Here is a 55,230-nt window from a genome sequence, read left to right on the forward strand (position 1 = left end):
GAGCGCACCGGCGCGCAGGTCTGGCTGAAGCGGGAGGACCTGCAGATCGGCCGTTCCTACAAGCTTCGCGGCGCGTACAACCTGATCGCGCAGCTCGACGACGGGGCGAAGGCCGCCGGCGTGGTGTGTGCGAGCGCCGGGAACCACGGCCAGGGGCTGGCGTATTCGTGCCACATACTCGGCGTCCACGGCAAGGTGTACGTGCCGCGGACGACGCCGCGCCAGAAGCGAGACCGGATCGCGGCCCTCGGCGGCAAGCAAGTGAAGGTAATCGTCACCGGCGACACGTACGACGACGCAGCCGCCGCTGCTCTCGCGGAAGTTGAAGCGACCGGCGCGACGATGGTGCCGGCGTTCGACGACCCGAGAACCGTTGCGGGGCAAGGGACCGTGGCGATCGAGTTGGTGGAGCAGCTCGGCCACGCTCCCGACGTACTCGTGGTGCCTGTCGGTGGGGGCGGTCTCGTTGCAGGGGTTGCAACGTGGATCGCCGAGCGGCATCCCGGCGTACGCATCGTCGGGGTGGAACCGGGTGGCGCGGCGAGCATGGCCGCGGCGGTCGCGGCCGGTACGCCGGTGACGTTGCCGCAGCTGGACAGCTTCGTCGACGGTGCCGCCGTACGCCGGGTTGGCGACGCGACCCTCCCGCTGGTGCAGCAGGCCGGCGTCGAGCTCATGTCTGTGCCCGAGGGGCTCGTGTGCTCGGAGATGCTCGCGCTCTACCAGACCGACGGCCTGATCGCGGAGCCCGCGGGCGCTTTGTCGACAAGTGCCCTGAGCAACGGTCTCGACGTACGCCCGGGCGAGACCGTCGTCTGCCTGCTGTCCGGCGGGAACAACGACGTCAGCCGGTACGGCGAGATTCTCGAGCGCTCGTTGGTGTACGAAGGCCTCAAGCACTACTTCCTGGTGACGTTCCCGCAGGAGCCCGGCGCCCTGCGGGCCTTCCTCGACGAGACGCTCGGCCCGGACGACGACATCACGCTCTTCGAGTACGTCAAGCGCAACAACCGCGAGACCGGCGTCGCCCTGGTCGGCATCGAGATCAGTACCCGGGACGACCTCCCACTGCTGCTGTCCCGCATGGAGGCCGCCCCGCTCGACATCGAACGCATCAACCCGAACTCACCAGAATTCAGGTACTTGATCTAAACCAGACCGCGGCGGGCGGCCCAGACGATGGCTTCGATGGCGGTGCTGAAGCCGAGGCGGTCGCAGATCAGCCGGGTGCGCCGGCGGACGGTGCGTTCGGACAGTTCGAGGCGGCGGGCGACGCCGTCGACCGGGAGGCCGGTGGCGAGCAACCGCAGCAGTTGCAGGTCGTCGTGACTGATCTCGCGCGGCGGTACCCGTCGCGCGAGCGGTCGAAGTTCCTGGGAGAGAACGGTCATGCGGATCACCTGGTTCCGAATACCCGGGACTCGGCGGCGTCCCAGTCGGCCGGTTTGCCCTGCGGGTCGTAGCGCCGCAGAGAATGGGTGGATCGGACCAGGGCGCGCATCGCGCTCAGGTCCGGGAAGGGCTCGCCGAGGGCGCGAGCTTGGACGAGGACGTTGCCCAACGCGGACGCCTCGACGGGTCCGGCGAGGACGGGTACGCCGCATGCGTCGGCAGTCAGCTGGCAGAGCAGCTCGTTCCGCGAACCACCGCCGATCACGTGCAGTACGTCGACCTCTCGGTTCGCGATCGTCTGTGCGGCACGCAACGTACGGCGGTACGCGAGGGCGAGGCTCTCCAGGATGCAGCGGACCACCGCGCCGCGGGACCGTGGCGCGTCCTGCCCGGTCGCCCGGCAGTGCTCCTCGATCCGCGCCGGCATGTTGCCCGGGGCAAGGAATTCGGGTGCGTCCGGATCGATCAATACGGCGTACGGCGGCGCGTCGGCCGCCTCCCGCAGCAGTCCGGGCAGGTCGTCGTCGCCCCAGATCCGTTGGCACTCCTGCAGGATCCACAGCCCCATCACGTTCCGCAGGAACCGGGTCCGCCCGTCGACGCCGCCCTCGTTGGTGAAATTCGCTGCTCGGGCGTCGTCCGTGAGGACCGGCGCATCGAGCTCGAGCCCGACCAGCGACCAGGTCCCCGAGGAGATGTACGCGAACCGCTCACCCACCGCAGGCACCGCAACTACAGCCGAGGCCGTGTCATGGGACCCCACAGCAATCACCGGGATCCCGGGCACCAACCCGGTCTCGTCGGGCAACACGCTGCCGATCACATCGCCGGGCTCGCGCAGCGCAGGAAACACCCGCCGCGGCAACCCCATCCGCGATATCAACTGATCACTCCAGTCCCGGGCCAATACGTCGTACAGCTGGGTAGTAGATGCGTTGGTCCGCTCCACCCCGATCTCCCCAGTCAGCCAGTACGCCAGCAGGTCAGGGATCATCAGGAACGTCGCCGCATCGACCGGCAGGTTTTCGGCGGCGAGCTGGTAGATCGTGTTGAAGGGCAGCCGCTGCAGGCCCGTGACGGCGTACAGCTCTGACGCGGGGATCGTCGACAGGACGCGTTCCATCACGCCGTCGGTGCGTGCGTCGCGGTAGTGGACGGGGTTGCCCAGCAGACGACCGCTCTCGTCGAGCAGTCCGTAGTCGACTGCCCAGGAGTCGATGCCGATGCCGTCGAGCGGACCGGCGGCCCGCAGCCCCTCCAGGATCGAGCGGTAGAGGTGCAGGACGTCCCAGTGCAGCCGGCCGCTCACGCGCACCGGACCGTTCCAGAAGCGGTTCAGCTCCCGCAATTCAAGGACGTCCGCGCCGACCTCACCGAGCATCACCCGCCCGCTCGAGGCCCCGAGATCCACCGCCGCGACCCGCTTCATGACAACACCTAGCGGAGGAAGGCGGCGGCCACGCCGGCGTCGACGGGGACGTGCAGGCCGGTCGTGTGCGTGAGATCTCCACCGGTCAGCGCGAACACCGCGGCCGCGACGTTCTCCGGCAGCACCTCACGCTTCAGCAGGGTCCGCTGCGCGTAGTACGCACCGAGCTCCTCCTCCGGTACGCCGTACACCGCGGCCCGCTTCGCGCCCCAGCCGCCGGCGAAGATCCCGGATCCCCGTACGACGCCGTCCGGGTTCACCCCGTTGACGCGGATCCCGTACCCGCCGAGCTCGGCCGCGAGCAGCCGCACCTGGTGGGCCTGGTCCGCCTTGGCGGATCCGTACGCGACGTTGTTCGGGCCGGCGAACACCGCGTTCTTGCTCGAGATGTAGACGATGTCGCCGCCCATCCCCTGGTCGATGAGCACCTTCGCGGCTGCTCGCGACACCAGGAACGAGCCCTTCGCCATCACGTCGTGCTGCAGGTCCCAGTCGCGTTCCGTTGTCTCCAGCAACGACTTCGAGATCGACAGCCCGGCGTTGTTGACGATCAGGTCGACACCGCCGAACGCCAGCACCGCCTCGCGCAATGCCGCCTCGACCGCATCCGCCGACGACACGTCCGCGCCGACCGCGACAGCCACGTCCGTGGGGCCGATCTCCTTCGCCACCGCCTCGGCCGCAGCCTGATCCAGGTCCGCGACGACAACGCATGCGCCCTCCGCGGCCAGCCGTTGCGCGATCGCCTTGCCGATGCCCGACCCGCCACCGGTCACGAATGCGACCCGCGTCGCGAGCGGCTTCGGCCGCGGCATCCGCTGCAGCTTCGCCTCCTCCAGCGCCCAGTACTCGATCCGGAACTTCTCCCGCTCGTCGATCGGCGCGTACGTCGACACCGCCTCGGCGCCCCGCATGACGTTGATCGCGTTCACGTAGAACTCGCCGGCCACCCGCGCGGTCTGCTTGTCCTTGCCGAAACTGAACATCCCGACACCCGGGACGAGCACAATCGCCGGGTCGGCGCCCCGCATCGCCGGGCTGTCCGGCTCGGCAAACGCCCGGTAGTACGCCTCGTAGTCCTCGCGGTACTGGGTGTGCAGCTCCTTCAGCCGGGCAACTGATTCGTCCACCGACGCGGACGGCGGCAGGTCGAGTACGAGCGGGCGGACCTTGGTACGGAGGAAGTGGTCCGGGCACGAGGTGCCCAGCTGTGCAAGCGGATGCAGTTTCTCGCGCGACAGGAACTCGAGCACCGCATCCGAATCGTTGAAGTGGCCGACCTGCGGTTTGTCTGTCGACGCCAGCCCACGGATGACAGGCGAGAGTTCGGCTGCCCGGCGGCGGCGTTCGTCGACGGGGAGGGGTTCGTAGCCGGCGACCAGCGCGCCGAACGGCTCAGGTACGCCGCGGTTCGCCAGGAAGCGTTCCGCCGTACGGATGATCTCCAGGGAGTTCGATTCGCACTCCTCGGACGTGTTGCCCCACGCGGTGATGCCGTGGCCGCCCAGGATGCAGCCGATGGCCTGCGGGTTCTCACGCTTCACGGCCGCGATGTCGAGGCCGAGCTGGAAGCCGGGGCGTCGCCAGGGCACCCACACCACACGGTCGCCGAAGCATTCCGCGGTCAGCTTCTCGCCGTCTGCCGCGGTCGCCAGCGCGATCCCGGAGTCCGGGTGCAGATGGTCGACATGAGGGGCATCGACCAGCCCGTGCATCGCGGTGTCGATCGACGGCGCCGCACCGCCCTTCCCGTGCAGGCAGTAGTCGAAGGCGGCGACCATCTCGTCCTCACGGTCCACACCCGGATAGGTGTCGACCAGAGCGTTCAGCCGGTCGAGCCGCAGTACGGCGAGACCTTTCTCGGTCAGCGTGCCGAGATCGCCGCCGGATCCCTTGACCCACAGCAGGTCCACGGGATTCTGCGTGACCGGGTCAATCGTCGTACCCTTCGCCGACGTGTTTCCGCCGGCGTAGTTGGTGTTGCGTGCATCGGCACCCAGTCGGTTGCTACGCGCAACGAGCTCGGCTGCAGTGTCGCTCACTCTCATGCTCCCCATCCGGCCTGCCGGCCGTCGGCCCGGTCCTTGGTGATCTGCTCGAAGTAGCCGCTGCGCTTGTACGCCGCGACCGGGTCCGCGTCCAGGCCCTGCGACTCGCGCAGCTCGGCGAGCAGCGGCCGCACATCTGTGTTGTACGCGTCCATCAGCGCGGCGTTCGCACCCAGTACGTCGCCTTCCTGCTGGGCCTTGCGCAGTACATCGCGGTCGACCAGCAGCGCCTTCGCGGTGGCCTCCTGGACGTTCATCACCGAGCGGATGATCGCGGGGATCTTCTCCTCGATGTTGTGGCACTGGTCGAGCATGAACGCGATCCCGCGATCCGGGTCGAGCGCCTCGCCGCGGACGATCTCGTTCATGATCCGGAACAGCTGGAACGGGTCGGCGGCCCCGACCATCAGGTCGTCGTCGGCGTAGAACCGGCTGTTGAAGTCGAACGCGCCGAGCTTCTTCGCCCGGAGCAGGAACGCGACGATGAACTCGATGTTCGTCCCCGGCGCGTGGTGACCGGTGTCGATACAGACCGTTGCCTTAGGCCCCAGTTCGAGACAGTGCGCGTACGACGTACCCCAGTCCGGCACGTCCGTGGTGTAGAAGGCCGGCTCGAACAGCTTGTACTCGAGCAGCATCCGCTGGTCGTCGCCGAGCCGGTCGTACACCTGTTTCAGCGCGGTCGCGAGCCGGTCCTGCCGGTCCTGGATGTCGTCCTGGCCCGGGTAGTTGGTGCCGTCGGAGAACCACAGCTTCAGATCGCGGGACCCGGTCGCGTCCATGATGTCGACGCATTCGAGCAGGTGGTCGGTGGCCTTCCGGCGGACCGCGGGATCCGGGTTGGTGACACTGCCCAGCTTGTAGTCGTCGTCCTGGAACACGTTGCTGTTGATCGCCCCGAGCCGGACACCGTGTTCCTTCGCGTACGCCGCCAGCGCCGCATAGTCCTCGACCTTGTCCCAAGGGATGTGCAGCGCGACGCTCGGCGCGACCCCGGTGTACTTGTGGACGACGGCCGCGTCGGCGATCTTCTCCTCCGGGGACCGCGGGACCCCCGGCTGGGAGAACACCTTGAACCGGGTGCCGGAGTTGCCGAACGCCCACGAGGGCAGCTCGATCTCCTGGCGGCTGAGGGCGGCCTTCACGGCTTCGGTCGTCATGCTTCAGTCCCCTTCAGAATCAAACGCAGTCAGATGGAAGATCTCGGGCAGCAGCAGGAACGACTCGTCCGGCCGGCGGCCGTCTATGCCGGTGAAGAATTCGGTCATCTGGGCTTGCCAGCGGGAGTTGACCTCGGTCGCCGCCATCGCCTTCTGCGCCGCCTCCAGGTCCTCGGACTCGACGTACCCGATCAGCAGTCCGTCGTCGCGCAGGAACAGCGAGTAGTTGTGCCACCCGGAGTTCCACAGCGCGGCCTGCATCTCGGGCCACACGTCACGGTGCCGCTCGACGTACTCGTCGAGCCGATCGGGCCGGACCTGCAGACAGAAGCAGTAACGATTCACGACGTCACCTGTCCCTCGGGCGGGCGGGGCTGGGTTGTGCAGCCAACCTCCTCGATGAAAGGTTTCAAGAGCGCTCCATGACGCTAAGCGTGGCTCTGGGTGGCCGTCAAGAGCTTGCCCAGCTTTTGCGTCCGATCCCGGACTGCCGCAGCGGAGATCAGACCTGAACCGGGTATCCTTCGGCAGCTAACACGTTTCAAGTGCGCAGGGAGGTCTCGTGTCCGTCGACGATGCGGAAGCCCTGCCCGAGCGCACCCGGCGACGTCGTGCGCCGAAGCCGCACGCGGCCGGGGTGAAGGCGGTCGCGGCGGCCGCCGGCGTCTCGCTGGGGACCGTGTCGAACGTGTTGAACCGTCCCGAGGTGGTCAGCCCGCTGACCCGCGCGAAGGTCGAGGCCGCGATGGCCTCGCTCGGCTTCGTCCGGAACGAGTCGGCGCGGCAGTTGCGGGCCGGCTCCAGCCGCATCCTCGCCTACGTGATGCTCGACGCCGGCAACCCGTTCTTCACCGACGTCGCGAAGGGCGTCGAGGAGGCTGCGCAGGCGGCCGGCCTCTCGGTGTTCCTCTGCACCAGCAGCGAGGACGCCGACCGCGAGGCGGCGTACCTGGATCTGCTCGAACAGCAACGCGTCCAGGGCATCCTGATCACGCCGATCGACCAGAACTCGTCCCGCCTGCGCGAGCTGCCGTCCCGCGGTACGCCGGTGGTCGTGGTGGACCGTGCGCTCGACAACGCGGCGCATTGCTCGGTCGCGGTGAACGACGTACTCGGCGGCGAGCTCGCGATCTCGCATCTGCTGGAGCTCGGCCACGAGCGGATCGCGTACGTCGGCGGGCCGAACACGATCGGACAGGTCGTCGACCGTCGCGACGGCGCCCGGCGCGCACTGCGGACCGCGGGGAAACCGATGTCGAACCTGGTCGAGTTGACCACCGGCGCACTCACCGTCGCCGAAGGCAGGGGCGCTGGGCAACGACTTGCGGGTCTCCCGGCGGGTCGCCGACCGACGGCCGCGTTCTGCGCGAACGACCTGCTGGCGTTGGGATTGCTGCAGCAGTGCGTGAGTCTCGGGCTGCGTGTTCCGGAGGATCTCGCGATCGTCGGGTACGACGACATCGAGTTCGCGGAGGCGGCCGCCGTACCGCTGACGTCGGTGCGTCAGCCGCGGCAGCTGCTCGGCCGGACGGCCGCCGAGTTGTTGCTGGACGAGTCGTCGAACCTGGACCACGAGCACCAGCGCGTGATCTTCACGCCGGAGCTGGTGGTCCGGACGTCAACTCGCGGAACGCTCTAGTCCGTACGCCGCGAGGAAGACCTCCGCGGCCTGGTCGGCGAGCTTCTCGAGCTCGCCGGGCTTCGGGCGCTGCCGGGTGCCCGCGAACATGGCGCGGTTCATCGGCTTGTACATCACCAGACCGGCGAACTGGTACGCCGCCAGCGTCGGGTCGTCGAGTTCGCGCAGCAGACCGCGATCGCTCAACCGGCTCAGCGCCTGCCCGAGCGCGTCGAGGGACTTCTCGAAGCCGCTGTTGAACCACGCGCCGCACACCTCGGGGAACCGGTCCGCCTCGGCGATCACGAGCCGGCGGAGCTGCAGGACGCTGTCGGCGGTGAGGCTCTGGAGCAGGCGATGCGCCAGCGCCCGCAGGGCTTCGCGCGCGTCGGCGGCCCCTTCGAGCGTGTCGACGTACGCCTGCTGGAGGCCGTCGATCAACTGGTCGCTGGTGCCGAGGACGATCTCGGCGAACAGGCGCTCCTTGTTCTCGAACTGCTTGTAGACGGTCTGTTTGGAGACCTCGGCCTTGGCCGCGATCTCGTCCATGCTCGCGCCGAGGTACCCGTGGCTGAGGAACACCTCGGTCGCGGCGGCCAGGATCGCGCGGCGCTTGCGGGGCGTCCGGCCCTCGATCTCTGCCTGCTCCATGCAGAAATCATACTAGACAGTCCAGTTCTCTGCCGAGTACTGTACGGTCTAGTTCCCATCCAGTGAGGAGAAGACCATGAGCACCGTGACATCGGCCGACGGCACCACGATCGCCTTCGAGGCGTACGGCGCGGGCAGACCGCTGATCCTGATCGACGGAGCGACCGCGCACCGGGCCGTGAACCCGACCAACGACCAGGTCGGGCAGCTGCTGACCGACGGTTTCCGGACGTACGTGTACGACCGGCGCGGCCGTGGCGCGAGCACCGACACCGCGCCGTACGCGATCCAGCGGGAGATCGAGGACATCGCCGCTCTGATCCAGGACGCCGGCCAGCCGGCCATCCTGTTCGGCTGGTCGTCGGGCGCGCTGCTGGCGCTGGACGCTGCCGCCGCGGGGCTTCCGATCGCCGGGCTGGCGTTGTTCGAGCCGCCGGTTGTCGTCGACGACGTACGACCGCCGCTGCCGTCCGACTACGTTGAGCAGCTCGATGCGTTCGTCGCAGAGGGCCGTCGCGACAAGGCCGCCGAGCTGTTCATGACCGCGGCCGCCGGCATGCCCGCGGAGGCGATCCCGGGCATGAAGCAGTCGCCGTACTGGGCGCCGGTCGAGGCGGTCGCGCACACGATCGCGTACGACGGACGCATCATGGGGGCCACCATGTCCGGCAACCCACTGCCTTCCGAGCGCTGGGCCGACGTGAAGGTTCCCGTGTTGGTGCTGCACGGCGACAAGACCTGGCCCGCGCTCTCGGCCGGCGCTCTCGCTGTGGCCGAGCATCTGCCTACCGCGACGTTGAAGGTGATCCCCGGCGAGAACCACGGGACCGAAGCGGCGACACTGGCTCCGGTACTGCGGGAATTCGCAGACTTGACCTAGACAGCGCTCTAGCTTGTTGGATCTGGCGCATGGTGAATCTGGCGCTGGGCGCGATGGAGTACGGGACGCGAATCGACGAGGAGACCTCGTTCCGGTTGCTGGATGCCTACGTGGACGCCGGCGGAGAGTGGATCGACACCGCGAACTGCTACGCGTTCTGGCAGGTCCCGAACGGACAGGGCGGCCAGAGTGAGGAGCTGCTCGGGAGGTGGTTCGCGCAGCGTCCCGGCGTACGGGATCGGGTCAAGCTGGCGACCAAGGTCGGATGCGAACCACTCTGGCCCGGCAGCTACCCCGAGCACACGGAAGGCCTCGGCGCCAAGGCGATCGACGCCGCGCTCGAGACCTCGCTGCGCCGCCTCGGTGTCGACCACATCGACCTGTACTGGGCACACCGCGACGACAGGTCCACTCCGCTGGAGGAGACCGTCGCAGCGTTCGGCAAGCACGCTGCGGCCGGCACGATCGGGCGCCTCGGGCTCTCGAACTACGCACTGTGGCGGGCCGAACGGATGCGCGGTCTGGCGGGTGAGCTCGGCGTGATGGCTCCGAGCGCGCTGCAGCTGCGCTACTCGTACCTGCAGCCCCGGCCGTTCGTCCGCGACCACTCCCACGACCACCGCTTCGGCTGGATCACCGACGAGGTCCTCGACTACGCACAGAACAACCCGGAGCAGCAGCTGTTCGCGTACAGCCCACTGATGTCCGGCGCCTACGAGAACCGCGCCGACCGCCCCCTCGACCCAGCCTTCGACCACCCCGGCACCACCCGCCGACTAGAGGTCCTCACCGACCTCGCCACCACCCTCAACACCACCCGCTCCGCAGTAGTCCTCGCCTGGCTCACCGCAGGCACCCCCGCCATCACCCCCATAGTCGGCATCAGCACCCCCACCTACCTCACCACCGCCCTAGCAGGCGCCCACCTCTCCCTAACCCCCGAACAACACCAACAACTCGACGAGGTCTGGTAGTTAACCCTCCCGTTGGACCCGGGGTCGGTGAGATGGTTTGGGGGTGGACAGGGATTCGTTCTGGGCTCTGGTCGAGGATGCGCGGGCCTCGGTGGATGACACCGTGGCTGATCCGGACGGGGTTGCGGACGCGTTGACCAAGGTTCTGGGTACGGCGGAGGCCGAGGAGATTGTGGGGTTCGGGACCGAACTCGCGCGGTTGCAGGTCGAGTCGTACCGCTGGGATCTGTGGGCGGCGGCGTACCTGATCAACTCCGGCGCTTCGGAGGACGGGTTCGACTCGTTCCGGGGCTGGCTGCTCGCGCAGGGGCGGGAGGTGTGGGACGCCGCGCTGATCGACCCGGACTCGCTCGCGGATGTGGTGGACGAGGACCGGCCGGAGGGGTTCGAGGGCTTCGACGGCGAAGGGATGCTGCACGTTGGCAGTCACGCCTACAAGAACCTGACCGGCGACGAGCCGGCGTACTGGAAGGCCGTCGACCGCAACGCCCCGGACACCCCGGATCTCCCCGCCGGCAAGGAGATCGACTTCGACGACGAAGACGACCTGGAGGCCCGCCTCCCCCGGCTGTCGGCTCTCTACCTGAACGTATAGGCCCTGATCGTCTAGGGTCCTGAGTCGGAAGTTCGTGCCATAGGTTCGGCGGGTTCGACGCACGCCCAGGAATTCGCGGCACTCGGGCCTCCCCAAACCGGTGTGGGGAGCCACACCCACCCGAATCAGCCTGCAACACTCCCCAAACCACCGGAATCGGCCGCAGGCTCCATCTTTGAGAAGCTACCGACCATCATCGGGCCGCGAGAATGGTCGGTGGGTTCTCAAAGATGCGATCCGCGGGTCGATCCGCGGGTCGATCCGCTCCGAATGGGGAGTGTTACAGGCTGGTTCGGGTGGGTCTTGCTCCCCAGACCGGTTTGGGGAGGCCTTGACGGCGCTCATGCTGGGCGCACCGCCCACCAACAATTTGTGTCACGGACTTCAGAAGTCGGACACCACCGGCTCAAGTTTCGGACTCGCCACCACACGGCCTACCAAGTAGCCGCGTACTTCCGACTCCGGACACTAGGACCTGCTCGGTCAGGCGGGTTCGCCGCTGAGGCGTTCTATGGCGGTGCGGAGGCGGCGGCGCCAGCCTGGGCGGCCGGCTTCGTCGTCGGCGGCGGCGAGGCTGACCAGGTGCTGGGCGGTCTCGAAGCCTTCGGCTGGTTGCTCCTCCAGTACCTCACGGGTCGTCCAGCCGAACCCGTCCGGGACCAGTAGTTCGGGTACGAGGGTCTCGTGGCTGAGGGACGCCAGCTCGTTGTCGCCGTTGCCGATGCTGAAGATCGTCGTACCGCGTCGCCGTACGTCGCTGATCCGTTCCAGCAACGTGTCGGCCGGTGTGTCCTCAGCAACGACCAGCAACGACTCACCACGACCTGCATCGCGTAGGCGGTCCAGACCGATCGCCAGGTGGGGTGGTGCGTCCGGCGGCGGCGCCCAGCGGACCAGCGACGGCCTCAGGTCCTCGATGCCGGCGCGGTGGAGCTCGTCGTCCAAGTGCGCGGTCAGGTGCCAGGGCTCGTCGTCGACCGGTCCGAACAGCATCAGCCCACTGCGCCTGGTGGTGAAGCGTCGCAGCGCATAGCCGAACTCCGTGGTCCGGCTACCCAGTTCGGTGCCGGTCAGCATCTCCCGGAGGAGTGAGGCCCTGGTGAGATCCACATGTCCAACCTACGCGACCTCAGGTCAGCCGGTCCGCCTTCGCCTGCAGGTAGTTCCGCTCCGGCGTGCTCGTCGTACGGCGGGCCGCCAGGAGGTAGCTCTCCCGCGCAGCAGCCACGTCACCGGACATCTCGAGCAGATGCGCGCGGACAGCCTCGAGCCGGTGGTTCATGCGGTCGTCCGACTCGAGTGGCTCGAGTACGGCGAGCCCTTCCTTCGGACCGACCGCCATACCCACCGCCACAGCGTGGTTGAGCTTCACCATCGGGTTGTCGACCAGCTGCTCCAGTACGTCGTACAGCGCGACGATCTGCCGCCAGTCCGTGTCGTCAGCTCGCTCTGCCGAGTCATGGACCGCAGCGATCGCCGCCTGTACCTGGTACGGCCCCAGCTGCGTCCGCGACAGCGCATCGCTCACCATCGCCTCGCCCTCGACGATGGCGGCCCGGTTCCACTTGGAGCGGTCCTGCTCGGCCAGCGGGATCAGTGTCCCGTCCGCACCGGTCCGTGCCGCCCGTCGCGCGTCAGTCAGCAGCATCAGCGCCAGCAGCCCCGCCACCTCACCGTCGTCCGGCAGCAGCTTCCGCACGCCACGCACCAGCCGGATCGCCTCGGTAGTCAGCTCCGCACTGTGCAACGACGTACCGGACGACGCTGTGTAGCCCTCGTTGAAGATCAGGTAGAGCACATGCAGTACGGCGCCCAGCCGCTCGTCGCGCTCCGCCTCCGGCGGCATCTCGAACGAACTCCCCGCTTGCTTGATGCTCCGCTTCGCCCGGCTGATCCGCTGCGCCATGGTTGCCTCCGGCACCAGGAACGCGGCCGCGATCTGCGCCGTGGTGAGACCACCGACCGCACGCAGCGTCAGTGCGATCTGCGACGCCGCCGACAACGCCGGATGGCAGCAAAGGAACAGCAACGTCAGTGTGTCGTCCCGACCACCCGGATCGTCGATCTCCGGGCCGGACGCAACGAACTCCTCCGGAGCGGCGAGCTGTGCCGCGTTCTCCTCACGCCGCCGCCTGGCCGACTCGCTACGGAGCAGATCGGTGAGCCGGCGCGACCCAACCCGGATCAGCCAGCCACGGGGGTTGTCCGGCACGCCCTCGGTCGGCCACTGCTGCGCGGCCGCGAGCAGAGCCTCCTGGACCGCTTCCTCGGCCAGGTCGAAGTGGCCGTAGTGCCGGACCAGCGCGCTGAGCACCTGCGGCGTCTGCTCGCGCAGCAGCAGCTCGAAGCTAGTCACATCTCCAGCCCAGACATGTCCATGACCGGTCGCACCTCCACGGCGACGTACTCCGCATCCGGCATGCGGGCCGCGTAGCCGATCGCCTGGTCGATGGTGTCGCACTCCACCAGGTAGAACCCGGCCAGGTGCTCCTTCGCCTCGGCGTACGGCCCGTCCGTCGTGGTCGTGGTGTCGTCACGCACCTGAACGGTCCGGGTGGTGATCGGGTCTGCCAGACCGGCGGCACTGACCAGCAGGCCCTGCTCGGTCAGCTCCCGCGACAGCGCCTCGTGCGCCTCGGTCAGGCCGTCTCGTTGCTCGGCCGACAGGCCCGCCCAGCTCTCGGCGTTGCTGTAGATCAGCAGCATGTACTTCACAGTCACCATCCTGTCCCGAGTGGAGGTCGCTGTGACCCCCAGTTAACAGGTACGTCGAAGCAGGTACGCCGTACTTCGACAGAACCGGAATGTCGAAATGCACCCGGTCGGCACCGACGTCTCCGCCGAGTGACGCTCAGCCGGGGCGTCCCGGCGTACTGGAGATGCCTGATGGTTTCGCATTCGAAGCGTTGGCTCGCGCTGGCGTTGCTCTGTCTGACCGGGTTCATGATCATCCTGGACGCGTCGATCGTGCTCGTCGCCGTGCCGTCGATCGAGCGGGAGCTGACCTTCTCGACCGGTGGTGCGCAGTGGGTGCCCAGCGGGTACGGGCTGATGTTCGGCGGCCTCCTGCTGCTCGGCGGCCGGATCTCCGACCTGCTGGGTCGCCGGCGCGTCTTCATGACCGGACTGCTCCTGTTCGCAGGGTCCTCCCTGCTCTGCGGGCTCGCGTGGAGTGGTGACGCTCTGGTCCTCGCACGCGGGCTGCAGGGCGCGGCAGCCGCCGTACTGGCTCCCAGTGCGTTGTCGATCGTCATGACCACGTTCCCGTCCGGTCCGGATCGCAACAAGGCGCTGGGGATCTGGGGCGCCACCAGTGGGGTCGGCGGTACGGCGGGCTCGCTCGTCGGCGGTCCTGTCACGGACGGACTCGGCTGGCAGTGGATCTTCTTCATCAACGTGCCGGTCTGCGTGCTGGTCGTCGTACTGGCGCCCGTACTGCTGCAGGAGAGCCGCGGACCGGGACGCCGCGGATTCGACGTGGCCGGTGCCGTCACCGTCACCGCAGCACTCATGGTCCTCGTGTACGCCGTCATTGAGGCACCCGAGTCGCCGGCGACGCGGACCGTACTGCTGGTGCTCGCCTCCGCCGCTCTGTTCGCACTGTTCGTAGCAGTGGAGAAGCGCTCGGCTGCACCGCTCGTACCGCTCCGGATCTTCCACTCGCGCGCACTGGTCGGCGGCAACCTCATCACGATCAGCTGGGGGTTGGCGGCGTTCGGACTCAACTTCATCTACACGCAGTACGCACAGCTCGCACTGGGTGCGTCAGCGATCCGCTACGGCCTCATGTCCGCAGTACTCGCAGCAGCCGCGGTCGTGGCGTCCATGATCGGTCAGCACCTAGTCACTCGAGTCGGACCGCGTCGGGTCGCCTTCGTGTCACTACTGGTCGCAGGAGTTGGTACGACGCTGATGACCCAGCTGACCGTGTCCTCTGGGTACTTCGAGCTGGCCTTCTGGGGGCTCACGATCTTCGGTGCCGGGTTGGGCGCAGGTACGGTCGCCGGCTCGATCGCCTCACTGAGTGACGTCGCGGGCGAAGACGCCGGTGTCGCGTCCGGGCTGCAGAACGCCAGCTTCCAGATCGGCGGCGCGATCGGCGTCGCGGCAGTCTCCGCCGTAGCTACTGCCAGTACGTCGGGTGTTACGCCGGTCGCACTCACCCACGGATACCGCATCGCGTTCGCGACGGTGTGGATCTTCCTCGCAATCGGCCTGGCCGGTTGCCTGCTGGTCAAACGCCCGTTGGAGGTTCGGGCCGCTGAGGGTGGGCACCGGACGTCCGTGGCCGCAACCGTCAGGCGGTCGAACTGAAGGAGGTTCCATGCTGGTCCTCGGACTGATTCTGCTCATCCTCGGGTTCGTGCTGAACATCTCGATCCTGTGGACGATCGGCATCGTGCTGCTCCTGGTCGGAGCGGTCCTGTGGCTTCTCGGAGCCACCGGCCGCGCGGTCGGCGGCCGAAGGCATTGGTACTGATCGAGTCGTAGTGATCGGCCAACGCACAAGAGCCCCGCGGATCCGTCCGCGGGGTTCTGTCGGTGCGGCTGGTTAGCCTGTGGCCCATGAAGTACGTCGTGATGATCTTTCGGAGCGTCGACCGGGCGTGGACCGCGGACGACGACGCGGCCCTGGAACGGTTGATGCGGCTCGAACGGGAGCTCGCCGAGTCCGGTGAACTGGTCAGCTCGGAGGGCCTGCGACCGCCCGAGGAGGGCCGGATCGTGCAGATCCGGGACAGTCAGCAGGTCGTCACCGACGGGCCGTTCGGTGAGGCCAAGGAGCAGCTGGCCGGGTTCTTCATGATCGACGCGACCGACGACCAGCAGGCGCAGGAGATCGCCGGCCGGGTCTCGACTGCGGTCGGCGACCGGGTCGAGCTGCGCGGCACGCTGATCTCAGAGGGAATGCCAGACGAACTTCGGTGAGCGTTTCTGCGTGAAGGCCTCGATACCTTCCGCGAGCTCACCCGAGGCGATCGTCTCGCGATACCGCCGTACCGCTGCCGTGTCTGCGTCCTCGCCCGCCAGCAGTGCGTTGACCGACTCCTTGGCCGAGCGGATCGTCAGCTGCGACCGCGACACCAACGTGTCCGCGAACTCCTCGGCCGCCGCCATCGGGTCGTCCTCCACGCGGTCGACCAGGCCCTTCAGCTCGGCCCGGTCCGCGGTCAGCAACTCGCCGCTGAAGAGCAAGTACTTCGTAGTCGCGGGACCGACCAGGTCGAGCAGCACCTTGATCGCGGCCGGCGGATAGACGACGCCGATCCGGGCCGGCGTGACGCCGAAGCTGGCGTCCCGGGCGGCGAACCGGAAGTCGCAGTTCACCGCGATCTCCAGGCCGCCGCCGATGCAGTGCCCGCGGACGACCGCGATCGTCGGCTTCGGGAACTCCCGCAACGCCGCCTGGGCCTGCAGGTTGGACGCGCGCAGTTCGGCCATCGGATCGGCCGGGTCGGCGCCCGAGATCAGCTCGCGGATATCGGCGCCGGCGGAGAAACTCGCACCCTCGCCGGTCACCAGCAGGACCTTCACCTCGTCGTCGCTCGCCAGGCCGGCGAGCAGCCCGGGCAGGTCCGCCCACATCGCCCGGGTCAGCGCGTTCCGCTTCGCCGCACGATCAATCACCAGCCGCGCAACAACCCCGCCCTCGATCCGAAATCCCACCCGCGCAGTCAACCGCACCCACAGCCCCACCGCCGCGCTGCAGGTCACATGCGGAACCGCCAGGCCATCACAATTGCGCCCCCGGCGCCGGCCCACGCCTGCAGCGGCCTCCGACGCGTGATTGTGATGGCCTGGCGGTACGGCGACCACGTGGCGACCGCGATCACGACGGCGATCTGCCGACCAAGCGTTTGATCTCGGAACGGTCACATCCGGATACCGGGCGAATCACGGTCGCGGGCAGGCGGGGGATGTTCGTAATGCGTTAAGACGAGGAGCCGATTCGAACCGGCGCGGCGAAGTGTGCTTGACTCCTCCGGTCGATAACGTTTTGGTCTCGGCAGATTGGGTCTACCAGTGACGGCAGGACGGCACAGACAGGCGCGGCACCGGCAGTCGCGCGCCAAGATGTTCCAGCCGGGTCTCGTGAAGGTAGCGATTCCGGGCGCGGCGGTGGCGATGGTTGCCACCGGTTCGGCCGCCGCACTTCCCAGCCAGCACGTTCAGCTCGACCCGTCGATCGCCAGCTCGTCCCTGCAGCTGTCGCGCGACGCCACGATCAGCCGGGACGCTCTGCGTCCGCCGATCAACCCCACGTCGACCGCGGCGCCCAAGCCGACGTCGAGCCCGACGGCCAAGCACCTCAAGAAGCAGGCGCCGATCCCGAAGCCGACCTCGGCGAAGACCCGCGCGGCGCAGGACCTCAACGCGAACGCGACGCCGCCGACGATCACCGGCACGAAGTACACCACCACCGACGTGAACCTCTGGTCGCTGCCGCTGACCGGCCTGCTGCTGGACGTGCTGCCGAAGGGCACCAAGGTCTCGGTCACCGGCAAGGTCGACGGCCTCTGGGCCGAGGTGGTCAGCGACGGCAAGTCCCGCTGGGTGAAGGCGCAGTACCTGTCTGCCACCAAGCCGGTCGCCGCGGTTTCCGGGGCGATCTCGCAGGCGGCTTGCAAGTCCGGCTCGTCGGTCGAGAGTGGCCTGACCCAGGACGCGATCCGGGTTCACCGCGCGATCTGCGCGAAGTTCCCCGACATCACGTCGTACGGCGGTCTGCGGTCCGGCGACAGCGGCTCGGAGCACTCGACCGGGCACGCGCTCGACATCATGGTCAGCGGTTCCGAGGGCCAGGAGGTCGCGGACTGGCTGAAGGCCAACTACACGAAGCTCGGCGTCAGCCAGCTGATCTGGCAGCAGCACATCTGGACGGTCCAGCGCAGCAGCGAAGGCTGGCGCGCGATGGCCGACCGCGGTGGCGTGACCGCGAACCACTACGACCACGTGCACGTGACCGTCTACGGAAACACCGGCACGGTCTGATTCACGCAGGAGAACGGCCCGGGGCGGGACCCGGGCCGTTCTTTTATGGGCGGATGTTGGCGTTCAGGTGGAAGAAGTTGGTCGGGTCGTAGGCCCGCTTCACCGCCCGCAGCCGCTGCAGGTCCGCCGCGCCGTACGCCGTGTCCGCGCGCCCCGGGTCGCCGAGGAAGTTCACGAACGTCCGCCCCGAGGTGGGCAGGGCGACCTCGCGGTCGATGATCAGTGAGTACGACGCCTCGCGGTGACCGATCGGTCCGGCGCCGGGACCTGGGTGGGCCATCGCGCCACCCCAGTGGCGGACCTCGACCATGGCGTCCTCGAGTTCGGCGACCACGTCGATGACCTCGTCGGTCAGCGTGTCCAGGAAGTCGAGGTGGCGAGCGGGCGTGCCGCCCATCGCGGCGTCGGCGTACTCGATCGTCTTCAGTTCGCCGGCCAGGCGCGGGCCGGCGGTCTCGAACAGCGGCTTCAGCAGGTGTTCGGCGAGATCGGCCGGGCCGGCGTACATGACCTTGATCGCGACGGCGCGCTGCTCGGTGCCGGGGACGCGGGTCAGGACGACCGCGGTGCTGAGTTCGTTGGGGATCGTGGCGGTCCAGTCGCGGTACCGGCGGAGGATCGCGGCGGCGCGGTCGATGCCGTAGTACACGATGCCGGCGTGGACCTCGCGGACCGGGTACAGGCGGAACTCCAGCGAGGTGACGATGCCGAAGTTGCCGGTGCCGCCGCGGATCGCCCAGAACAGGTCCGGGTGCTGCTCGGCGCTCGCGGTGACGGTGCGACCGTCGGCGGTGACGACCTCGGCGCGGATCACGCTGTCGGCCGCGAACCCGTACTTGCGGGCCAGCCATCCCACTCCGCCGCCGAGCGTGTACCCGGTGACGCCGACGTCGCGGTGCGAACCGGACAGCGGGGCGAGCCCGAACTGCCGCGCGGCATCCAGCACTGCACCCCAGCGGGCACCCGGCGCGACCTTGGCGATCCGGCGCTCCGGGTCGATGAGGACTGATGTCATCGGCGTCGTCTTCAGCAGGATCCCGCCGTCGGCAGGCACTCGGGTACCGTGTCCCGTCGCCTGCACTGCGATCGGTACGCCGTACTCGCGAGCGGTCCGCACGGCTGCCTGTACGTCGGTCCGCCCGTACGCCTCCGCGATCACGAGCGGGCGCGAGTCCACCGAGGGGATCACGGAACGCCGCTGCTTGTCGTACTCCGGCTCTCCGGGCAGCCGGACCGTGCCGTTGAAGCCTGCCCCCAGCAGTCCCGCCACGAGGTCACTGGCAACCGCTGCAATCGCCTGCGTAGACATCTGATCCCGCTCCTTCGCCGTATCCGCTTCCTGCTCATACGTCGAAGGAGGTCGCCAGTGATCGACACGTCCGCCAAACTTTTCTCGATGACTCACACGGTCGAGATCTCCGGACGCACCCTCACCAAGCGCTACGCGTCGTGGCTGCGCGACGAGCCGGCCCGCGAATGGGCCGCGCTCACCCTCCTGTCGCAGACCGCGCCCGACCTGGCCCCCAAGCCCCTCACCTCATCCACCGATGGCTCGGCTCCCCGCCCCGTGGATCACGATGACCCTCCTCCCCGGCCACCCCCTCGAGGGCCTCCTCACCCCCACCCAAACCAGCGCTCTGGGCAACGCCATCGAGACCCTCTGGTCAACCCCGTCCGACAGCCTCGAGCCGATAGATCTCACCGCTCTGGTCGAACGCACCCGAACCGGCCTGACCGCGCTCCGCGACACCGACGGCGTGATCGCCGAGGCCGCCCGTACCTGGCTCGACAACGAGCCGCTCGACCTGACCGACGTACGGGATCCTGTGGTTGCCCACGGCGACCCCAACCTCACCAACTACCTGTGGGACGGCACGCGGGTCCGCATCGTCGACTTCGAGGACGCGGGTTTGGGCGATCGCACCGTCGAACTGGCGAACCTGGTCGAACACCTGTCCTGGCGAGCGGTCGATCCGACCCCGTTGGTACGGCGGTTCGCCGTGGACGCGGAACGGTTCCGCGCCGCCCGCTACCTGTGGGCCGGGTTCTGGCTGACGCTGATCGGGCCCGGCGGCCCGAGCGCCGACCGCAATCCACCAGGGACCGCGGAGGCGCAGGCGCAACGGATGCTCAGGCTGGTAGCGGGATGACCTCGAGGCGGTCGAGGTCGGCGAGGATGTCGATCTCGGTGATCTTGCCGTCGGTCACGGTGATGGCCATGACGCCCATCAACCGGTCGTCGACGACCGTGATCGCACCAGGCAGCCCGTTGATCAGAGCGAGCTGCGTGTACGGCGCCATGCGGCTGAACAGGAGCGCCTGCTCGACGACCGCCCTCGCGCCGCGGACCAGCTTCGATACGGCCGGTCCGGCGAACTCGGCGCTCGCGGCACCCGCGTCCGCCCGCAGCAGCACGTCCGGATCTAGCAGTGCTAGCAGCGCCTCGAAGTCGCCGCCCCGCGACGCAGCCATGAACGCCTCGACGATGGCCCGCTGCCGGCTGACGTCACCGTCACTCGCCGGCGCACCCTGGACCCGTCGACGCGCGCGACTCGCCAACTGACGTGTCGCGGCCGGCGACTTGTCCACAATCGTGGCGATCTCGTCGAACCCGACGCCGAACATGTCGTGCAGCACGAACGCCAGCCGCTCGGCCGGCGACAGGGTCTCCAGTACGACGAGCAACGCCAGCCCGATCGCGTCCGCCTGGACCGCCTCGTCCTCTGGTCCCGGCGCACCGATGATTGGGTCCGGCACATACGTGTCCAGTGAGTCTTCCCGCCGCGACTTGCGGCTGCGCAGCATGTCCAGACACACCCGCGACACCACCGTGGTCAGCCAGCCGGCCAGATTGCCGACATCACTCACGTCAGTACGGCTCAGCCGCAGCCAGGCCTCCTGTACGGCGTCCTCGGCCTCAGGCAACGATCCGAGCATCCGGTACGCGACCGCACGCAGGTGCCCACGGTTCTCCTCGAACCGCCGCGCCAGCTGCTCATGCTCGTCCACCTCTACCTCCTGAGTGCCCTGACGGATCAGCCCACCATGATGTGACACGCCATCCGAGCAGCGGATCATGGGGGTCATGACTCACCCGGTGTTCGCGGACGACTTCAACGCGCCGGCCCTGGACCTGTCGGTCTGGTCGCCGTACTACCTGCCGCAGTGGAGTTCGCGGAGCGCGTCTGCGGCGACGTACCGCTTGGCCGACTCGTGCCTGACGCTCAGCATCCCTGTCGAGCAGGGGCTCTGGTGCGCGGGCGATCACCAGCCGGACCTGCGGGTCTCCGGTGTGCAGTCAGGCAACTACTCGGGTCCTGTCGGCAGCACGATCGGCCAGCAGCCGTACCGTGACGGTCTGGTCGTTCGGGAGGAGCAGGAGCCGTTCTGGGGCTTGACCCCGGGCGGTGGGTACGTCGAGCTCCGCGCAGCCGCCGACATCGCCCCGGGTTCCATGGTGTCGCTGTGGATGGTCGGGCTGGAGGATCAGCCGGATCGCTGTGGCGAGATCTGCGTCATGGAGGTGTTCGGCGACGCGCTCGTTCCTGGTGAGTCCGCTGCGGTCGGCATGGGCCTCAAGACGATCCGCGACCCCGCCGTACCGCAGGACTTCGAGGCGGTGCGGCTGCCGATCGACGTCCGGGAGTTCCACACGTACGCGGTCGAGTGGTCCGCTGGTACGGCGACGTTCTCCGTCGACGGCACCGCGATCCGCAGCTGCCAGGGCGCTCCGATGTACCCGTTGCAGCTGATGCTCGCGGTCTTCGACTTCCCGGAGCAGTCCGGGAAGGACCACGTACCGAGCTTTGTCGTCGACCACATCCGGGTGCGCTAAGGTCGGTGGCATGTTCCAGCGCGCAGGTATGTGGTGGGCCGTCGACCTGACGGCCTGAATCCGCGCGTACCCACCGGGCCGTCTCCTGCGAGGCGGCCGTTGTCATGTTCTCCTCGTGGGGCCTAACACCCTGAGGAATGCCGATGGCAACAACGCTCCGGACGTGGTCCGGTCTGATCTCCGCGCTCCTGGCCGGCTCCGACCTGTCGACGGCGGACACCGGCTGGGCGATGGACCAACTGGTGCTGGGCGAGGTGTCGCCGGCCCAGATCTCCGGGTTCCTGATTGCCCTGCGAGCGAAGGGCGAGACCGCCGACGAGCTCAACGGGCTGGCCGACGTACTGCGTTCGCACGCGACACCAGTGCGGATCAGCGGACCGTTCGTGGACATCGTCGGGACAGGTGGCGACCGGACCGGCGCAGCGAACATCTCCACGATGGCAGCCGTAGTTGCTGCCGCTGCTGGTGCCACTGTGGTCAAGCACGGTGGCCGAGCCGCGTCGTCATCAGCAGCCGGCTCTGGCGACCTGGTCGAGCACCTGGGCGTTCCACTCGACCTGTCCGCTGCCGAAGCCGCCCAGACGGCTGCGGAGGTCGGACTGACCTACCTGTTCGCTCCACGCTTCAACCCGGCGCTCCGCCAAGTTGCGGTGGTACGGCGTGAGCTGGCGGTCCCCACCGCATTCAACGTACTCGCACCGTTGCTGAACCCGGCGAACCCGCAACACCAGCTCGTTGGCGTAGCAAACGAACGCATGCTGCCTGTGCTTGCCAGTGCGCTCGCCAAACAAGGCCGCTCTGCACTGGTCGCCCGCGGCGACGACGGGCTCGACAAACTCACCACTACTGGGTACTCGCGGCTCTGGGTGGTGCATGGCGGTTCTGCATCGGAGGTGGTGTTCGACCCGCGTTCACTGGGCTTACGGCCCTCCTCTCTCGCGGAGTTGCGTGGTGGGGACGCGGCGTTCAACGCACGGCTACTGCGCGGGCTGGTCGGTGGAGAGCACGGTCCGGTGCGGGACGTCGTACTGCTGAACGCTGCGGCGGCACTGGCGACGCTGTCGTTGGAGGCTGGGCTGGAGCAGTTGGCTGACTGCTTCGAGCGGTGCCGAGAGGCTGTGGACAGTGGCCGAGCGGCAGCGCTACTGGACCGCTGGACCAACCACCGGTGATGCTTGTGCGAATCGCAGGATGGTGTCGGTCACCAACTGCGGTTCGCGGAGGCTCGGGAAGTGGTCGACGCCCCGCAGCCAGACGAACTCACAGCCAGGGATTCGCGCAGCAGTCCCGCCGGCCACGGCTGCGAGGATCGGCCGATCCTTGTCACCGACCATCACGACGGACGGCACCTCGATCTCGTGCAGCCGGTCGTAGACGGGCGGATCCGGCTTCAGGTACTCACCCTGGTCGAACCACGCTGGAACAGCAGCGCGGAGCTGGGCCACCACAGCATCGTCAGAGCCCGCCGCAGCCCAGTGCCGGAGCCCGAACTCCACCAGACTCTCCACATCCCGCTTAGCCGCAAGTACGTCGTACTCCGCATCCAGCTCGGGCTCTTCGGGCATCGGGAAGCCGCTGACGCCTGGGCACAACAGCACCAGGCCGTGGACTCGCTCCGGGTGGGTCAGCGTGAAGCTGAGCGCCGTACCGCCACCCATCGAGCAGCCGACCAGCAGCACGCGCTCCAGGTTCAGTTGGTCCAGGACCGTCTCGAGGTCGGTGAGCAGCGAGAACTCGCCTGTCGGCTGCGGTGAACGCCCGTACCCGCGGACGTCGTACCGCACGACCCGGTGCCCGCTGAGCCCAGGCATCACGAGGTCCCACGCGCGTGAGTCGCCGATCCCCGGATGCAACAGCACCACCGGAACACCGTCGCCAGCCAGATGCTCAGCCCAGACCGTGTCCTGTCCAACCGGAATCGTCAGCTCCATCTCTTCAGCATGCCCGTCCGTCCGTACCAGTGCCCGCCAGCTCGCAGATGCTTGACGAACGCTCTCTGCAGAGTGGTGTCCTGCGGAACGTTGTCCAGGTCCTCGTCAGTCAGCTCGTGGTCAGGTACGGCCAGGTGCAGTCCCAGCCGCATGAGCTCACGGTCACCCTCGGCCGGGTCCTCTGGTGGCAGGAGCGGGAGGATGTCGAAGCGGCTCTGGAAGCGCATGATGTTCGAGTCCGGGCGCAGGTACTCGGCCAGCTGCGGGTCCAGCAGCCAGGAGTGACAGACGAGCCCTGCGAGCGGCTCCTCCGGATACCAGCGTTTGAACGACTCGACTGCGGTGGCGACGGACTCCTCTGACTCCTGTGCGTCGAGTCGGCCGCTCGGTGGGATGTGGATCGACAGCACGTGGCCGGACACGTCGTCGCCCATGCCCAACTGGGTGCGTGTGAACGCGTGCCGACCGATCTCGAAGTCAGTACCGCGGAAGCGCAGCGGTGGACTCCACAGCGGCATCAGCCCGACACCAGCACAACCGAAGACGTGCCGGTGGGTCTGCATCACCCCACCGAGCGCCGCGACAGTAGAGACAGTCACCTCGTCCGGCACGCCCCGCTGCGCATGCAGCTCACGCACGCGTTGCAGATTCGCCAGCAACGCCCACGCTGCTGCGAACAGTCCCACTGCCGACGCGTCCCGTGGTACCGCCGGCCAGCCTCTGAAACCGGTTGGAGGCAGTGCCAGATCCAGGTCTCGCTGGACCTCTTCTGCCAGCGCCGACGTGATCGCCCACCATTCCGGGTCGCGGTCCGGATCCGGACGCGCCGCCAGCATCGCGTGACGATCAGCCGAGTGCACACCGCAGTACGCCAGCACCTCCTCGGCGTCCTCAGGCAGCTGTAGGTCGGTGTCGACCTCCAGGCCCTCGAACCGCGTCTGGTCCCGCTTGGTGAAGCCCACTCGTTCCGCCGCACTCAGAACATCCACAACCTTGCTCCCTCCGCCGCGCTCGGTCTGTCCCTCGACCTCACCACGGGCCGCCCGTCGCGCGCACGACTTTTGTGTCGGAGGTCACGGTTAGGCTCGCCGCACGGCTCACGACAAGGGAGAAGGCATGGCGAAGTTCGGGCAGTCCGACGACTTGCAAGGGGCGGAGTTCTTCGAGGCGAACCTGCGCGGGGCTCGGTTCGTCGAGTCCGATCTGTCCGGCGTGGTGATGCGCGGCATCGACATCCAGGGCGCGGACATCGACGCACCGTGGCTCGCCGAGCCCGGGGGCAGCTTGACGGTCAACGGTGTCGAAGTCGCGGCGTACGTCGAAGCCGAGCAGAACCGCCGCTTTCCAGGCCGAGAGACCCGGCGGGCCGAGGACCCCGATGGTCTCCGCGCTGCCTGGGCCATCCTCGAGAAGACCTGGGCGACGGCTGTCGAACGCGTCGCGAGCATGCCAGAAGGCACCGCCGACATATCGGTCGACGGCGAGTGGTCGTTCGCGCAGACACAGCGGCACCTGGTGCACGCCATCGACCTGTGGTTCGGCCGCGAGGTCCTCGGACGCGAGGAGTTCCATCCGCTCGGCCTGGGACACGGCGCCGAGGACACGCTGACCGACAAACCGCCGTACGCCGACGTTGTCGAAGCCCACAACAGCCGCGTCGCCATGGTCCGCGACTTCCTCGCCACCGTCACCCCGGCCGAACTGGACACCCCACGCAAGAACCCCCACGGCCCCCGCCCCGAGACCACCCGCTCCTGCCTTCGCGTGCTCCTCGAAGAAGGCTGGGAACACTACCGCTTCGCGATCCGCGACCTCACCACCATCGAGACCCGCTGAATCGCGCTCAACGCCTCGTCTCGTACCTGGTCATGACCACGCCACCGGGAAACGTCCGCGTCTCCACCAGGTTCAGGTTCACCCAGCTGTCCAGCGCGGTGAAGAACGGTGTGCCGCCGCCCACCAGCACCGGATGGGTGACGATCTCGTACTCGTCGATCAGCCCAGCCTGCAGGGCCGCCGCAGCGAGCGTGGCGCCACCGACCCTCATCGGCTCGCCGTCGTCGGCCTTGAGCCGGGTGATCTCCGCGACGGCGTCGCCGGTGACCAGGCGGGCGTTCCAGTCGACCTTGTCGATCGTCGAGGAGAACACCACCTTCGGCGTGTCCCGCCAGTTCCGCGCGAACTCGATCTGCGCCGGGGTGGCGTCGGGCTGCTGGTCGCCGGTCGGCCAGTGGGAACTCATCGTCTCCCACAACTTGCGCCCGTACAGGAACAGCCCGATCGCCAACTCCCGGTCGAGCCACCACTGAAACAGCTCGTCGCTCGGCCTGCCCCAGCCGATGTCGTCGCCGGGCGCGGCGATGTAGCCATCCAGGGTCAGGTTCATGCCGTACACCAGTTTCCGCATGGCGCCACGCCTTCCTGTCAGTCCGGCGGCCTCTCTCCGGCAGCCCGTCACCCCTACAACGAACGCCAAACCCCGGATCCGACAGGTCATCGGACTCCGGGTCCGGGCCGGTCCCGGGAGACCAGAGGACGACTCCAGCCGCGTGTTCCCGCAGGTCGGAGCTACTTTCGGGACGAGATGAGCGGAGGGTGTGGGATTCGAACCCACGATGACGGTCACCCGCCATACCGGTTTTCAAGACCAGCGCACTCGGCCGCTATGCGAACCCTCCTGGCGGTTGCCGCCGAGGGTTGAGGATACCGGGTGGAATCGGAGTGCGGGGGTGGGGAGGGGCCGGTATGGTCGGCGCAGCGGCGGAGTCGCCGCGGAGGGTACGGATGGAGGTGGGAGCAATGTCTGGGTCGTTCGAGGGCATCGCACACGCCGTCCGGTCAGCGCGCTGACGCTCTGACCGGGCGAACCGGCCGGCTCAGCCGGCGTCCATCGCTTCGTCATGCCCTCAGGAGTTCTCATGCGTTCCCTCCGTGCGTACGCGTTCCCGTCCGAGCTCGGACCTGATTTCCGCAAGATCTTCCCGGCCGCGGTCATCTCCAACCTCGGCGACGGCGCCCTGATCGCCGCCGGCCCGTTGCTCGTCGCCTCGATTACCACCGAACCTGCGGCGGTCGGTGCGGCTGCCTTCGTCCAGCAGTTGCCCTGGCTGCTCTTCGCCCTGTTCAGCGGCGTCCTCGTCGACCGGCTCGACCGCCGGTTGATGATCGTTGCCGCGGACTCCTTTCGCGCGATCGTGCTGGCCGCGCTCGGTCTCGCCGTACTGCTCGACACCGCACCACTCTGGGCGGTCTACCTCGCGCTGTTCCTCCTCGGTACGGCGGAAACGCTGGCAGACAACGCATCCGGTGCACTGCTGGTCAGCGCCGTACCGAAGGACCACCTGGGCAAGGCCAACGCCCGACTGTTCGCCAGCGGCACAGTGCTCCAGCAACTCGGCGGACCACCGCTGGGCGCACTGCTGTTCGCTGCGGGCGCCGGCATCCCACTGGTCTTCGACGCGGTCACCTTTGCCGCGGCCGCGGTTCTGATCGCTCGCGTCGCCGTACGTCCGCCGCTGCCCGACCACTCCACTCGTGCAGCCGTGTTGCACGAGGTGCGCGAGGGCGTCCGGTGGCTCTGGCACCACTCCGGCGTACGGACGCTCGCCTTGTCGATCCTGGTCATGAACATCACGTTCTGCGCCGCCTTCGCGACCTGGGTGTTGTTCGCGCGCGAGCAGTTGGGGCTGAGCGAGACCCAGTTCGGTCTACTCGTGTCGGTCGGCGCCGTGGGCGGTGTGCTCGGTATGCCGACGTACCACTTCCTGGAGCCGCGTGTGGGGTCCGTGACTCTCCTCCGCGCCGGACTGGTCATCGAGACGACGGTCCACCTCGTGCTGGCGCTCACCAGGAATCCGTGGGTCGCTGGCGCGACCATGGCCGTGTTCGGCGTCCACGCGGTGGTGTGGGGCATCGTGTCGACTACAACGCGTCAGGTGGCCACACCGGACGCTCTGATGGGCAGGGTGAACAGCGTGTACCTGCTGGCCTCAGTGGGCGGTGCCGCGATCGGCTCCGCGCTGGGCGGCGTACTGGCACAGCAGTACGGTCTGGCCGCACCCTTCGCGATCGCCTTCGTGGCGATGGTGGTGATGACCGCGGTCGCCTGGCGTCCGCTCCGGAACGTCTCGGTACGTCGGGTGCGCGCGACTGACTGAAACCGGATGGAATGGGCAGGCGTGCGCTTGCTACGGTTCGCCAGCCGCCGAAGACCCGATAGGAGCGCTCAGCCATGCCCGCAGCCGCGTCACTCGGCCTCCCGAACGTCCGCGGGCGGGTCCCGCTCCTGGCCGGTCTGGCGATCGACTCCTTTGGCGGCGGCTGTGCTGGGCCGCTCCTGTTGCTGTTCTTCAACAAGGTCGCCGGCATCCCGCTCGGGACCGCGGGCGTACTGCTGACCGTCGCGACGCTGTTCTCCATCGCGGTGCCCGCTGCGGTAGGTCTGGTGATCGACCGCCTGGGCCCGCGGAACCTCGTCGTGGGTGCGCAGTTCGCCCAAGGTCTGGCGTTCACCGGCTTCTTCTTCGGGCGGTCGATGTGGCTGCTCTTCCTGTGCGCACTGGTCATGACAACCGGCCAGCGGGTGTTCTGGTCGGCGATCTTCAGCCTGCTCGCGGACGTCGCCGACGAGGGCGAGCGGGACAAGTGGTTCGGCCTGGGCGGGATGATGCAAGCGGGTGGCTTCGCTGTGGGCGCACTGGCGGCCGGGTGGCTGCTGGCGATCGGCGGGAACGCACCGTTCCTGGTCGCGATGGCCGTCAACGCAGTGACGTTCTACCTCGCCGGACTGCTGCTCCTGCGGCTACACCCGTCGCACCACGAGCGGACCGACCAGGACGACGGCCCAGCGCCGTTGCTGCGCAAGGACAGGACGTTCCTGGCGCTGATCGGCGCCAACACGTTGCTGGCGCTCTGCACGATGATGCTCGGCGTCGGCGTACCGGTGTATGTCACTGAAGCGCTGACAGTGCCGAAGTGGCTGGTCGGCGTACTGATCGCAGCGGTTGCTGTCGTCCTGGCGACAGGTCAGACGCTCGTCGTACGGCACACCGAGCAGCGGCGTCGTACGAACGTCATGGTGGTCGCTGGGATCACGTACGCCGTGTGGGCGTTGCTGATGGCGCTACAGGTGCATATCCCGGGTGGATGGGTTGTGCCGGTCCTGGTGCTCGCTACCGCCTGCTTCGCATTCGGCGACGTACTGCACGCGGCGACGAACAACGCGCTGTCGGCCGCGATCTCGCCGACGGTCGGGCGGGGGAAGTACCTGTCGTATTGGCAGTACTCGTTCACCTTCTCGAGCGTGCTGGCGCCGGCGTTCTTCACGCAGCTCTTCGAGGTGCATCACGAACTGCCGTGGGTAGCCCTCGCGGCGCTCGCACTGGTGGCCAGCCTGACGATCTACGTCCTCGCCCGGGTGGCTCCGCGCTTGAGCACGCAGCGGATCTGAGCTCGCGGTTCCTGACCCGTCAGGATGTGATGTCTCAGGACATGGGTGACAGTTCTGCGTCAGGACATCGGTGACAGTTGATGTCTCAGGACTTCGGTGACGGTCGGGGTTTGTTGGTGTGTGGTCCGGGTGGTCTGCCGTTGCCGACGTAGGTGGTGCCGGGTGTGGGGCGGGTGTGCTCGATGAGGATCTCGCCTTGCAGGTCGGTGACGGTGATCGGGTCGCCGGTCTTGTCGCCGTTGGTGATGACGAGGACCTGTTGGAAGCCTCGTCGCCCGTCGACCATGTACTGGACCTTGTCCAGGTAGAAGGCGCCGTTGCTGGCCAGCGTCTTGAGGACGGTGTCGTCGGGCAGGTCCGTGGGGAGGTTTGTGGGCGCTGGTGCCGGTGCGGGGGTGGGTGGGCGACGGATCAGGTCGCGGGTGGGGCGGGGCGGCTCGGCCTTCGCGGTGGCCTGCCAGGCGGCCTGGGGTGTGACGCGGCCGGGCAGGCCTTGGTGGGGGCGCTGGGTGTTGTAGATGTGGTCGAAGGCGTCGACCTGGGCCTGCAGTTCGTCCAGCGTCTCGGCGAGTGGTTGTTTGTCGAGGTAGCGGAACAGGGTCTGGTGGAAGCGTTCGTTCTTGCCTTGGGTGGTCGGTTTGTAGGGCTTGCCGGTGATCGGCTCCACTCCCAGGGCCATCAAGTGAACGACGAACTGGCCCAGGAGTCCGCGGCGCGACGGGTTGAGTGCGATCCCGTTGTCCGACAGCAGCCGTTGCGGAACACCATGAGCGGCCACGGCCTTGTCGAAAACGGCAATGGCGGCTTGCGAGGTCTCGCCCCAGGCAACGTGGGAGGCGGGTGCGTAGCGGGAGTGGTCGTCGATGGGCTGGAAGATCACACACTTCCGGCCACCGGTCAGGACGTACTCGGTGGCGTCCAGTTGCCAGCAGGCGTTGGGGGCCGGGTAGACGAACCGGCGCCATGCCGCCCTCGGCTTCTTCTTCGGCTCCAGACGGGCCACGCCAGCCTCGCGGAAGATCCGCGCCAGCGACGCGACCGAGGGCACCTGGCCCAGGCCCATTGCGTGCATCTTGTCGTGCACGCTGATCGGGCCGTGGTCCAGCCCGGAAGCCTCCAGTGCGGCACGCACCCGGACGGCTTGCTCTTTGACTTGGTCGGTCAGTTTGGACGGGCTCGTCCTTGGCCGGCGGGTCCGCGGCTCGAGCACTGCGGCCGGCCCATCGACCAAGGCGCGCTTGCGCAGCTCGTAGAACGATTTGCGGGAGATGCCGTGCTCGGCACAGAACGTCGACACCGCCCCACGAGGAGCATCATCGGGCCACTGCGAGATCGCGAGCCGAACACGAGGATCGATGGGTTCACTGGCAGCCATCCCCGAACCGTCGGGGCTGAAGTGTCACCACCAAGAACACCCAAACCGTCACCGATGTCCTGATGCAGAACTGTCACCTATGTCCTGAGACATAACACCTGACCCGTCAGGATGCGTTGCATCCTCTCGAACATGTGTTCTAATGTTGCCTCAGTTCGCGGTTCTCCACCCCGGATTGTCCGCCGGACCGAGCCTGCCACCTCCGATGTGGACGGCCCGGAGGACACCGCCGCCCGGGGTTGTGAGGACCCGGGCAGTGGAGAGACCGCACAACCGACTGTGGGACAAGCTGGAGAGAGGTGATCGCGCGACGAAAGGACAGCAGATGCTGCTCGAACATCGCGGCCGTCGACCGGTCGTGCCCGAATCCGCGTACGTCGCCCCATCGGCCGTGCTCTGCGGTGCCGTCGTCCTCGGCGAAGGCAGCAGGGTCCTGCACGGTGCGGTGCTGACGGCGGAGAACGGCGAGATCCGGCTCGGTGAGAACAGTGTGGTGATGGAGAACGCCCTGGTGCGCGGCCGGGCCGATCATCCCGCGCTGATCGGCGACGCGGTCCTGATAGGTCCCCATGCACATGTCAACGGCGCCACGGTCGAGGACGAAGTCTTCATCGCCACGGGCGCCGCGTTGTTCCCCGGTTCGGTCGCCGGCGCAGGCGCGGAACTCCGGATCAACAGCGTGCTACACGTGAACTCGCGGCTGGAAGCAGGCACGGTCCTCCCGATCGGATGGATCGCCGCCGGCGACCCGGCTCAGCTCTTCTCCCCCGACCGGCACGAGGAGCTGTGGCAGATCCAGCGCGACCTGGACTTCCCGGGCACGGTGTACGGCGTCCCGCGCGGCACGCCGATGCGCGACATCATGGCGCGCCAGTCAGCGTTCTACGGCGAGCACGCTTCGGACCGCTCTGTAGACCCGGCCTGACGCCTTAGGTGACGGTCAAGCCTTGGTCTGGCCAGTAGTCAGGCTGTAGTCAGGCTGCGGTCAGGCTGTGGAGTTCGAAGCGACGGATCTGGGCGGGAGAGGAGCCTGCGCAGGTCAGGCGGGCGTCGACGGTGTCGAGGCGTGCCGAGACTTCGACGGCGATCAGGCCGTTGGTGGATGCGAGGAGGATTCGCCAGCGGTGCTCGCCGAGGACTTCAACGGTTTGCGGAAGGAGGTTGTCGAGCGCGGGTGCGTGACCCGCGGCGCGGGCGAAGTGCTGGGCGGCTTGGACCGGCGGGACGAACGCACCTGATCCACGGAGGAGATCGGGTACGACGGCGCTCTCATCGTACTGCTTGGCGAGTTCGACGGCGCGGGCTGGTGCGACGTGCCCGTAGAACAGCCCATGCGGGAGCACGACCACGTTCGCGGCGAATCGGTCACCGCCGATGTGGCTGCATTCCCAGGTGCGTTCTGGGTATGCGGCAGCCAGTGCCGCGGCGACCGGGCGTCCGCGTACGGCGCAGCACGCGTCGTGGCGTCCGTGCGTGCACACGAGATAAACCGGCGCATTGCTCACTGTTCCCGAGTCCTTGCCGGCGAGGACTTCCAACAGGTGTTCGTCTGTCGGCAGATCGCCCCAGCGAACGAGTTCCCGCGCGGGGCGGCAGTCCACTAGTCCCCACCGTCGGGGAACAGTCCGATCGATGCGGCCGTACCGGCGGATCAGTACGGGGCGGATCCTCAAGTCGCGGCACAGACGCGCAACCACATCACCCAGTTCGGCACCGGAGGAGCTGTTTCGAAGGGAGGTCAGGGCCTGGCGTGGCCAGGCGGAGCGGGACTCGATGAGGAGCCAACGTTCGGCTGGCGGGGCAGTCGCGGTCAGGGAGTCGTGACGAAGATCGGCTTGCGCCGCGCAGCCCGTCTCCGGTCGGTACCCCACATCACCGCGCTCCACGCCACCTCACGATACTGTTGCCAACTTCAACCACCCGCTGGTCACGTATTCAATGGGCGGTGGCGACGACGACTGCTTCTGTGAGGAGACGGCGGACTAGGACGAGTTGGTCGGCGTCGTCGAGGTCGGGGAGGTTTCCTACTTTGCAGTCGGCGCCTGAGACGAGTTCTGTGACGGCTGCGGTCGTGGCGGGCGGGAAGGTGATGGTTCGGTCGGGGAGTTGAAGGACGAGCGGGTCGCCGGGGACGAGGCGGCAGCGGAGGCCGGCGCGGAGGCGGACGGTCGTACCGACGGACAGGGAGGCGACGGACGCGGCGTGTGCCAGCGGTGCGAGCGGAGCTGGGCTGTTGCTAGACCAGGTACGACGGCGCAGGCGGTTGGCCAGTGCGTCCGGGGTCGCCGTACGGAGCTCCTGCGTGAAGAGTTCGACCACCTCGGGCAGGACCTGGGCAAGTTGCTCCGGGTCGCCAGGATCGAAGCCGAGAGGCAGTGCGGTGCGCAGGGAGGCCTGATTCGCAGCAAGTGCGGCCAGCTCCTGGACCAACAGGTAGCGCGTCAGTGTGTGCAGTCCGACGGTCAGGTGTGCGCTGACACCACCCAGTGCCTTGGCTGAGTGCAAGAAGCCGCGGGGTACGTAGAGCGCATCACCAGGCCGCAGGACCTCGTCGATCACCGGCGCCTGGTCGCGTGCCGCTTCTGCAACGGCGTGTGCGTGGTCGGTCCACGGTTGGTTGCGGAGCGGGTCGACGTGGACCGGTTCGTGTACGGTCCAGTGCTTCTCGCCGGCTACTTGGAGTACGAACACGTCGTGTACGTCGTAGTGCGCGGAGAAACCCTGCGACTCGGCGGGGGTGATGTACGCGTTGATCTGCACGGGGTGACCCGCGTCCGAGGACAGCTGGGTGGAGAAGTCGACCAGTGCCGGCCAGGTGCGGTGCAACGCTTGCAGTACTACGGTGTGCCCGCTGGCGAACAGCGCGGCCACCTTGTCGTCTCGTACCTGGTCCGCGATCTCCGCGCCGGCACCGGCCGGTCCGGTGAACTGGCTGTCTCCGACCACCGACCCGTTCTTCGCGATCCGTAGGAACGGCGTGCGCAGGCCGCGGCGGGACAGCAGTTCGTCCGCGGCGTCGAGGCTGAACAGGTCGTCGTACGGCGCGGGGAGGTCGGGACCGTGGGACAGCAGCGCTCGCGAACCCCAGTAGGAGTTGGCGAACTCGTCCAGGTCGCGCGCTACACAGCGCCGGAGTGCCGGGCGCTCGTCTCGCAACTGCTCACTACCGTCCGCCGCTGACCGCGCGGCCGGATGGTTGTTCTGCGGGAACGGCCCGGCCTCCGGCACGGTGGTCACCAGCTCCCGGAGTTCCCGCCGGCACCACCGTCCGCGCCACCATCGGCACCCCCATCAGATCCACCCGCGGCGCCACCCTCGGAACCACCTGACCCCGAGCTCTCGCCGAACCCGCCGTCAGAACCACCAGAACCTTGGCCCTCGCCGCCCTCGGACTCACCAGAACCCGAGCTCGCGCCGTAGCCCTCTTCGGAACCACCGGAGCCTTCGCCACCCTCGGACCCACCAGAACCCGAGCCCTCGCCGTAGCCACCCTCAGACCCACCGGAGCCGCCACCCTCGGAGCCGCCGGAGTTCGAGCTTTCGCCGTAGCCGCCGGCGCCGCCGTCTGCGCCGCCGTCGGTCCCGCCTGCGTTCGCGCCGCCGTCCGCAGTACCTTCGCCGGCACCACCATCGGCTCCGCCGTCGGCGCCGCCGTCCGAGGACTCCCCGCCGTACCCGCCGTTTCCGCCACCGGGGGCGGCGGTCGAACCGCCGGCCGTGGTGTCGTTGCCTTCGCTCGAGTAGCCGCCGCCCGAACCTCCGTACTCGCCGGTGCCACCTTCGGACGAAGTGTTCATGTCGTCATCGTTGAGACCCATTGTGCTGCTCCCTTCGCGAACGGCCAGAAAGTTGCCCAGGGCATACCAACCGGGCACTGGTCATCTTGTGCGCAAAGTGGACCTCGGCTAAACCCCCCGCGCGTTACAGCGCCAACTCGATTGCGCGGCAACTCATCGCAGCAGCTCCGACAGCACCTTCACGAACCCGTCGGTGACGTCCTCAGGCCGTACGGCGACCCGCAACCAGTCCGGCCCCAGACCCGGGAACGTATCCCCGCGCCGTACCGCAAATCTCTGTGTACGCAGGGATTCCCGCACTTCTGCAGCCCCCGGCACGTGGACGAGAACGAACGGAGCCCGCGCCACGCCGTACGTCGAAAGTCCGTTCACCGTTCCGAGACTGTCAAGCAAATGGACACGTTGGCGTTCGATGTCGAATGCGGCCTGACTCGCCTCCGCGACGGCACGCTCGTTGCTGCAGGCAATTGCCGCCGCGAGCGCAGGAGTGGACACCGGCCAATGCGGCTGTACCGAGGCCAGCTGCTCGATCAAGCTCGCGCCGGCGATGACGTACCCGACGCGCAGCCCCGCGAGTCCCCACGTCTTCGTCAGGCTCCGCACCACGACGAGCCCGGGGATCGACGCGCCGGCGAGCGACTCGGGCTCACCGGGTACGGCGTCCATGAATGCCTCGTCGACGACCAGGATCCGGTCGGGTCGCGCCAGCTCGCGCAGGTCGTCGGCGCGGTGCAGCACGGACGTCGGGTTGGTGGGATTGCCAATGACAACGAGATCGGCATCGGCCGGTACGGCGGACGGGTCCAGCGTGAACCCGTCCTCGGGCCGCAGGATCACCCGGTCGACCAGGTGCCCGGCCGAACGCAACGCCGCCTCGGGCTCGGTGAATTGTGGATGAACCACGACCGGATGCCGCGGCCGGAACGCCCGCGCGATCAGGACGAACGCCTCCGCGGCGCCCGCGGTCAGGAGCACCCGCTCTGCCGCGACGCCGTGCCGGTGCGCTACCGCGGCGACAGCCGCGTCTTGGCGTGGGTACGCCGCCAGATCGGTCAGGCTCGCCGTGATCGCCTCGAGCAACCAGGACGGGGGTGTGCCCGCGCGGACGTTGACGGCGAGGTCGACCAGCCCCTCACCGACCTCGAGATCGCCGTGATGCTCCAGATCAAACCCATCCGCCACGCCCAGGAGGCTAACGGGTCAGCGAGTTTTCCGGACCAGTCGGTCCGCGAACTGGTCAGCGGGGCGTGACTCAGCGAGGCGTGACTGTGTACCGGCGGTTCTGCAGGGAGGGGTTGCGCTTGCGTACGTCGGCCAGCCGCTCAGCGGAGATCTCAGCGAACGCATGTCCGTCTGACTCACCTACGGACGCCAGTGCGATGCCCTGCGGGTCGATGACCTGGCTCAGACCGCAGTACTTCTTGCCGTTCTGTGCTGCTGCGGCGACGTAGCAGGTGTTCTCCACAGCGCGGGCGGTCAGCAGTGTGGTCCAGTGGTGCTCCTTGAGCGGTCCACGGACCCAGGCGGCCGGGATCACGAGCACTTCGGCGCCAGCGTCGATGAGCGCGCGGGAGAGCTCTGGGAAGCGCAGGTCGTAGCAGGTCATCAGACCGAGCGAGTGGTCGCCGATCTGGACCACGACCGGAGCTACGTCGCCAGGTGTCAGCTGGTCGGACTCCTTGTACCCGAACGCGTCGTACAGGTGGATCTTGCGGTAGGCGCCGAGCAGTACGCCGTCCGCGCCGACAGCCAGGAGCGTGTTGTACGGACGATGCTCGTCGCAGCTGCGTTCGAACATCCCGGCAACGATCGCCACTCCGTGCTCGATTGCAGCCTTCCGCAGGGTCGTCACGAACTCGCCGTCGAGCGCCTCGGCAGCCTCCGCCACCGACTCACCCTCGACCGCGAAGTCGGACATCATTGCTTCCGGCAGTACGACAAGGTCAGGCCGGCCCTGCGCGGCGTCCGCGACCAGACGCTTGACCGCGTCCCGATTCGCCGCCTTGTCGTAGCTGCTGGCGGTCTGCACCACGGCGATCCTCATCTCTCCATGGTGCCGCAGAAACCCGCAGCGTGAACCTCACGCGACGTGAGGACCTACCGTCACCACCGCCGGGCAGATGCGAGACTGCAGGGGTGGAGTTCGACGTGGTGGTGTTGGCGGGGGGCGGGTCCACTCGGTTCGGCGGAGTGGACAAGGCGATGCTGGTACTCGACGGGTTGTCGTTGCTGGATCGGGTGTTGACGGCGACAGCGGGGGCCGCCTCGACCGTGGTGGTGGGTCCGGTGCGTACGACGTACCGGGACGTGGACTGGACGGTGGAGGACCCGCCGTCGGGTGGACCGGTCGCGGGTCTGGCGGCTGGGCTGGCGCACGGGACCGCCCCGATCGTCGTGGTGGTCAGCTGTGATCTGCCGTGGATCACCGAGGAGGACGTGACGGGGCTCGTCGCGGGGCTCGGGAACCACGACGGGTTCGGGCTCCGCGACACCGGCGGGCAGGAGCAGCAGCTCGCGACCGCGTACCGGCGTACCGCGTTGGCGAAGGCGATCCAGGACGTCGGCGATCCAAGGGACAAGTCGGTACGCCGGACGCTCGCCGGCCTCGACCTCGCGTGGACCGAACCGACCCACGCAGGCGACGACGTCGACACCTGGGCGGACCTCGACGGCTGACAAGCAAACGCGACAGAAAACCGCTGGACGCCGTCCGTAGGTTCGACGCATGGATGTCGCGCAGCTGGTGAGGGACGTCGCCGGGCTCGACGTCAGCGAGGTCGTGGAGCGCACCGGCGGGCAGCTGAGCACCGTGTACGAGGTGCGCACGTCCGCCGCCCCGGTGATCGTGAAGGTCTACGCGCCAGAGTGGCTCTGGAAGCAGGCGAAGGAAGTGCACGTCTACGGGATGCTGGAGCGGGAGCTCGCCGGCTCGATCCCACAGGTGCTGCACGTCGGCGACGGCGTCACGATGCTGTCGAAGGTCGACGGCGTTCCGCTGTCCGAGGCCGAGCCGCCTGACTGGCGGGCGATGTACGCGCAACTCGGCGAGCTGTTGCAGCGCCTTCACCGCATCGCGCAACCGGCGTACGGCTATCTGACCGATCAGATCCTCGACCCGCTGCCGGACAACGACCAGTACATGCGACGGCAGTTCACGAAGAAGCTGCACGAGTTCGAGCAGCTCGGCGGCGACCCGAAGCTGCACGCCCAGATCACCACTCATGTCGAGCAGCACGCGCACCTGTTCGCGGACAACTCGGCAGCCGTCCTGTGCCACAACGACTTCCACGAAGGCAACATCCTCGTGGACCCCGCGACCTGGCGCGTGAACGGATTCATCGATGTGGAGAACGCGATCGCCGCCGATCCGCTCATCGATCTGGCGAAGACGATCCAGTACTCCGCGCACGACAACCCCGAGAAGCTCGCCGGTCTCATCGACGGGTACGGCGCCGTACCCGAGGACCGGATCGACCTCTATCGGCTTTATCACTCGCTCGAGCTATGGGACTGGTTCCAGTCGATAGGCGAGACCACTTACCTCGACTCCATCGCGCAGGACCTGGCCGAACTGGTCGAGCGCTGAGGGTAGGTTGGGCAACATGCGAGCTGTCGTGTGTCATGGTGCCGGCGGAATCGACGTCCTCGGGATCGGCGAGATCCCGGACCCGGAACCGGCCGTCGACGAGGTCGTCATCGAGGTGGTCGCCGCGGGCGTGAACCGCGCTGACCTGCTCCAGCGGCAGGGCTTCTACCCGCCGCCGCCGGGCGCTCCCGGCACGATCGGCCTCGAGGTGTCGGGGCGGATCGCCGCGGTCGGCGCCGAGGTCGAGGACTGGTCGGTCGGCGACGAGTGCTGCGCGCTGCTCGCCGGCGGCGGGTACGCCGAGAAGGTCGTCGTACCCGCTCCGCAGGTGATGCCGGTTCCGGACGGTCTCGACCTGGTCAGTGCGGCCGCACTGCCCGAGGTGGTCGCGACCGTCTGGTCGAACGTCTTCATGACCGCGCATCTCAAGGCAGGCGAGACCCTGCTCGTGCACGGCGGGTCGTCCGGGATCGGCACGATGGCGATCCAGCTCGGTGTCGCGCACGGCGCGCGGGTGCTGACCACGGTGGGCAGCAAGGAGAAGATGGAATTCTGCACGCGGCTCGGCGCCGACGTCGCGATCAATTACAAGGAAGCCGAGTGGCCGTCTGTGGTGCACGAGGCAACCAAGGGCGCGGGCGCCGACGTGATCCTCGACATCATGGGCGCGAAGTACCTGACCGACAACGTGAAGTCGCTCGCGTACGACGGGCGGCTCGTGGTGATCGGGATGCAGGGCGGCGCGAAGGGCGACCTGGACCTCGGCCGGCTGATGAGCCGTCGGGGATCGGTGATCGCCACCGGCCTGCGGTTCCGTTCGGTGGCGGACAAGGGCCGGATCCTCGCCGAGGTCGTCGGCCACGTGTGGCCGCTGATCGCGGAGAAAAAGGTCCGCCCGGTCGTGCACTCCACGTTCCCGCTCGCCGACGTCGCGAAGGCGCACGAAACCCTCGAGAACTCGACCCAGCTCGGCAAGGTGCTGCTAACGCTCTGAAGGCGGACCTGCAGCACTCACCAACCCCGAGCCTCCACGCTCAGCCGGTGGCTGACACGCCCGGCCAGGCGAGGTTGGTGAGTGCCGGAAGTCCGCCCTCCCGCCTACCGATGGTCAGCCGTATCGACTAACGCGATCTCCGGGTAGGCGACCGGGTACGGCGGTGTGCTTGTGATGCGCCATTGGCCGCAAGCACACCGCTGGTACACGACCAGGCCTTCGCTGACGTGGTGGCTGGAGATCGCGGACCAGCGATGGCGGTGGAGGTCAGTCATGAATCCATCGTGATGTAATGGCATTATGCATCTCAACCCTTACGGCGCGGACGCGGTGCTGCTCGCGGTGAATCTGGTGACCCGCCCGGCGACCACGCCGGACGAGCTGGCCGAGCGGTGCGAGGAGAGCGGCGTCGAGAGCCGCCAGGTGCGCGAGCGGCGCGTCACCGCCGCGGACCTGGCCGCCGTACGGACCGCGCTCGACGAGTGGATGCGGGTCGTGGACGCCCAGGACGAGCAGACTCGGGTCGAGCTGGTGAACGCGATGCTCGCGAAGTACACCGAGCATCCGCGGCTCACCAACCACGCCGGCGACGGCTGGCACATGCACTACCGCCCGGACAACGTCCCCGTCGGGCGACTGGTCGCGACGCTGATCAGCACCGGTACGGCGCTGCACCTGGCCGGCCGTGGCATCACGCGACTCGGCCGCTGCGCCACCGAAGGCTGCGACAACGTGTACGCCGACCTCTCCCGAACCGGACGCCAGCGCTACTGCACCCCCGCCTGCGCCAACCGCGACGCCGTCCGCCGCCACCGCGCCCGCACCTCTCTTTGAGCACCGTTCAACCAGGAAACGGGCCCGCAGATGGTTGGTGGGTTCTCAAAGATGGCCCCGGCCTAGGATGGGCAGATGAGCGAGAGCAGCAGCGAGGATCGGGAAGTTCCGATGGCCGGGGCGCGCACCGAAGACGGCAAGGTGCTGATCGTCGGGCCGGACGGCATGGCCGTCGAGGGACCGCCGCGCTCCGACGACGACGAGCAGGACGACGGACCGCGCTCGGTGACCGAACTGGTCGAGCAGCCGGCCAAGGTGATGCGGGTCGCCAACATGATCCGGCAGCTGCTGGAAGAGGTGAAGTCGGCGCCGCTCGACGAAGCATCCCGGGCCCGGCTGCGCGCGATCCACGAGGCGTCGATCAAGGAACTCGAGAGCGGCCTCGCACCGGAACTGGTCGAGGAGCTGGAGCGGCTCAGCCTCGACTTCACCGACGACAGCACGCCGTCCGACGCCGAACTGCGGATCGCGCAGGCACAGCTGGTGGGCTGGCTGGAAGGCTTGTTCCACGGCATCCAGACGGCGTTGTTCGCGCAGCAGATGGCCGCGCGTCAGCAGCTGGAGCAGATGCGTCGCGCTCTGCCTGGCGGCCAGCAGCTGCCCGGCGAAGAGCACCCCGGATTCCCCGGTGCACCTCAGGCCGGCACCGACGGCCCGGGCAGCGGCGGGATGTATCTGTAACGCCTTACTTCAAAGGCTGGAAGAACTCTTCGAGGACGGCGGCGACGCCGTCCTCGTCGTTTGCCGGGGCAGTCTTGTCCACCACCGCGAGGACATCGGGGTGCGCGTTCGCGACGCCGTACGACGTTCCGGCCCAGGCGAGCATCGGGAGATCGTTGACCGAGTCACCGAAGGCGATCGTCTCAGCAGCCGAGATCCCTTGTGTGGCGGCGAAATCGGCCAGCATCGAGGCCTTCGAGACCCCGCTGGCCGAGATCTCCACCAAACCGTGACCTCCACTGTGACTGGCCGTCACTCGTTGGCCCACCAACGGATTCACCAGTCCGAGCAGCTCGTCGGAGTGCATGCTCGGGTGCCGGACGAGCAGCTTCGCGGCCGGCTCCGCGAGTAGTTCCTCCACCGCGGCGATCAACGTGTTGTCCGGTTTCGGCCACCGGTTCAGGTAGACCGGTTCCTGTCCGTAGCGGTCCGGTCGCTCGATGGCGAACTGCACGTCCGGAATCGCCGCGCGGATCGCCTGCGCCACCTCGAGTGCGACCGCGGGCTCGATCAGCCGGGTCCGAATCGCCTTACGACGCAGGACGTCGTACAGAATGGAGCCGTTGGCAACAATCGCGACGCCGTGGTCGCCGACCAGGTACGACAGGTCGTGCAGCCAGCGAGGTGGCCGCGCGGTGACCATCACGAAAACACTTCCGGCCTTTTGAACCGCGAGGACCGCGGCGCGGGTCCGGTCCGACACGGTGCCGTCGCTGCGGACGAGCGTTCCGTCGAGATCGGTTGCTATCAGGCGGGGGTTTCGCGGAACCGTCACGGGGTAACGATATCGCCACAGTGCCGACGCGCGAGCCGGTCGCGCACTACCCTTCCAAGTGCCTCGGGCGCAAGCGGTCGGCCGGCGGATTCAGACCTTTTTGACGTTTCTCGTTGAGCTTTTGACAACGTCATCAGACCGTTACGGCAGGATGCTGCAAAGGCAGCTAGTTCCCCTGCGCCACGCGGTGGGCGCGTGATTTCATGCGGAGGTCTGGCGGGGAACCGGGGGCTGTTCGCTCGCGTCGTATGCGTGTTCTGGATCAGCGCGACTGATGCCGCCCCACCTCGGAACAACACACAAACGTCGAAGAACCGTTGCGGAATTGGCTGCAACCAAAACCGCGGCAGTGACGTCAACAGTTATGGATCGGTGCGTCCCGCGCCCGGGACGACACGGTGGGCCGGCAACAAAGCGCGGGTCCATCAGCTAGCGGAGCCGTGCGGACGAACGTCGTTCATTGTTCGTTCACACGGATCTTGATACTTGGGGAGCCTTGATGATCGTCAACAGCGCCAATCTAGCGGGGCCGGGGGGCAGTAGCTCCCGAGCGGCTGTCGACACATGTTCCAGCAGGGAGGGGGCAATGACCGGCTGCATCGCTCGTCCCGACATCTTTCAGCACCGCCTGATGGAGGAGCCGCCGCCGGCATCCGCAACACGTCGTACCCGCGAGCGGTACGAGCAGCTTGTCCGTGAGGCCAAGACGCTCTGCGCCTCGTGCCCGCTCTTCACCGACTGCCTGTACAGCGCGGTCGCGGAGCACGACGTGAGCGGCTTCGTCGCCGGAACCACTGCTGTACAACGGCGTTCGATCCGCAACCTGCTCGACGTCGAGGTGCAGGCGGACGACTTCGACCAGCTGGCCGGCGCGCGGGGAACCCGCCGGCCGGTGAGCCACGAAGAGGTCCTGCGGCTGCGTACGCAGTACCCGAACGACAGCCTGGAGTCCCTGGCCATGCGGCTGGGCTGCTCGCTGTCGACGGTCAAGCGGCACCTGCGGCGAGCCCGTCGCGGCCAGAGCCCGGCAGCCAAGACGCCGCGGCCGCGGCCCGAGCTGGGCGCCGTGCTGGACGCGTTCGACGCCGTCGTGGACCAGCAGCACCAGCCACGCCGGACCGGCAGCCGCGTCGCCTGATCCGATACTCGGCCCGCCAGCGGACTATCGGAGACTGAACGGCCGAAGGCCCGGATCCCCTGTAATTACAGAGGGTCCGGGCCTTTCGCTTGTCAACCCTTTCGGTTCTGGCCGAAAGGCCTTGCGTCAGAACCAGCGGTTGAGTACGGCGGCCACACCGTCGTCCTGGACCGACTTGGTGACCTCGTCGGCGGCGACCTTGACCTCGTCCGGAGACGAGTCCATCGCGATGCCGAGACCCGCGTAGGTCAGCATCTCGATGTCGTTGCGTCCGTCACCGATCGCGAGCAGGCCGGCCGGGTCCAGGTCGTACTGTGCGAGCGCGACCTTCAGGCCGGTCGACTTGTCCACGCCCTCGGGCGCGATGTCCAGCCACGCGGTCCAGCCGACGAAGTAGCTGACCCCGTGCAGGCCGAGACGTTCCGCGAGGCGGACGAAATCGCTCTCGGACTGATCCGGGTCCCGGATGATCAACCGGGTCACGGGTTGCGGCGCGAGCTCGTCGTCGCCGACCACGCGGATCCGTGCGTCCGCGCCGAGATCGCCGTCCGGGAACGGCGCGGTGACCAGATAGCTGCCGTCGTAGTCCTCGACCGCCATCCGTGCGTTCGGCGCGTACCGGCGTACCGAGGTGATCACCGTCGACGGGTCGAAGGTGCGCTCGTCGACGACCTCGCCGTCCGGGTAGCGCAGCGTGCGCGCACCGTTGCTGCAGACAACGAATCCGCCGGCCGGCAGGCCGAGCCGCTCAGCCACCGGCCTGGTGGTCGACCAGGCCCGGCCGGTGGCCAGGATCACGGGCACCTGCTCAGCGGTCCGCCGGACCGCGTCGAGGACCGCGGGCGACATGCCCTCGTCGTGGTCGATCAGCGTGCCGTCGATGTCCAGGGCAACGGCCGTCGGCCGCGGTACTTCGATCATTTGGCGACCGGTTCGAGGACCTCGCGACCGCCGACGTACGGCTGCAGCGCGGTCGGTACCCGGACCGAGCCGTCGGCGAGCTGGTGCGTCTCGAGGATCGCGACGATCCAGCGGGTGGTCGCCAGCGTCCCGTTCAGCGTCGCGACCGGCTGCGTCTTGCCGTCGGCGTCGCGATGCCGGATGTTCAGGCGGCGGGCCTGGAAGTCCGTGCAGTTCGACGTCGAGGTCAGCTCGCGGTACCGGCCCTGCGTCGGCACCCACGCCTCGCAGTCGAACTTCCGGTACGCCGATACGCCCAAGTCACCGGTCGCCGTGTCGATCACCCGGTAGCTCAGCTCCATCTTGTCGAGCATCTCCTTCTCCCAGGCGAGCAGCCGCAGGTGCTCCGCGGCCGCATCCTCCAGGCTGCAGTAGGAGAACATCTCGACCTTGTCGAACTGGTGGACACGGATGATCCCGCGGGTGTCCTTCCCGTGCGACCCGGCTTCCTTGCGGTAGCAGGACGACCAGCCGGCGTACCGGATCGGGCCGTTCGACAGGTCCAGGATCTCGTCCATGTGGTAGCCGGCCAGCGCGACCTCCGACGTACCGGTCAGGTACAGCTCGGGGTCCTCGAGCCGGTACACGTCGTCGTGCGCCGACAGGTAGCCAGTGCCGCCCATCACCTCGGGCTTGACCAGCGTCGGCGTGATCATCGGGGTGAAGCCGTTCTCCACCGCCTGCTGGACGGCCAGCTGCAGCATGCCGAGCTGCAGCAGCATCCCGGCGCCCTTGAGGAAGTAGAACCGGGATCCGCTGATCTTCGCGCCGCGTTCCATGTCGATCGCGCCGAGCAGCTCGCCGAGCGCCAGGTGGTCGCGGGGCTCGAAGCCCTCGGCGGCGAAGTCGCGCGGCTTGCCGACCTCCTCGACCACCACGAAGTCGTCCTCGCCGCCGACCGGGGCCTCGTCGGACACCAGGTTCGGCAGGGCCTTGGCGAGCTCGTCGAAGCGCTGCTCGGCCTCCTTCGCCGCGGCCTCGTTGGCCTTCACGTCGGCGGCGACGGCCTTGGTCCGCGCCAGCAGCGCGGTGCGCTCGTCACCTTTCGCCTGGGCGACCTGCTTGCCGAGCGACTTCTGCTCGGCCCGGAGCGCCTCGAAGGCGGAGATAGACGATCGACGCTCCCCGTCGGCGACCAGGATCTGGTCGACCAGGTCCGTACTCTCGCCACGCTTGGTCAGGGCGGCGCGCACGACGTCAGGGGTCTCACGGAGCAGTTTCGCGTCAATCACACCCTGAGGGTATCGGGGCGTGTCAGAACCGGCGAAGTCTATTCGGGATGATGGTCTAGGTACACGCGACCATTTAGGGGGATCTGAGCGGGCAATGAACCACCACCCACCCAGTCCGATCGGCCGTGTGCTCACGGTCGTGCTGGGTGCGCTGCCGTTCACGGTGACCACGGTGCTCGTGTTCGGGCAGTGGCCGCCGCTGGCCCGCTGGGACCAGTCGGTCGCCGCGCGCGCCGCGTCGTACGGCGCTGCGCACGAGAGCATCGTCGACTTCTGGCAGGTCGTCGGGACGGTCGTGCTGCCGTGGACGTCGCGGGCGGTGATTCTGGTCGTTGCGGCGTACCTGTGGCATCGGCGGGCCCGGCTGCTGACCGTCTGGCTGATCACGTCCGCCGGCGCGGAGCTGGGGCTGGTTCAGGCGGTCAAGGCGATCTTCGAGCGGGAACGGCCGGCGCAGATGCTGGTCGAGAACGGCGGATTCTCGTACGTGTCCGGTCACGCGACGGCCGCGTTCGTGATGGCCGGCGCGCTCGGCGTCGTACTGCCGTCGGTACGGGGCTGGCGGCGGCGGTTCCGGCTGCTGGTGCTGCTGCCGGTGATCGCGGTGGTGTGGATCGCATCCGCCGACCGGATCGCGCTGAACGTCCACTACGTGTCCGACGTACTCGGCGGGTGGGCGCTCGGGCTGGCGATCCTGACCGCGACGTCGATCGGGTTCGGCCTCCGGCCGGGGCTGCGGCGGCGCCGTCGACGTACCGCCTCCTCAGACGGCGACGGTACGACACTCCCGCCGCGAGCGGCCGTCATCGTGAACCCGATCAAGGTCGGCGACGGCGTGGCGTTCCGGCGGAAGGTGACGCGGGCGCTCGCTATCCGCGGGTACGACGATCCGCTCTGGCTGGAGACCCGCGAGGACGACGCCGGGAACGCGATGGCGAAGCAGGCGATCGAGCACGAGTCGGACCTGGTGCTGGTCGCAGGGGGCGACGGTACGGTCCGGGTGGTGTGCTCGGCGCTCGCGCACACCGGGATCCCGGTCGGCGTCATCCCCGCCGGTACCGGGAACCTGCTCGCGCGCAACCTGCACATCCCGCTCGACCTGGACGACGCGCTGGAGCGGATCCTCGAGGGCCGCGACCGGCGGATCGACCTGGTCCGGGTCCACGGTGACGAACTCGACACCGACCGGTTCGCGGTGATGGCCGGGCTCGGGCTGGACGCCGCGATCATGTCCGACGCCCCGCCGCACCTGAAGAAGCAGATCGGCTGGACGGCGTACCTGGTGTCGGCGGCGAAGAACATCAACCACCCGTCGGTCCGCGTCCAGATCACGATCGACGACGCCGACACCATCGAACGCCGCGTCCGGACGGTCGTGATCGGCAACGTCGGCATGCTGCAGGCCAACATCCCCCTGCTGCCCGACGCCCGCCCCGACGACGGGCTCCTGGACGTCGTGGTGATCGCGCCACGGCGGGTCACCCAGTGGCCGATCGTCCTCTGGCGGCTGATGACCCGCACCAACCGCACCGACATGTACCTGGAACGCTTCACCGGCCGCAAGGTCGAGATCGTCGCCTCCGTAGACGTCCGACGCCAACTGGACGGCGACCCCATCAGCCCCGGCCGCTCCCTCTCCACGGAAATAGAACCCGGAGCCCTGACGGCGCGCGTCCCCAAGCGCCGGTAGCCGTTGCACCCCATCCGGGGCCGTTGCACAGGAAATAACCTGTGTTCACCCACGGCTTCCTGTGCCCTAGGGCTGCTCGGATTCCTTGCGGAGCGTTTCCAGAGCTTCTTCCTCTTCGGGGGAGAGTTTGGATTCGCTGGTGAAGGACTTGATTTCCTTCGCGTACGTGCGGGCGTCGGCGCGGCTGTTGATCGAGGTGAGGATTACGCCGTCGCCGTGGTCGTCGAGGATCGCCATCGACCAGGAGAGTTTGCCGCCGGTTTCGCCGAACGCGTCGTACCGGACGACGGCCAGGTGCTGGAGGGTTTCCTTCAGTTCACCGCGGGTGACTTCGAGGTCCTTGCCGAGCCTGCGCAGCTCCGACTTCACGGTGCCGGGTTTGGCTTCCGGCTGGGCCGGTTGCGGCTCGGGTTCGGGGAGTACGGCGGGTGCGACCTGGTCCGACGAGACCGTCCGGGCCCGGAGGGCCTGGATCGCGAACACCAGGGCAAGCACCGCCACAAAGAGGGCGGCGACCCCGAAGGCACCGGCTAACGTCGAAGACACGGTACGAGAGCCTAAGGCATCGGGTGGTATGTCTGAGTGTTCAGGTGATCGCACAGCGTGCGCAGCCGGGGACGGATGCGGTACGTCGGGCCTGGGCAACGTAGATTCGCGGCGTGACACATTTGCCTGATCAGGGCCCACAACCGGGCGTCCACGACCTCGGCTACGCGCGGCTCGACACCGACCGGCTGGAGCGCACCGGGGACGCCGAAGTCGTGTACGGCGCGGGCAAGACGCCGTCTCAGGTCGTGGAACTGCTGCGGACCCTGCACGCCACGCACCCCGGTCACGCCGTACTAGCGACCCGGTTGACGGACGAGGCGCAGGCGGCGGTGACCGCAGCGCTGCCGGATGCAGTGGTGGACCCGGTCGGCCGTACGGCGGTGCTCGGCGAACCGCCCGCGCTGCGCGGAACTGTCGCCGTCGTGGCTGCTGGTACGTCGGATGCTCCGGTGGCTGCTGAGGCGGCGACGACGGCTCGCGTGTTCGGGGCCGGGGTGGATGTCATCACGGATGTGGGTGTCGCGGGGCTGCACCGGATCCTCGGGGTGCGGGAGCGACTCGACGGCGCGGACTGCCTGATCGTGGTTGCGGGGATGGAGGGCGCGCTGCCGAGCGTTGTCGGCGGGCTGGTCGGGGTGCCGCTGGTGGCGGTGCCGACGTCGGTCGGGTACGGCGCCTCGTTCGGTGGACTGGCTGCGCTGCTCGGGATGCTGAACTCGTGCGCGCCCGGGGTGACGGTCGTGAACATCGACAACGGGTTCGGGGCCGGGGTCTTCGCCGCGCGTGTCGCGCGGCAGTCGACTCCTCGCGAGACGAAGGAGGCGTGATGAGAGTCGCTTGGATCGACTGCTCGGCCGGAGCCTCTGGGGACATGCTGCTGGGTGCGTTCCTGTCCGCAGGTGCCGACCTGAACGTGGTGAACGCGGCTGTCGCTGCGGTGGATCCGTCGTTGTCCGTCAAGGTCACGCAGACCGCTCGCCACCAGATCGCCGCCATCAAAGCCACCGTCGAGGTCAACGGCGAGCCCCACCCGGAGAACTTCCCGGACGCCGGTCACGGACACGGACACGACGACGCCGGTCACGGACACGGACACGACGACGCCGGACACGGGCATGGGCATGGTGGCGGGTCTGGGCATGGGCCGACGCGGGCTTGGGCTGACGTGCGGCGGTTGCTCGAGGAGGCTCGGCTCGACGACGCGGTTCGGGCTCGGGCGCTGGATACTTTCGGGCGCCTTGCCCGCGCGGAGGCCGCCGCTCACGGGGTGGAGCCGGACACCGTGCACTTCCACGAGGTCGGTGCGCTCGACGCGATCGCGGACATCGTCGGCGTGGCCGCCGCCTCGGTCTCGCTCGATCTCGATCGCATCGTGGTCTCGACGATCGTGCTGGGCGGCGGGGGTCAGGTACGCGGTCAGCACGGCGGCATCCCGATCCCAGGTCCCGCAGTACTGCATCTGGTCTCCGAGGCGGAAGCACCGGTCACCGGCGGCCCAGCGCCGTACGAGATGACGACTCCGACCGGCGCGGCCCTGCTCGCGACGCTGGCGGACGAGTTCGGCTCGCTGCCGGCGATGCGGATCGAGCAGACCGGAGTCGGCGCGGGCGGCCGGGACCCGGTCGAGGTGCCGAACGTCCTGCGCGTCGTGATCGGTGCGTCAGCCGACGAGTTGGCCACCGAGCTCGTGTACGAGACCAACGTCGACGACCTCGACCCGCGGATCTGGCCGCAGGTCCTGTCCCGGCTGATGGAGGCCGGCGCGGCTGACGCCTGGCTGACCCCGATCCTGATGAAGAAGGGTCGCCCGGCCCACACGCTGTCAGTCCTGGTCGGCAACGCGAACGCCGAGACGGTTCGTGCGGTGATCCTGGCCGAGACCTCGGCGATCGGGCTGCGCGAGTTCGGGATCCGCAAGCACGCCGCGGACCGCGAGTTCGCCACGGTCGACGTCGAGGGCCAGTCGATCCACGTGAAGATCGCCCGGTACGGCGGTCAGGTGATCAACGTGCAGCCGGAGTACGACGACGTGGCCGCGGCCGCGAACGTCCTGAAGAAGCCGGTGAAGTCGATCCTCGCCAAGGCGGTCGCAGCGGGCCACGACCTCTGGAGTTAGCGCGCTTCAGCGGTGTTCTCGGTGACGGTCTTCTGTTTGCGGCGGGGCCAGTCGTACGGCCACCACTGGGCGCCGCTGCGGCGGGCCCAGACGATCAGGCCGATCAGGACGGCCAGCTCGATCGCCGGGCAGATGGTGTCGCGGAGGCGTGCGCTGAAGAACTCCAGGGAGTCCGACAGGCTCGCGGCGACCTGGCGCGCGTGGGGATCCCGCCCGGGGACGTACGCGATCGCGAGCATCGTCGTACGGACGACCATCAGACCGTCGACCTTGGACGCGGCGACGGCGGCGAGGGCGACCCAGGCGATCACGTCGTACCAGGGCAGCGAGTACATCGCGGTCAGCACCCACGCGATCGCGTAGATCGCGGTGTAGCGGATCGCGGCCGGCGTCGGGTCGTCCGGATGCGTTTGCGGCACCAACGACTTCGGGAACACCTGCGTCAGCAGGATCGCGACCACGATCAGGCCGACCCAGGCGAGGATCGCCAGGACTGTCCGCACCAGACCGTTCGGCAGGAACAGGGTGAAGAAGCTCAGCAGCACCTTGTGCGGCGTACCGGTGGAGATGAACGACGTCTGCGACCGCGCTTGCTGGAACGCCTTCAGCCCGACGATCGCGTACAGCCCGGCCATCGCGATCGCGCCGCCACCGCAGAAGTAGAGGCACTTGCGACGGTCGGCACGCAGCGCCCACAGCATCGCGATGCCGACCAGGCCGATCGACAGCTTGGTGCAACCCGCGACGCCGATCAGGATGCCGGCCAGGAACACGTGCCGCCGGAACAGCACCAGCGCGATCACCGCGAACATCACCGCGATCGCGTCGTTGTGCGCGCCGGCGAGCACCGACCACAGCAGCAGCGGGTTCGCGAGGCTGAGCATGATCACGCGCCGCTTGGCCGGCAGGTCCTTCCCGACCAGCTTGACCAGCAGCAGCCCGGTGACGACCAGACTGATCGCGACCGACAACTGCAGCATCCACACGGTGAGCTGCGCGGAGTCGCCGCCGATCACCGAGGACAGCCACTGGATCCACGTCGCGATCGGCCCGTACACGCTGCGCGCGCCCTGCCACGGCCGCTCGGTCGCGGTGATCACCGGGTCGTACCCGAGCCGGATGGTGTCCGCGGGCGACGCCGTGTACGGGTCGCCGCCAAGCGCCATGATCCGCCCGTACGCCGCGTAGATCAGCACGTCCCCGGACGCCATCGGGGGGACCAGCGTAACGGCCGCCGTCGTACCGATGCCCAAGGCAATCAACCGGTCGACGCGCGGCGCCCATCCGTGCTTCAACGCCTTGGTGGCCAGGAAAACGCCGTACCCGCCGAGTGCGATCGCGACGTAGATCATCACCGACACCAGCCAGTCGTTCGGCTTGGTGTCGAACCAGTACGACGGGAGCCACGCGTGCCGGTTCGTCAGCGTCAGTACGACCACGGACGGACCGAGCAGCCCGACCGCGACGATCAGCGCCGTACAGGCCAGGTAGAGAGCAACAGCCCGGCGACCGTACTTCAGGCCTTCGTCAGTGCTCATTGCGCAGTCTCCGCGGGAACAGACTGCGCAGCGACGGCCCACCACCGTCCGCGGGCAGCGCACTGCGAGCGGCGAGCGCACGCCGGACGTGCAGGTACTGCTTCGCGCGGTGCAGCTGACCGCGCAGATCCGTCCCGGTCGCGCGGTGCCGGACCTCGATCGGCACCTCCACGATCCGGAAACCCTTCCGGCCCAGGTCGATCGACAGCGCGGTCTCGACACCGAATCCGGCAGCCAGCGGTACGGCGGCATCGAACGCGGCCCGGGTGAGGCAGCGCTGCCCGGACAACGGCTGCTCCGGCGCCCAGCCGGTCGCCTCCTGGATCCCGGCCCGCGCCAGGCGGACCACGAACCCGTGCCCGCCGGCCTTCGACCCGTCGGCCCGGACCTGCGCCGGCAACGTACCGATAGTCATGTCCGCGCGGCCGGTCTGCACCGGCTCGATCAGCGGACCCGCCCCGGACGCGGTGTCGGTCAGGTCGGCGTCGAGGAACAGCAGGTGCCGCGGCCGAGTGCCGTCGCGCTCCGCGACAGCGGCCGCGCCGGTCTCCATCGCGGCAGCCTTCCCGCGGTTGCGCTCATGCCGTACGACGACCGCGCCGGCCCGCTCGGCCGCTTCCGTCGTACCGTCCGTGGAGCCGTCGTCGACGACCACGACCAGGTCGACGCCGATGATCTTGTGCACCGCGTCGACGGTCGCCGCGATCCGGTCGGCCTCGTCCTTCGCCGGGATCACGCAGGCGACGGCACGCTCGAACGGTTCGGGGGACTGGTCTTCATCGGGCACAGCACCGCAGCCTAGTTCCTCTCCAGCCGATCGACCTCGTCAGCGTCCGCTGCCTGTGGATTTCTCGTTCTTTCGAACGAGCCTGTGGAAAACCCTCGAAGGGGGTCCGGATCGCGGCATCTTCTCTGTCGACAGGTCGCGCCTCCGCCAGTGGCATCGCGATATCGGCCAGGTGGCAGATGTTCCGGGGCGGGCGCGGCGGCAGGATTTCAGGTGTCAGGCAAGACCGATGAGAAAGAGGTACCCGAAATGACCCGCACAGTGACCGCCAACATCTCGCTCTCGCTCGACGGCCGGGTGAACGGCGCCGGTGGCGACTACGACATGAGCTGGATCGTTCCGCATGCGATCACCGAGGGCGCCCGCGAGCACATGCTCCGGGTGACCCAGCCGGCTACCACGGCCCTGCTCGGCCGGAAGAACTACCAGGGCTTCGGCGGCTTCTGGCCGGCCGTGGCCGACGACGAGAACGCGGCGCCGCAGGACCGCGCCTTCTCCCGATGGCTGAACGAGACCGAGAAGGTGGTGTTCTCGACGACGCTGACCGAGGCGCCGTGGCAGAACTCCCGGCTCGCCGACGGCGAGCCCGCGGACGTCGTCAAGCAACTGCGTGCCCAGGACGGCGGCGACATCATCGTGCTGGCCAGCTCGAGCGTGATCCGCGCCCTGCTGGCGGCCGACGAGATCGACCGGCTGAGCATCACCCTCGACCCCGAGCTGGTCGGCGGCGGCTCCCGGCTGTTCGAGGACGGCCTACCGGCCACCTCGTGGAAGCTGACCGACTCGACCCCCACCGAGTCCGGCGCCCTCTGCCTCCTCTACGACCGCGTCCGCTCCTGAACCCACACCACCCCGCCGAGCGAAGCGAGGCGGGGCTGTTGGTTCTGTTCTTTTGTAGTTCGGCGCATATTGTCGGACAATCAGACAGATTGGTTGGGTTGTCGTAGCGTGGTGGGCACGCGAAGCGAAGGGCGGACGGATGACCGAGACGCGACAGGGCAGTGCGGCGTACGGCGTCGACAGTGAGGTCGGTCCGCTGCGGACGGTGATGCTGCACCGGCCGGGCAACGAGCTCCGGCGGCTCACCCCGCGCAACAACGACAAACTGCTGTTCGACGGCATCCCCTGGGTCGGCCGGGCCCAGGACGAGCACGACGCGTTCGCCCAGGCGCTCCGCGACCGCGACGTCGAGGTGCTGTACCTCGGCGAGCTGCTGACGGAGTCCCTCGACCATCCCGAGGCCCGGGCTCAGGCAGTCGCCGGCGCAACGGAGGACCTGCGCCTGGGTGACACCCTCCGCGACTATCTGCGGGCGTCCCTCGGCGATCTGGATGCGGCTGCGCTGGCGGAGGCGCTGATGGCCGGCGTACGCAATGACGAGGTGCACGCAGGCGGGTTGGTCACGTCGCTGCTGGCGCACGAGGACTTCCTGATCGACCCGCTGCCGAACCTGCTCTTCACCCGCGACTCGAGTGTCTGGATCCGGGACTCGGTCGCGGTCACGTCACTCGCGATGCCGGCCCGGATGCGCGAGACGCAGCTGACCGAGCTGATCTACACGTTCCACCCGCGGTTCGCGGGGGCCGACAAGGTGTACGACCACCAACTCGAGCATGTCGAGGGCGGGGACGTGCTCGCGCTCGGTCCCGGCGTACTCGCGGTCGGGGTCGGGGAGCGGACCACACCGGCCGGTGTGGAGCGGTTGGCGCGACGGGTCTTCACGAAGGGGCTCGCGCACACCGTTCTCGCCGTACCGATCGCACAGCAGCGGGCGACGATGCACCTGGACACCGTCTGCACGATGGTCGACACCGACGCCGTGCTCATGTACCCGAACATGGCGGAGGAGATGCGGGCGCTCGCGGTCACCACCGACGGCGACCAGCTGCACATCGCGGAGCCCGAGCCGTTCCTGGTCGCGGCAGCGAAGGCGCTCGGCATCGACACCCTGCGGCGGATCGACACCGGCCTGGACCCGGTGACAGCCGAGCGGGAGCAGTGGGACGACGGGAACAACACTCTGGCCCTGGCGCCGCGGGTGTGCATCGCGTACGAGCGGACCGTGGAGACCAATGCGCGGCTGGAGGAGTCCGGGATTGAGGTCATCCGGATCTCCGGCTCCGAGCTCGGCTCCGGCCGTGGCGGACCGCGGTGCATGTCGTGCCCGGTCCTGCGGGCGCCCGCAACCCCGTGAGCCCTACGACACGCGGAGTGAAATCGGGGCTTGTGCGGAGGCCCCGGCCTGAGTACTCTTCATGGCTAGGCCCAGGCCCTGTTGCTCCCCCGTCAGCAGGACTTGGGCCGTCCACGTACTAGGCAGATTTTAACGATCATGGCCTAGACCACTCTGAGTGAACAGAAACGCCCGGCTGATGATTCAGCCGGGCGTTCTGCGTTTCAGCGGATGGTGAGTTGGCGGCTGGCGAGGCCGGCTCGGGCGGCGCGTTCTTCGGTGCTCAGCGGGGCGTCGGTGGCGAGGGCCTTCTCGAGGGCGGTGGCGAAGTCGGCGGCGGGCTTCTCGACGTCGGTGGCCTCGGTGCCGGCCGGCAGCTCCCAGACCGGCGCCAGGACGCCGAGGGCGCGGAAGGAGCCGATCAGGCGGCTGCCGTCGATGAGCGCGGACCCGCCGGCGGCGTGCAGCCGGGCGAGGGCGTCGAGCAGCGTGTCCTCGGTGTGCGGCATGACCCAGCGCAGGTAGAGGCGGTCGCCGATCTTCGTCCAGTACGCCGCCTCGACCGACTCCAGCCGGACCGTCGGAGCCGCCGCGGCGTTCGCGCGCTCCAGGCCGGCCGCGACCTCACCGGTCGGGTCCTCGACGTTCTCGCCGACCCAGTACTCGAAGCCTTCGTGGACCTTGATCTCGATCGGCTTGCTGGTGTCGATCAGGTCCTGCAGTCGCGGGCCGTCCTTCATCAGGTCGCCGACCTGGACCGGGTGGCCCGGGTCGGTCTGCAGCGCGGTGGTGATCGCGTGGCCGAGGTCGCGGCTCGGGTCGCCGGACGAGGCGTGCGTCTGCATGCCGATCCAGATCGTCTCGTCGTCGCGTACGACGCCCGGCATCGCCATCGGCAGCAGCGTCACCAGGTTGATGACCTTTCCTGCGTTCTCACCGGTCAGCTCGACCTGCACCGTGCCGGACGGCACGATCTCGCGGAACGCGATCAGGTCGCACTCCGACGGCAGCCCCTCGAACGGCCGCACCACGAAGGTGTCGGCGGCCTGTGCCCGGTCCTTGCCGTGGCACTGCTTGAACCGCTTGCCCGAACCGCACGGGCAGGGTTCCCGCGGCCCGACGTCCGCCAGATCGGCCGGGTCGAGTGTGACGGTCGTCGTCGTGTTCTTGGCGCGCTGCCGCGACTTCTTTCCCATAACCCGCAGTCTTGCAGTCCACACCACCCGAGAGCCAACCCGCTCAGGTCAGTTGATGGGTGAGAGAGGAAGGGGAACTAGCTCGGGACGATTGCGTGGACTGTGCGGTGGCGGGCGGCGGTGCGGACGTCCCAGCTGGAGGTGAGGATGTCGACGATGGCCAGGCCGCGGCCGCCGACCGACTCCGGATGCGGCTCGGTGATCCGGTGCGGCTCGGTGTCGCCGCGCCCGTCGGTGACCTCGACGTGGATGCCGGCCTTGTCGATCCACCACGCGGCCCGCACCTCACCGGCCGGCAGCGGCGGCGCGTACCGGATCGCGTTGGAAAGCAGCTCCGAGAGCACCAGCTGCGCGTCGTCGCAGGCGGCGTCGGTGACCCGGTAGCGCTTCAGGTAGCCGGCCAGACGGCGGCGGGCGTCCGCTACCGCGGACACTTCGTGCGGCAGTACGACGTCCACAACGCTCACGTCGGCGGGCAGGGTCGCAGAGGACAAGCAGGGTCTCCTCGATGATCGGTTCAGCCACTAGGACTTCTCCCCACGATCGCGGCCCGGAAAACCATCGCAGGTATTCCGTTACATAAGCACGCGAAGATCGCGCCTAAACACTGGGAAACCGTGACGGAATCGACGGAATTGAACGTTGCAATAACCGCCCGCATTCGCCTCGCTACGTATCCATACCGGCGTGACACAAGCCACACAATTCGTTCCGGAGTGTCACAAACCCGCAGGTCAGGTACGACGTCCTACTTCTTCCGGCCCCTCGGCGAGGACCCGCAACGCGACGTCCGGGCGGTCGCTGATCACCGCGTC

General features: G+C 68.3%; 57 protein-coding genes, 1 tRNA gene and 1 pseudogene (2 of these 59 cut by a window edge). 27 read left to right on the plus strand and 32 right to left on the minus strand.

The genetic code is table 11. The features are described from left to right. On the plus strand, positions 1 to 1,152 hold the 3' portion of the coding sequence (gene ilvA / locus ACWF0M_RS09465) for a threonine ammonia-lyase IlvA (RefSeq protein WP_452235147.1). The gene continues 132 nt to the left of window position 1, outside the view; only the last 1,152 of its 1,284 coding nucleotides appear in the window; its start codon lies off the left edge, out of view; it ends in the stop codon at positions 1,150 to 1,152. Here the strand turns inward: ilvA and ACWF0M_RS09470 are convergent. Genes ACWF0M_RS09470 through ACWF0M_RS09490 form a run of 5 tightly spaced genes read right to left on the minus strand, consistent with a single transcriptional unit; the run spans position 1,149 to position 6,374 of the window. Beyond that, positions 1,149 to 1,391 carry a LuxR C-terminal-related transcriptional regulator gene (locus tag ACWF0M_RS09470; protein ID WP_355475360.1) on the minus strand — a complete coding sequence of 81 codons (243 nt, stop codon included), beginning with the start codon at positions 1,389 to 1,391 and terminating at the stop codon, positions 1,149 to 1,151. The two genes, ilvA and ACWF0M_RS09470, sit on opposite strands and share 4 nt — an antisense overlap. A 5-nt stretch (positions 1,392 to 1,396) precedes the next feature. Beyond that, on the minus strand, positions 1,397 to 2,821 hold the full coding sequence (locus ACWF0M_RS09475; protein ID WP_452235148.1) for a rhamnulokinase: 1,425 nt from the start codon (positions 2,819 to 2,821) through the stop codon (positions 1,397 to 1,399). An 8-nt stretch (positions 2,822 to 2,829) separates the two neighbouring features. Beyond that, positions 2,830 to 4,869, minus strand: a complete 2,040-nt coding sequence (locus ACWF0M_RS09480) for a bifunctional aldolase/short-chain dehydrogenase (protein WP_452235149.1) — start codon at positions 4,867 to 4,869, stop codon at positions 2,830 to 2,832. Beyond that, on the minus strand, positions 4,866 to 6,029 hold the full coding sequence (rhaI, locus tag ACWF0M_RS09485; protein WP_452235150.1) for an L-rhamnose isomerase: 1,164 nt from the start codon (positions 6,027 to 6,029) through the stop codon (positions 4,866 to 4,868). Before rhaI ends, ACWF0M_RS09480 begins: the two co-directional genes overlap by 4 nt. A gap of 3 nt (positions 6,030 to 6,032) precedes the next feature. Next, the gene (locus ACWF0M_RS09490; RefSeq protein ID WP_452235151.1) at positions 6,033 to 6,374 is read right to left on the minus strand and encodes an L-rhamnose mutarotase; all 342 of its coding nucleotides are present in this window, start codon (positions 6,372 to 6,374) and stop codon (positions 6,033 to 6,035) included. Between the two features lie 217 nt (positions 6,375 to 6,591). Here ACWF0M_RS09490 and ACWF0M_RS09495 point away from each other — a divergent pair, with 217 nt between their 5' ends. Then, positions 6,592 to 7,668, plus strand: a complete 1,077-nt coding sequence (locus tag ACWF0M_RS09495) for a LacI family DNA-binding transcriptional regulator (RefSeq protein WP_452235152.1) — start codon at positions 6,592 to 6,594, stop codon at positions 7,666 to 7,668. On the opposite strand, the gene ACWF0M_RS09500 is transcribed toward ACWF0M_RS09495, so the two are convergent. Further along, positions 7,648 to 8,298 carry a TetR/AcrR family transcriptional regulator C-terminal domain-containing protein gene (locus ACWF0M_RS09500; protein WP_452235153.1) on the minus strand — a complete coding sequence of 217 codons (651 nt, stop codon included), beginning with the start codon at positions 8,296 to 8,298 and terminating at the stop codon, positions 7,648 to 7,650. The two genes, ACWF0M_RS09495 and ACWF0M_RS09500, sit on opposite strands and share 21 nt — an antisense overlap. A gap of 76 nt (positions 8,299 to 8,374) precedes the next feature. Between ACWF0M_RS09500 and ACWF0M_RS09505 the strand changes: the two genes are divergently transcribed. The 3 genes from ACWF0M_RS09505 to ACWF0M_RS09515 are packed head-to-tail and all read left to right on the plus strand — an operon-like array spanning position 8,375 to position 10,747. After that, complete coding sequence (locus tag ACWF0M_RS09505; protein ID WP_452235154.1) at positions 8,375 to 9,178, plus strand: alpha/beta fold hydrolase; 804 nt, start codon at positions 8,375 to 8,377, stop codon at positions 9,176 to 9,178. A gap of 29 nt (positions 9,179 to 9,207) precedes the next feature. Continuing rightward, entirely contained in the window at positions 9,208 to 10,152 is a 945-nt protein-coding gene (locus ACWF0M_RS09510; RefSeq protein ID WP_452235155.1) for an aldo/keto reductase, read from the plus strand. Between the two features lie 43 nt (positions 10,153 to 10,195). Continuing rightward, a complete protein-coding gene (locus ACWF0M_RS09515) occupies positions 10,196 to 10,747 on the plus strand; it encodes a DUF4240 domain-containing protein (RefSeq protein WP_452235156.1) in 552 nt (183 codons plus the stop codon). A gap of 483 nt (positions 10,748 to 11,230) precedes the next feature. Here the strand turns inward: ACWF0M_RS09515 and ACWF0M_RS09520 are convergent, their stop codons facing one another. Genes ACWF0M_RS09520 through ACWF0M_RS09530 form a run of 3 tightly spaced genes read right to left on the minus strand, consistent with a single transcriptional unit; the run spans position 11,231 to position 13,453 of the window. Continuing rightward, entirely contained in the window at positions 11,231 to 11,857 is a 627-nt protein-coding gene (locus tag ACWF0M_RS09520; protein ID WP_452235157.1) for a hypothetical protein, read from the minus strand. 19 nt (positions 11,858 to 11,876) lie between these two features. Continuing rightward, positions 11,877 to 13,103 carry an RNA polymerase sigma factor gene (locus ACWF0M_RS09525; protein WP_452235158.1) on the minus strand — a complete coding sequence of 409 codons (1,227 nt, stop codon included), beginning with the start codon at positions 13,101 to 13,103 and terminating at the stop codon, positions 11,877 to 11,879. Further along, on the minus strand, positions 13,100 to 13,453 hold the full coding sequence (locus ACWF0M_RS09530) for a YciI family protein (RefSeq protein WP_452235219.1): 354 nt from the start codon (positions 13,451 to 13,453) through the stop codon (positions 13,100 to 13,102). The genes ACWF0M_RS09525 and ACWF0M_RS09530 overlap by 4 nt, the downstream gene beginning before the upstream one ends. Before the next feature lie 180 nt (positions 13,454 to 13,633). Between ACWF0M_RS09530 and ACWF0M_RS09535 the strand changes: the two genes are divergently transcribed. The 3 genes from ACWF0M_RS09535 to ACWF0M_RS09545 all read left to right on the plus strand — a co-directional run bounded on the left by ACWF0M_RS09535 (position 13,634) and on the right by ACWF0M_RS09545 (position 15,676). Further along, a complete protein-coding gene (locus tag ACWF0M_RS09535) occupies positions 13,634 to 15,061 on the plus strand; it encodes an MFS transporter (RefSeq protein ID WP_452235159.1) in 1,428 nt (475 codons plus the stop codon). Positions 15,062 to 15,071: 10 nt separating this feature from the next. Beyond that, entirely contained in the window at positions 15,072 to 15,227 is a 156-nt protein-coding gene (locus tag ACWF0M_RS09540) for a DUF6131 family protein (protein ID WP_165546417.1), read from the plus strand. 86 nt (positions 15,228 to 15,313) lie between these two features. Further along, positions 15,314 to 15,676, plus strand: a complete 363-nt coding sequence (locus ACWF0M_RS09545; protein ID WP_452235160.1) for a YciI family protein — start codon at positions 15,314 to 15,316, stop codon at positions 15,674 to 15,676. Here the strand turns inward: ACWF0M_RS09545 and ACWF0M_RS09550 are convergent. After that, positions 15,647 to 16,414 (minus strand): enoyl-CoA hydratase/isomerase family protein, encoded by a 768-nt coding sequence (locus ACWF0M_RS09550; protein WP_452235161.1) that lies wholly within the window; start codon positions 16,412 to 16,414, stop codon positions 15,647 to 15,649. The genes ACWF0M_RS09545 and ACWF0M_RS09550 overlap by 30 nt on opposite strands. Before the next feature lie 357 nt (positions 16,415 to 16,771). Here ACWF0M_RS09550 and ACWF0M_RS09555 point away from each other — a divergent pair, with 357 nt between their 5' ends. After that, positions 16,772 to 17,740: an SH3 domain-containing protein gene (locus tag ACWF0M_RS09555; RefSeq protein WP_452235162.1), complete on the plus strand. Its 969-nt coding sequence runs from the start codon at positions 16,772 to 16,774 to the stop codon at positions 17,738 to 17,740. 43 nt (positions 17,741 to 17,783) lie between these two features. Here ACWF0M_RS09555 and ACWF0M_RS09560 read toward each other — a convergent pair whose 3' ends face one another. Further along, positions 17,784 to 19,049: an FAD-binding oxidoreductase gene (locus ACWF0M_RS09560; protein WP_452235163.1), complete on the minus strand. Its 1,266-nt coding sequence runs from the start codon at positions 19,047 to 19,049 to the stop codon at positions 17,784 to 17,786. 223 nt (positions 19,050 to 19,272) lie between these two features. Here ACWF0M_RS09560 and ACWF0M_RS09565 point away from each other — a divergent pair. After that, positions 19,273 to 19,890, plus strand: a pseudogene (locus tag ACWF0M_RS09565) (aminoglycoside phosphotransferase family protein); the annotation flags it as partial. On the opposite strand, the gene sigJ reads toward ACWF0M_RS09565, so the two are convergent. Then, positions 19,871 to 20,749, minus strand: a complete 879-nt coding sequence (gene sigJ, locus ACWF0M_RS09570) for an RNA polymerase sigma factor SigJ (protein WP_452235164.1) — start codon at positions 20,747 to 20,749, stop codon at positions 19,871 to 19,873. The pseudogene ACWF0M_RS09565 and the gene sigJ overlap by 20 nt on opposite strands. A gap of 67 nt (positions 20,750 to 20,816) precedes the next feature. Here sigJ and ACWF0M_RS09575 point away from each other — a divergent pair, with 67 nt between their 5' ends. Both ACWF0M_RS09575 and trpD read left to right on the plus strand, forming a co-directional pair. Continuing rightward, positions 20,817 to 21,575: a glycoside hydrolase family 16 protein gene (locus ACWF0M_RS09575; protein ID WP_452235165.1), complete on the plus strand. Its 759-nt coding sequence runs from the start codon at positions 20,817 to 20,819 to the stop codon at positions 21,573 to 21,575. 143 nt (positions 21,576 to 21,718) lie between these two features. Continuing rightward, positions 21,719 to 22,747, plus strand: coding sequence for an anthranilate phosphoribosyltransferase (trpD, locus tag ACWF0M_RS09580; protein WP_452235166.1), 1,029 nt, complete (start codon positions 21,719 to 21,721; stop codon positions 22,745 to 22,747). Here trpD and ACWF0M_RS09585 read toward each other — a convergent pair. Then, positions 22,718 to 23,506, minus strand: a complete 789-nt coding sequence (locus tag ACWF0M_RS09585) for an alpha/beta fold hydrolase (protein WP_452235167.1) — start codon at positions 23,504 to 23,506, stop codon at positions 22,718 to 22,720. The genes trpD and ACWF0M_RS09585 overlap by 30 nt on opposite strands. Continuing rightward, entirely contained in the window at positions 23,497 to 24,495 is a 999-nt protein-coding gene (locus ACWF0M_RS09590; protein ID WP_452235168.1) for an acyltransferase domain-containing protein, read from the minus strand. Before ACWF0M_RS09590 ends, ACWF0M_RS09585 begins: the two co-directional genes overlap by 10 nt. Positions 24,496 to 24,622: 127 nt before the next feature. On the opposite strand from ACWF0M_RS09590, the gene ACWF0M_RS09595 reads away from it, so the two are divergent. Continuing rightward, positions 24,623 to 25,342: a DinB family protein gene (locus tag ACWF0M_RS09595; RefSeq protein ID WP_452235169.1), complete on the plus strand. Its 720-nt coding sequence runs from the start codon at positions 24,623 to 24,625 to the stop codon at positions 25,340 to 25,342. A gap of 7 nt (positions 25,343 to 25,349) precedes the next feature. Here the strand turns inward: ACWF0M_RS09595 and ACWF0M_RS09600 are convergent, their stop codons facing one another. Further along, a complete protein-coding gene (locus tag ACWF0M_RS09600) occupies positions 25,350 to 25,913 on the minus strand; it encodes a dihydrofolate reductase family protein (protein ID WP_452235170.1) in 564 nt (187 codons plus the stop codon). Positions 25,914 to 26,095: 182 nt separating this feature from the next. Continuing rightward, a tRNA-Ser gene (locus ACWF0M_RS09605) sits at positions 26,096 to 26,184 on the minus strand. A 240-nt stretch (positions 26,185 to 26,424) separates the two neighbouring features. Here ACWF0M_RS09605 and ACWF0M_RS09610 point away from each other — a divergent pair. Together ACWF0M_RS09610 and ACWF0M_RS09615 are read left to right on the plus strand one after the other, a co-directional pair. After that, a complete protein-coding gene (locus ACWF0M_RS09610; protein WP_452235171.1) occupies positions 26,425 to 27,663 on the plus strand; it encodes an MFS transporter in 1,239 nt (412 codons plus the stop codon). 74 nt (positions 27,664 to 27,737) lie between these two features. After that, the gene (locus tag ACWF0M_RS09615) at positions 27,738 to 28,955 is read left to right on the plus strand and encodes an MFS transporter (protein ID WP_452235172.1); all 1,218 of its coding nucleotides are present in this window, start codon (positions 27,738 to 27,740) and stop codon (positions 28,953 to 28,955) included. An 85-nt stretch (positions 28,956 to 29,040) separates the two neighbouring features. Here ACWF0M_RS09615 and ACWF0M_RS09620 read toward each other — a convergent pair whose 3' ends face one another. Next, positions 29,041 to 30,330, minus strand: coding sequence for an integrase core domain-containing protein (locus ACWF0M_RS09620; RefSeq protein ID WP_452235173.1), 1,290 nt, complete (start codon positions 30,328 to 30,330; stop codon positions 29,041 to 29,043). Positions 30,331 to 30,655: 325 nt separating this feature from the next. On the opposite strand from ACWF0M_RS09620, the gene ACWF0M_RS09625 reads away from it, so the two are divergent. Then, positions 30,656 to 31,255, plus strand: a complete 600-nt coding sequence (locus ACWF0M_RS09625; RefSeq protein ID WP_452235174.1) for a gamma carbonic anhydrase family protein — start codon at positions 30,656 to 30,658, stop codon at positions 31,253 to 31,255. A 49-nt stretch (positions 31,256 to 31,304) separates the two neighbouring features. Here ACWF0M_RS09625 and ACWF0M_RS09630 read toward each other — a convergent pair whose 3' ends face one another. The 5 genes from ACWF0M_RS09630 to ACWF0M_RS09650 form a co-directional block, all read right to left on the minus strand. After that, positions 31,305 to 32,216: a sucrase ferredoxin gene (locus tag ACWF0M_RS09630; protein ID WP_452235175.1), complete on the minus strand. Its 912-nt coding sequence runs from the start codon at positions 32,214 to 32,216 to the stop codon at positions 31,305 to 31,307. A 49-nt stretch (positions 32,217 to 32,265) separates the two neighbouring features. Continuing rightward, positions 32,266 to 33,567, minus strand: a complete 1,302-nt coding sequence (locus ACWF0M_RS09635) for a cupin domain-containing protein (RefSeq protein ID WP_452235176.1) — start codon at positions 33,565 to 33,567, stop codon at positions 32,266 to 32,268. After that, positions 33,564 to 34,148 carry a hypothetical protein gene (locus ACWF0M_RS09640; RefSeq protein ID WP_452235177.1) on the minus strand — a complete coding sequence of 195 codons (585 nt, stop codon included), beginning with the start codon at positions 34,146 to 34,148 and terminating at the stop codon, positions 33,564 to 33,566. Before ACWF0M_RS09640 ends, ACWF0M_RS09635 begins: the two co-directional genes overlap by 4 nt. 132 nt (positions 34,149 to 34,280) lie before the next feature. Continuing rightward, entirely contained in the window at positions 34,281 to 35,309 is a 1,029-nt protein-coding gene (cobC, locus tag ACWF0M_RS09645) for an Rv2231c family pyridoxal phosphate-dependent protein CobC (RefSeq protein ID WP_452235178.1), read from the minus strand. A gap of 70 nt (positions 35,310 to 35,379) precedes the next feature. Then, on the minus strand, positions 35,380 to 36,171 hold the full coding sequence (locus ACWF0M_RS09650; RefSeq protein ID WP_452235179.1) for a carbon-nitrogen hydrolase family protein: 792 nt from the start codon (positions 36,169 to 36,171) through the stop codon (positions 35,380 to 35,382). Positions 36,172 to 36,263: 92 nt separating this feature from the next. Here ACWF0M_RS09650 and mobA point away from each other — a divergent pair, with 92 nt between their 5' ends. Genes mobA through ACWF0M_RS09665 form a run of 3 tightly spaced genes read left to right on the plus strand, consistent with a single transcriptional unit; the run spans position 36,264 to position 38,707 of the window. Further along, positions 36,264 to 36,803, plus strand: a complete 540-nt coding sequence (gene mobA / locus ACWF0M_RS09655; RefSeq protein WP_452235180.1) for a molybdenum cofactor guanylyltransferase — start codon at positions 36,264 to 36,266, stop codon at positions 36,801 to 36,803. 49 nt (positions 36,804 to 36,852) lie between these two features. Further along, positions 36,853 to 37,713, plus strand: a complete 861-nt coding sequence (locus ACWF0M_RS09660) for a phosphotransferase family protein (RefSeq protein ID WP_452235181.1) — start codon at positions 36,853 to 36,855, stop codon at positions 37,711 to 37,713. 16 nt (positions 37,714 to 37,729) lie between these two features. Further along, positions 37,730 to 38,707, plus strand: coding sequence for an NAD(P)H-quinone oxidoreductase (locus ACWF0M_RS09665; protein ID WP_452235182.1), 978 nt, complete (start codon positions 37,730 to 37,732; stop codon positions 38,705 to 38,707). A gap of 104 nt (positions 38,708 to 38,811) precedes the next feature. Here the strand turns inward: ACWF0M_RS09665 and ACWF0M_RS09670 are convergent, their stop codons facing one another. After that, positions 38,812 to 38,982 (minus strand): hypothetical protein, encoded by a 171-nt coding sequence (locus ACWF0M_RS09670; protein ID WP_452235183.1) that lies wholly within the window; start codon positions 38,980 to 38,982, stop codon positions 38,812 to 38,814. A gap of 25 nt (positions 38,983 to 39,007) precedes the next feature. Between ACWF0M_RS09670 and ACWF0M_RS09675 the strand changes: the two genes are divergently transcribed. Both ACWF0M_RS09675 and ACWF0M_RS09680 read left to right on the plus strand, forming a co-directional pair. Next, positions 39,008 to 39,541, plus strand: coding sequence for a CGNR zinc finger domain-containing protein (locus ACWF0M_RS09675; RefSeq protein ID WP_452235184.1), 534 nt, complete (start codon positions 39,008 to 39,010; stop codon positions 39,539 to 39,541). A 75-nt stretch (positions 39,542 to 39,616) separates the two neighbouring features. Beyond that, positions 39,617 to 40,222 carry a bacterial proteasome activator family protein gene (locus ACWF0M_RS09680; RefSeq protein ID WP_452235185.1) on the plus strand — a complete coding sequence of 202 codons (606 nt, stop codon included), beginning with the start codon at positions 39,617 to 39,619 and terminating at the stop codon, positions 40,220 to 40,222. Between the two features lie 4 nt (positions 40,223 to 40,226). Here the strand turns inward: ACWF0M_RS09680 and ACWF0M_RS09685 are convergent, their stop codons facing one another. Next, entirely contained in the window at positions 40,227 to 41,036 is an 810-nt protein-coding gene (locus ACWF0M_RS09685) for an HAD family hydrolase (protein WP_452235186.1), read from the minus strand. A gap of 586 nt (positions 41,037 to 41,622) precedes the next feature. Here ACWF0M_RS09685 and ACWF0M_RS09690 point away from each other — a divergent pair. Beyond that, positions 41,623 to 42,174 (plus strand): WhiB family transcriptional regulator, encoded by a 552-nt coding sequence (locus ACWF0M_RS09690; RefSeq protein ID WP_452235187.1) that lies wholly within the window; start codon positions 41,623 to 41,625, stop codon positions 42,172 to 42,174. 126 nt (positions 42,175 to 42,300) lie between these two features. On the opposite strand, the gene ACWF0M_RS09695 is transcribed toward ACWF0M_RS09690, so the two are convergent. Then, a complete protein-coding gene (locus ACWF0M_RS09695; protein ID WP_452235188.1) occupies positions 42,301 to 43,095 on the minus strand; it encodes an HAD family hydrolase in 795 nt (264 codons plus the stop codon). Then, the gene (gene serS / locus ACWF0M_RS09700) at positions 43,092 to 44,366 is read right to left on the minus strand and encodes a serine--tRNA ligase (protein ID WP_452235189.1); all 1,275 of its coding nucleotides are present in this window, start codon (positions 44,364 to 44,366) and stop codon (positions 43,092 to 43,094) included. Before serS ends, ACWF0M_RS09695 begins: the two co-directional genes overlap by 4 nt. A 127-nt stretch (positions 44,367 to 44,493) precedes the next feature. Here serS and ACWF0M_RS09705 point away from each other — a divergent pair, with 127 nt between their 5' ends. Further along, complete coding sequence (locus ACWF0M_RS09705) at positions 44,494 to 46,056, plus strand: diacylglycerol kinase family protein (protein WP_452235190.1); 1,563 nt, start codon at positions 44,494 to 44,496, stop codon at positions 46,054 to 46,056. Between the two features lie 66 nt (positions 46,057 to 46,122). On the opposite strand, the gene ACWF0M_RS09710 is transcribed toward ACWF0M_RS09705, so the two are convergent. After that, positions 46,123 to 46,602, minus strand: a complete 480-nt coding sequence (locus tag ACWF0M_RS09710) for a DUF4446 family protein (RefSeq protein WP_452235191.1) — start codon at positions 46,600 to 46,602, stop codon at positions 46,123 to 46,125. A 113-nt stretch (positions 46,603 to 46,715) separates the two neighbouring features. On the opposite strand from ACWF0M_RS09710, the gene larB reads away from it, so the two are divergent. Continuing rightward, complete coding sequence (gene larB / locus ACWF0M_RS09715) at positions 46,716 to 47,432, plus strand: nickel pincer cofactor biosynthesis protein LarB (protein ID WP_452235192.1); 717 nt, start codon at positions 46,716 to 46,718, stop codon at positions 47,430 to 47,432. After that, positions 47,432 to 48,721 (plus strand): nickel pincer cofactor biosynthesis protein LarC, encoded by a 1,290-nt coding sequence (gene larC / locus ACWF0M_RS09720; protein ID WP_452235193.1) that lies wholly within the window; start codon positions 47,432 to 47,434, stop codon positions 48,719 to 48,721. The genes larB and larC overlap by 1 nt, the downstream gene beginning before the upstream one ends. On the opposite strand, the gene ACWF0M_RS09725 is transcribed toward larC, so the two are convergent. Both ACWF0M_RS09725 and ACWF0M_RS09730 read right to left on the minus strand, forming a co-directional pair. Then, a complete protein-coding gene (locus ACWF0M_RS09725) occupies positions 48,718 to 50,259 on the minus strand; it encodes a DUF2029 domain-containing protein (RefSeq protein ID WP_452235194.1) in 1,542 nt (513 codons plus the stop codon). The two genes, larC and ACWF0M_RS09725, sit on opposite strands and share 4 nt — an antisense overlap. Next, positions 50,249 to 51,046, minus strand: a complete 798-nt coding sequence (locus tag ACWF0M_RS09730; protein WP_452235195.1) for a glycosyltransferase family 2 protein — start codon at positions 51,044 to 51,046, stop codon at positions 50,249 to 50,251. The genes ACWF0M_RS09725 and ACWF0M_RS09730 overlap by 11 nt, the downstream gene beginning before the upstream one ends. 249 nt (positions 51,047 to 51,295) lie before the next feature. On the opposite strand from ACWF0M_RS09730, the gene ACWF0M_RS09735 reads away from it, so the two are divergent. Together ACWF0M_RS09735 and ACWF0M_RS09740 are read left to right on the plus strand one after the other, a co-directional pair. Further along, a complete protein-coding gene (locus ACWF0M_RS09735; protein WP_452235196.1) occupies positions 51,296 to 51,886 on the plus strand; it encodes a dihydrofolate reductase family protein in 591 nt (196 codons plus the stop codon). A gap of 139 nt (positions 51,887 to 52,025) precedes the next feature. Further along, entirely contained in the window at positions 52,026 to 53,240 is a 1,215-nt protein-coding gene (locus tag ACWF0M_RS09740; protein WP_452235197.1) for an arginine deiminase, read from the plus strand. Positions 53,241 to 53,443: 203 nt separating this feature from the next. Here ACWF0M_RS09740 and ACWF0M_RS09745 read toward each other — a convergent pair whose 3' ends face one another. From ACWF0M_RS09745 to ACWF0M_RS09755, 3 genes are all read right to left on the minus strand, one after another. Beyond that, positions 53,444 to 54,415, minus strand: coding sequence for a DUF5926 family protein (locus tag ACWF0M_RS09745; RefSeq protein WP_452235198.1), 972 nt, complete (start codon positions 54,413 to 54,415; stop codon positions 53,444 to 53,446). A 77-nt stretch (positions 54,416 to 54,492) separates the two neighbouring features. Then, entirely contained in the window at positions 54,493 to 54,909 is a 417-nt protein-coding gene (locus tag ACWF0M_RS09750) for an ATP-binding protein (protein ID WP_452235199.1), read from the minus strand. A gap of 240 nt (positions 54,910 to 55,149) precedes the next feature. Beyond that, positions 55,150 to 55,230, minus strand: the end of a protein-coding gene (locus ACWF0M_RS09755) for a glycerophosphodiester phosphodiesterase (RefSeq protein WP_452235200.1). The gene runs 744 nt beyond the window's last position; 81 of the gene's 825 nt are visible here — the last part of the coding sequence; its start codon lies off the right edge, out of view; its stop codon occupies positions 55,150 to 55,152.

The organism is Kribbella sp. NPDC055110, assembly GCF_053607525.1.

Excerpts from the sequence above, each read along its gene's own strand:
- ACWF0M_RS09470 (WP_355475360.1), bottom strand. The coding sequence starts at position 1,391 with ATGACCGTTCTCTCCCAGGAACTTCGACCGCTCGCGCGACGGGTACCG.
- ACWF0M_RS09475 (WP_452235148.1), bottom strand. The coding sequence starts at position 2,821 with ATGAAGCGGGTCGCGGCGGTGGATCTCGGGGCCTCGAGCGGGCGGGTG.
- ACWF0M_RS09480 (WP_452235149.1), bottom strand. The coding sequence starts at position 4,869 with ATGAGAGTGAGCGACACTGCAGCCGAGCTCGTTGCGCGTAGCAACCGA.
- rhaI (WP_452235150.1), bottom strand. The coding sequence starts at position 6,029 with ATGACGACCGAAGCCGTGAAGGCCGCCCTCAGCCGCCAGGAGATCGAG.
- ACWF0M_RS09500 (WP_452235153.1), bottom strand. The coding sequence starts at position 8,298 with ATGGAGCAGGCAGAGATCGAGGGCCGGACGCCCCGCAAGCGCCGCGCG.
- ACWF0M_RS09505 (WP_452235154.1), top strand. The coding sequence starts at position 8,375 with ATGAGCACCGTGACATCGGCCGACGGCACCACGATCGCCTTCGAGGCG.
- ACWF0M_RS09510 (WP_452235155.1), top strand. The coding sequence starts at position 9,208 with ATGGTGAATCTGGCGCTGGGCGCGATGGAGTACGGGACGCGAATCGAC.
- ACWF0M_RS09530 (WP_452235219.1), bottom strand. The coding sequence starts at position 13,453 with ATGCTGCTGATCTACAGCAACGCCGAGAGCTGGGCGGGCCTGTCGGCC.
- ACWF0M_RS09535 (WP_452235159.1), top strand. The coding sequence starts at position 13,634 with ATGGTTTCGCATTCGAAGCGTTGGCTCGCGCTGGCGTTGCTCTGTCTG.
- ACWF0M_RS09540 (WP_165546417.1), top strand. The coding sequence starts at position 15,072 with ATGCTGGTCCTCGGACTGATTCTGCTCATCCTCGGGTTCGTGCTGAAC.
- ACWF0M_RS09545 (WP_452235160.1), top strand. The coding sequence starts at position 15,314 with ATGAAGTACGTCGTGATGATCTTTCGGAGCGTCGACCGGGCGTGGACC.
- ACWF0M_RS09560 (WP_452235163.1), bottom strand. The coding sequence starts at position 19,049 with ATGTCTACGCAGGCGATTGCAGCGGTTGCCAGTGACCTCGTGGCGGGA.
- ACWF0M_RS09575 (WP_452235165.1), top strand. The coding sequence starts at position 20,817 with ATGGGGGTCATGACTCACCCGGTGTTCGCGGACGACTTCAACGCGCCG.
- trpD (WP_452235166.1), top strand. The coding sequence starts at position 21,719 with ATGGCAACAACGCTCCGGACGTGGTCCGGTCTGATCTCCGCGCTCCTG.
- ACWF0M_RS09585 (WP_452235167.1), bottom strand. The coding sequence starts at position 23,506 with ATGGAGCTGACGATTCCGGTTGGACAGGACACGGTCTGGGCTGAGCAT.
- ACWF0M_RS09595 (WP_452235169.1), top strand. The coding sequence starts at position 24,623 with ATGGCGAAGTTCGGGCAGTCCGACGACTTGCAAGGGGCGGAGTTCTTC.
- ACWF0M_RS09600 (WP_452235170.1), bottom strand. The coding sequence starts at position 25,913 with ATGCGGAAACTGGTGTACGGCATGAACCTGACCCTGGATGGCTACATC.
- ACWF0M_RS09610 (WP_452235171.1), top strand. The coding sequence starts at position 26,425 with ATGCGTTCCCTCCGTGCGTACGCGTTCCCGTCCGAGCTCGGACCTGAT.
- ACWF0M_RS09615 (WP_452235172.1), top strand. The coding sequence starts at position 27,738 with ATGCCCGCAGCCGCGTCACTCGGCCTCCCGAACGTCCGCGGGCGGGTC.
- ACWF0M_RS09620 (WP_452235173.1), bottom strand. The coding sequence starts at position 30,330 with ATGGCTGCCAGTGAACCCATCGATCCTCGTGTTCGGCTCGCGATCTCG.
- ACWF0M_RS09625 (WP_452235174.1), top strand. The coding sequence starts at position 30,656 with ATGCTGCTCGAACATCGCGGCCGTCGACCGGTCGTGCCCGAATCCGCG.
- ACWF0M_RS09640 (WP_452235177.1), bottom strand. The coding sequence starts at position 34,148 with ATGGGTCTCAACGATGACGACATGAACACTTCGTCCGAAGGTGGCACC.
- ACWF0M_RS09650 (WP_452235179.1), bottom strand. The coding sequence starts at position 36,171 with ATGAGGATCGCCGTGGTGCAGACCGCCAGCAGCTACGACAAGGCGGCG.
- ACWF0M_RS09660 (WP_452235181.1), top strand. The coding sequence starts at position 36,853 with ATGGATGTCGCGCAGCTGGTGAGGGACGTCGCCGGGCTCGACGTCAGC.
- ACWF0M_RS09665 (WP_452235182.1), top strand. The coding sequence starts at position 37,730 with ATGCGAGCTGTCGTGTGTCATGGTGCCGGCGGAATCGACGTCCTCGGG.
- ACWF0M_RS09670 (WP_452235183.1), bottom strand. The coding sequence starts at position 38,982 with ATGACTGACCTCCACCGCCATCGCTGGTCCGCGATCTCCAGCCACCAC.
- ACWF0M_RS09675 (WP_452235184.1), top strand. The coding sequence starts at position 39,008 with ATGCATCTCAACCCTTACGGCGCGGACGCGGTGCTGCTCGCGGTGAAT.
- ACWF0M_RS09680 (WP_452235185.1), top strand. The coding sequence starts at position 39,617 with ATGAGCGAGAGCAGCAGCGAGGATCGGGAAGTTCCGATGGCCGGGGCG.
- ACWF0M_RS09690 (WP_452235187.1), top strand. The coding sequence starts at position 41,623 with ATGACCGGCTGCATCGCTCGTCCCGACATCTTTCAGCACCGCCTGATG.
- ACWF0M_RS09695 (WP_452235188.1), bottom strand. The coding sequence starts at position 43,095 with ATGATCGAAGTACCGCGGCCGACGGCCGTTGCCCTGGACATCGACGGC.
- larC (WP_452235193.1), top strand. The coding sequence starts at position 47,432 with ATGAGAGTCGCTTGGATCGACTGCTCGGCCGGAGCCTCTGGGGACATG.
- ACWF0M_RS09725 (WP_452235194.1), bottom strand. The coding sequence starts at position 50,259 with ATGAGCACTGACGAAGGCCTGAAGTACGGTCGCCGGGCTGTTGCTCTC.
- ACWF0M_RS09735 (WP_452235196.1), top strand. The coding sequence starts at position 51,296 with ATGACCCGCACAGTGACCGCCAACATCTCGCTCTCGCTCGACGGCCGG.
- ACWF0M_RS09740 (WP_452235197.1), top strand. The coding sequence starts at position 52,026 with ATGACCGAGACGCGACAGGGCAGTGCGGCGTACGGCGTCGACAGTGAG.
- ACWF0M_RS09745 (WP_452235198.1), bottom strand. The coding sequence starts at position 54,415 with ATGGGAAAGAAGTCGCGGCAGCGCGCCAAGAACACGACGACGACCGTC.